We start from the raw sequence: 56,122 nt of genomic DNA, 5'->3' as shown, positions 1-56,122 counted from the left end.
ATCGCGCCTGATCACGCGGGAGGCGGATCGCCTCTCGGTCGAAAGCGGGCCATTGCCAGAAGATCGTTTCGCCAGGCTGGGGAGCGACCCCTGGACGCTGCTGGTGCAGGCCGTCGATCATCATGCGCCGGATGTCGCCGCGCTGATCGATCCGTTCCGTTTCGTGCCCAACTGGCGCATCGATGATGTGATGGTGAGCTACGCCACGGACGGCGGCGGCGTCGGCCCCCATTATGATCAATATGACGTGTTTCTGATCCAGGGCCTCGGCAAGCGGCGCTGGCGGGTCGGCCCGCAATGCCATTCGGCAACGCCCTTGCTGCCGCATGACGACCTGCGCCTGATCGCCGACTTTGAGGCGAGTGAGGAGTGGGTGCTGGAGCCCGGCGATATTCTCTATGTGCCGCCCTGCTACGCGCATGACGGGGTAGCGGTCGGCGACGATTGCATGACCTATTCCGTCGGCTTTCGCGCGCCGTCCCGCGCGGAACTGGTCCAGCATTGGGCGGAGCACCAGGCCGACGGGTTGCTTGACGAGGACCGTTATGCCGACCCTGACCTCACGCCGCAGGACAATCCCGGCGAGATCAGCGGCATCGCCATCGACCGGCTGCACGGACTGGTGATGGAGGCGCTGTCCGACCGCACCGCCTTCGCCCGCTGGTTCGGCGCATTCACCAGCCAGCCCAAATATGCCGATGCCGACTGGCGTCCGGAGGAGCCGGTCGGAAGCGGGCAGGTGCGGGCTTTGCTGGCAGAGGGCGTGCCGCTCAGCCGCAATCCCGCCAGCCGCTTCTCCTTCCTGCGGCAGGAAGATGGCGCTGTCCTGCTGTTCGTGGATGGCCGCTGCTTCGACTGCACGGCCGAGGAGGCAGAGCTGGTGGAGCGGCTGTGCGCGGAAACGGCGCTGGTGGTTGACCCCGAACTCGCGGCATCGGCTCCCGCCGCAACGCTGATCGAGACGCTGGTCGATCAGGGCAGCCTCGCCTTCGAGGATGGGGAGGAGTGACAGCGCGATGACGCTCATCCTGTTCAACAAGCCCTATGGCGTGCTCTGCCAGTTCAGCGATGAGCGCACAGGCCCGCCGCGCCCCACGCTGGCGGCGTATATCGATCGGCCGGACGTCTATCCCGCCGGCCGACTCGATCTGGACAGCGAGGGGCTGCTGCTGCTGACCGACGACGGCCGCTTGCAGGCGCGGATCGCCGACCCGCGCTTCAAGACGCCGAAAACCTATCTGGCGCAGGTCGAGGGCGAGCCCGACGAAGCGGCGCTGAGCGCGCTGCGGCGCGGCGTCACGCTGAAGGACGGACCGACCCTGCCTGCGCAGGCGGAGCGCATCGACGACCCCGCACTCTGGCCCCGCGATCCGCCGGTGCGGTTCCGCAAGAGCGTGCCCGACTGCTGGCTGCGCCTCACCATTCGGGAAGGGCGCAACCGGCAGGTTCGGCGGATGACGGCGGCGGTGGGGCATCCGACGCTGCGGCTCGTCCGCTGGCGGATCGGCGACTGGACGCTCGACGGCATCGAGCCGGGACAGTGGCGGGAAGCGAAGGGCGGCGCCTGACGTTCAGGCGCTCCCCTCGACAATGGCCTTCAGCGCCCGAAGATCGCGGTTGATCCATTTGATGTCGGCGGCGAAGCGCTCGTCATCCATGCCAGGCTGACGAAACAACGTCAGCATCACCTCCGCCCCATCGCCATTCTGCACCACGCGCAGCGGCACATGGACCTCCTCGCCCGAGCCCACATCGACATGATGGTCCATGACGCCGAAGTCGTTATGCGGGGTGAAGCGGATGCGGATGGGTCCTTCGGCGCCGTCCGCCAGCCAGCCTTCGCCGTCAGGCCGCAGATCGGCCTCGGTCAAACCCAACGCCCATCGCGGGAAGAATTCCGGCCGCCAGATCATCTCATAAACCGCCGTCCACTCCCGGTTGATCGTCACGCTATAGGTGCGGGCGGGCAGCATGTTCGGATCTCCGTCTTGTCATGCGCTATCTACTGCCATGCGGGCAGCCGGATGGCGACCCACGAAAGGACATGGCGGGCAAGAAGCCCCTCCCCTTCCCCGCCTTTGCACCCTAACAGGGTCACATGGTCCAAATCCTCATCGATGCTGACGCCTGTCCGGTAAAGGACGAAAGCTACAAGGTCGCCTGGCGATATGACGTACCGGTCATCGTCGTCAGCAACAGCCCCATTCGCGTGCCGGCGCATCCGCTCGTCTCCCGCGTGGTGGTCGATGCCCGGTTCGACGCGGCCGACGACTGGATCGTGGAGCATGTCGAGCCAAAGTCCATCACCGTAACCGCCGACATATTGCTGGCCGACCGCTGCCTCAAGGCCGGGTGCGGGGCGGTGATCGCGCCCACCGGAAAGCCCTTCACCAGCGCGTCGATCGGCAATGCCGTAGCCGTTCGCGCCATCATGGCGGATTTGCGGTCGGGCGCGGTCGGAGACGGGATCGGCGGGCCCGCGCCCTTCGGCAAGGCGGACCGGTCGCGTTTCCTCTCAGTGCTGGACGAGACGGTAGTCAGGCTGCGTCGCTAAGCCACTGATCCCCGGAGCTTGGCCGAATCGCGTCTTTTAGGGCGTTGCATGCGGTGCCAACTGGCGTAGATTCCCTGCCAAGCTGGGTTGGAGAGCGACAATGCCGGAGAGCAGACGAGGCGCCGCGCCCGCCCCTGTGGTAGACGCATTGAGGCAGAGCGAACGGAAATATCTGACGCTCTTCAATGCGATGGATCAGGGCTACCTTCTAGCCGACGTAATCTTTGACGACAATGGCCAGGTCGTGGACATAGCCTTTGTGGAGTCGAATCCGGCCGCGAAGCGAATGCTCGGCGTTGATCCTACGGGGCAGCGCCTGCGGGCGTTTTGCCCCGAAAATAAGGATCATTGGTACGAAGTCTGGGGCCGGGTGGCCGTGAACGGCGAGCCCCAGCGGCAGGAGCGCTTCGCGTCTCTGCAAGGGCGATGGTATGATTTCCTCCTCTTCAAACCAGAACCGAACGATGCCGACAGCCGCCGCGTAGCCGTGCTGTTCCAGGACGTCACCGCGCGCAAGAATGCAGATCACGCGCTGAGGGAAAGTGAAGAACGCCTCGCGCTCGCGGTCGAGATCGCCGAACTGGCGAGTTGGGACTGGAACATGCGGACCGGCCACATCACCTGGAACGACCGGCATTTCCTTCTTCAGGGCTACACGCCCGGAGAGGTCATCCCGAGCTTCGACGCATGGCTTGCCAAGGTTCATCCAGACGACCGTGAGCAGGCGGTCCTGCTGATCGAGCAGGCGCGCGCTCATCGGGGTACCTATGCGCATGAATTCCGGACGCTCCGTGCCGACGGCTCCAACCGCTGGTGCGCGGCGCGCGGGCATTTCTTCTACGACGAGGCCGGCGTCCCCTACCGCATGATCGGCCTGATGGAGGATGTCACCCGTCGCAAGGAGATCGAACTCGGCCTTCGGGAAAGCGAGGAACGACAGCAATATCTGTTGAGGCTGAGCGATGCACTGCGCCCCGTGAGTGAGCCGATCGAGGTTCAACGCATCGCCAGCGCGATCTTGCGAGAGCATCTGGGCGCGGATCGCGTGGCCTATGCCGAGCTTAAGGCGAACGAAGACACATACTGCTTGCTGGCCGAAGACCGGGCGGCGGACCTTTCCTCCTTCGATGGCTTCACTTATGACTGGTCAGCCTTCGATCCGCTGGGCCATGTGCAGGCGAAGCTCGGCCAAAGCGTCAACCGAGCCGACGTGCAGGCGGCGGAAGACCTCACTCCCGAACAGAAGAAGGCCTTCGCGGGGGTAGGCTGTCGAAGCCTGATCAAGGTCCCGATTCGGAAGGACGGGCGTTTGGTCGCGTTCATTACGGTCCACTTCAGGAACCCGCACATATCGACGCCCGCTGACGTCGTCCTGGTGGAGGAATCCGCCGAGCGGACCTGGGCGGCGGTACAGCGGGCCCGCGCCGAAACATCGCTGCGCAGGAGCGAGGAGCTTCTCGACCTCGCCTTCGGCGCGGCGGAAATGGGCGCATGGGAGTATGATCTGCTGGCAAATGTCTGCCGCTTCGACGCGCGTGCGCGAGAGCTTTACAACTTGGCCTCCGACATGGTGGACATTCGCCCCGAAGAGATCGCCAGGGTCGCTCACCCCGACGACTTTAAGGCCATGTTCGCGGCGCTGCGCCATGCGTCGGACATCGAAGGCGACGGCCGCTACGACATCGACTATCGAATCGGCCGGGGCGACGCCTCCTATCGCTGGCTGCGAGCCTGGGGCAAGGCCGAGTTTCAGGGCGAGGGCTCGCATCGCCGAGCGGTCCGCATCGTGGGTGCCAGCCGCGACATCACGCTCGAAGTCGAGGCGCAGGCGGCGCTGCGTGAAAGCGAGGAACGCTTCCAGCAATTCGCCAAAGCCTCTGCCGCGGCGCTATGGATACGCGACGCGGAAACCCGCTCGATGGAATTTGTGAGCCCGGCATCCGCGGAAATCTACGGCGTTGAGACCAGCGCCCTGCTGGGTGACGTGGCCCGTTGGGCATCGATGGTTCTTCCAGAGGATCGGAACGGAGCGCTGCAGCACCTGGCAGAGGCAAGCCGGGGCGAGAGCGTCGTGCATGAATTTCGCATCCAAAGACCGTCGGACCTGGCATTCCGATGGATCAGAAGCACCGCCTTCCCGCTTCGCGACAATGGCGACATCCCACGCATTGGCGGCATTGCCGAAGATGTCACAGACGCTAGGCTGGCTGTCGAACATCAGGCAATTCTGCTCGCGGAGCTTCAGCATCGCGTCCGCAACATATTGGCGATGACCCGGTCAGTCGTCCTTCGCACGGCGCAGGGCGCGGCCGATGTAGAAGACTACAAATCGCTGTTGGAAGGACGGCTGATGGCACTGGCGCGTGTGCAGGTGCTGCTGACGCGGGAGGCCAATGGCGGCGGCGCGCTATGCGATATCATAAAGAGCGAGGTGAGCGCACAGGCGCATCGCTCCGATCAGTTCGAGCTTGTTGGTCCTGACGTCCGCCTCTCCCCTAAAGCGGTGGAGGTGCTGACCCTGGCGTTTCACGAACTCGCGACCAATGCACTCAAATATGGCGCTTTTTCGGCTCCTGAAGGCCGGCTTCGGGTAAATTGGACGCCCTTCCAAAGGGGTGGCCGTCCTTGGCTGGCGCTGGACTGGACCGAAGAAGGCGTCGCCGTTCAAGAGCCTGTCACGCGCCGAGGCTTCGGCAGCGACCTTATCGAAGGCCGCATACCCTATGAACTTCAGGGCACGGGGAGGCTCACCTTCCGCCCGGAAGGCGCCCATTGCCATTTGACGTTTCCGCTGAACGACGGGGAAAGCATCCTTGCAACCGATGCGCCCGCGCCTGTGACGATCTTTGGAGGAGTTCTCGACATGACAGATGCCCCTGACCTGTCCGGCCGCACTGTCCTGGTGGTCGAAGACGACTATTATATCGCCGTCGACACCGCCTCCGCCCTGCGCGGGGCCGGTGCCGACGTGTTGGGTCCCTGTCCAAGCACCGACGCCACACTCGACCTGCTGGATTCGCAGACGCCCACCCATGCGTTGCTGGACCTGAACCTGGGCGGCGGCGGCCCGCAGTTCGAGGTCGCCCGGACGCTGCTGGAACGCGGCATCCCCTTCATCTTCATGACGGGCTACGATCCCGATGCGATCCCGCCAGACATGCACCATGTCACGCGGCTCCAGAAGCCCGTGGCGTTCCGCACGATCGTGGAAGAAATAGGCAAATTATAAGGGCGGGCGCAAAGCGGATGTCATTATCGATCGCCGGCCAAGCGGTCAGGCGACCAGGGAGGTAAGGGACCGTCATAGGGATATCAATCCCTATTAGGAGTGCAATCCATGGCATGCCACCCTGCGCGCCGAAGGAGCCACTATTGAGCGCTAAGCACGCTCTTTCTGAAGAGCGACTTGACGAGCTTATCCTCAAGCAGCCGCCCTGCCACATAGAGGATGGCAAAGAGGGCCGCGAAGACATAGGCAGGCGTGGGCGAAGGCTTCTTGTCCTGCTCTTCAGCTTTCTTCTTGTCCGGCTTCTCTGGGGCCGGAGCGCCCAGGGCCTTGTCGATCGGGTTCTGCGGCAGCAGCGCGGGTTCCTTGTGCGGCTTTTTCTCCACGGCTTCAGTTGACGGCTTTTCAAGCTTGCCGATGGCGACGGTCAATTGCGCGACGGCCAGGAAGAAAAAGGGAGCCAGGAAACAGAATAGCAGCGCCTTGCTGGTCAGATGGTAGCGCAGAATGGACCCGCTCGCACCCTTTTCGACCTGCAGAACACCCCGGTCGAAAATCGACATCTTGTCCTGCGCCGCCGGATCTTTCTTGCTGAAGGTCAGCCGGTCGCCGGTGCGGCTATGGCTGGTGCCGTCCTGCCGGAAAAGGGGATCAAGCCTCCCCAGCACATCATCCGTCGGTTGCTCAGGCGCGATCGCCACGCTGCCCCTGATGTGCCAGATCCAGTCGAATATGCGCGCGTTCACATGACACCCTTTTCTCACAAGCCACTTTTACTCGGCAGGCACGCTCACGGCGTGATCCATCGAACCTCTGCTGAACCTCTCCTTGAGCGTCCGCCATCCCTCGGTGAAGGGAAAGGTCATCTGCTCCCGGATCGACATGCGCCGACCGCCTTCCATGCCCAGCAGTTCCGCCTCCCCGTCCACGCAGGTCCCGAACATCCGGTCGATGAAGATATAGGTGTTGGAATAGTTGCTGCGGCTCGCTTCGAAGTCGCGCGAATGATGCAGGCTGTGATGCTCGGTCGTGTTGAAGAGGAAACGCCACCAGCGCGGCGTGTTGAAGCGGACATTGATATGCTGATAGGTGCCGATCGCAAGTCCGATGGTGCCGGCCAGCAGCGCGGCGCGTGGCAGGAAGTCCAGGAAGCCGCCCACGCCAAGCCCGATCAGGAACAGTTCGACGGGGTTCCCGACCGCGCCCTTGTTGATGTTCAGCTGAGTGATATAGTGGTGGACCGAATGGGTGAGCCATAGCGGATACCAGTTATGCATTCCCCGATGCATCCAATATTGCCCGAAATCGAAGATGAACGAGATCAGAAACGCCTGGACGAGCAGCGGAAGCCCGATGAACCAGTTGAACTTTTCCCAGTCAAAGGAATGTTGCAATGCTTCGATGATGACGTCGCTGCCGATATAGCGCTCGACCATGTTGATCAGCGTGTAACCCAGCGCCACGTAAAAGAGATCGGTGACCAACTCCTTCCAGGTGAGGCGCCAGCTTTCGTATCGGGGGTTCACCCATTCGAGTGCGAGCAGAAGCAGCTTGAACCCGATACCAATGCCGATGGCCGTGGATGCCTTCGCGATCGAGTTGGGTGCATAATACCAAAAGAGGATCAGGGCGAACAACGCCGCGGGCTGAAACCAGGTAAAGATGAATTGCTTGACCGGACCGCCCTCGACCCGGGGAAGGTTTTCCCATCCAATCGTGACAGGCGATTGCGCGCCGATCACTCGTTTTCCTACGCGAATACCATCCATGCGCCTGCTCTCTATTGCTCATCCGGGCCGCTGCTTTTCGTCCGGCACGCTCGCTCGCGTGGGGGATGTCTGCAGCCCGTGAAACCTGATGTTGCGTGCATCGGCAACGTGCACTCATCACGCCAGATGCAAATAGGATATAGAAGTCATAGACAGGAATGATGCCCAAGCTCCGTTGCATGCTGGCCGAAGGAGTCGAGCGGCACTGCGTCAGTGAGGGCCAGCTCGCCGCTCGCAACCTTCCGCTTCAGATAGGTGAAGGTCTGGGCCGTCTGGTTGAACAGATGCTCGCCGCCTTTGATTGGCGCATATCGCGCCGCCCCTCCGCCGATCACCGGTGCCACGACATAATCATAGTCGCAGGCGAAAAAGAGCGGGAAGGAAAAGCGCTGCTGCTCCACCTTCTTCACGCGATGCCGGGTTGCGACATAACGGCCATTGGAAAGCACCTCCATCATGTCGCCGATGTTCATGATCATCATGCCTTCGATCAGTGGCACGTCCACCCACTGGCCCTGCTTGTCCACGATTTGCAGGCCAGGCCCCGTCGCGAACAGCAGAGTGAAGCATTCATAGTCGGTGTGCGCGCCTATTCCCGGACGATCCTCCGCCGCAGCGTCGAAGGGATAATGGATCAGACGCAACTGATTGGGTGGATGGCGCAGGTGTCCGTCGAAATGATCTTCATCCAGTCCAAGCGCCAGGGCGAAAGCGCGGAAGAGTTGGCGGCCGATGCTTACAATATGTGCGTAATAGGCCTGCACATCCTCGCGGAATCCCGGCATGTCGGGCCACAGGTTAGGCCCCAGCAGCGGGCGACGTCCGTCGGCGGCGGCATAGTCGTAATTGACGTCATACGCCTCCTTGAGATCGTTGGAGCCGCCGGCAAATTGCTCTTCCCCTGTCGGAACATAGCCGCTGTGATTTTCGGAACGGCCTATATAGCTGCGCATCTTCGCATCATGGTCGAGCGCGAAATAGGCCTGCGCGCGTTCGACCAGGCGGCGAAACAGCGCCGGGTCGAACTGCGAACCCTTGATGTAGAGAAAGCCGTGCCGGGCGCATGCGTCGTCCAGTTCGCGGGCCAGCGCCCTTCGTTCATCGAGGCTTCCCCCATTCAGGCGCGATATGTCGACGACGGGAAGAGTGGCGGCATCTGTCATGTCCCGCTTGTGGTCATCATCAGGACATAAGGATAGCCGGGATGATTTGATATTCTGCATTGATCTCATCTATGAGGGCCCCGAAGCCGCTCGGAGACATGCATGAGTGACCGCACTCCCCTGATCGACAAGAAATTCGCCAGCCGCGTCGACTGGAACCTGATGCGCACCTTTGTCGACATCGTCCGCGCCGGGGGTATCGGCGCGGCGGCCCGCCAGCTCAATCGACAGCAGCCCAGCATCAGCGCGGCGCTAAAGCGGCTGGAAGATCATGTGGGCGCAACGCTGCTCCACCGCACGGCGACCGGCGTTGAAATGACCGCAGCCGGACGGGCGATGATGACGCTGTGCGAGGATATGCTGGAATCGGCGCGCATGATGCCCCACCAGATAGCCCAGGCGACGAAGCGGGTCGAGGGCATCGTCCGCATCCAGATCGTCTCGGGACTCGTCTCCCCCTTGTTCGATGAGGCAATCGCCAGCTTTCATCGGCGCAATCCCGCCATCCACATGGAAATCCGTGTCTCGCCCTGGCGGCAGGTGTTGGACGCGCTTCAGCAGGGCGAGGTTGAGATCGGCGTTGGCTATGACAGCAGCGTTCGCGGCAGCCTGATGTACGAGCCGCTGCTGGTGGAGCGGCAGCAGCTTTATTGTTCCCGCAGCAGCCCCTATTTCGGGCACCGTGTCAGCCGGCTGGGAGAACTCAAGGATCAGGGGTTCGTCCTGACCGGCGATGACGAGATCGAGCAGATCACGCATCTGCGGCGGCGTTATCGGTTGGGCACGCAAGTGAGCGGGCTGGCCGAAGATATCCATGAAGCGCGACGGCTCATCACCCAGGGTGTCGGGATCGGCTTCCTTCCTGTCCTCGCCGCCGAAAGCGATGTGACTGGCGGAAGGCTGTGGCCCATGCTCCACGCTGATTCTGAGCCAAGCTATGATATTTTTCTGCTCGCCCGGTCGGAGCCTGCCCGGGACACCGCCACCCAGCTTTTCTGGGACGAGGTGTTCCGCAGGATAAGGGCACAACAAAGGGCATAGGCCGTATCTATGTCTTCCATCGCCGATTTCCCCCTCCCTTCATGACGCGCTGCAACGCAACCTGCTCTGCGAAGGGAAGTGCGGGATGCCAGCGAGTCTTAAAGGTCGAATTTTCAACCACATTCCACCCTTGATGATCGCGGTGGTGCTGCTGTTCTGGGCGTTTTGCCCCGCCGCCTTGCTCAACCACCCCTGGACGCTCAGCATCACCTCTCCGCTGATCGTCATCATCGTGCTGCTGCTCGAACGGGTGAATGAGCGGCACCAAGGCTGGCGCATGAACGGCCGCGAGTTCGTCACCGATCTCTATTATTCCGTTCTGAGCGCGACGGTCATCACATGGTGTTCGCAGGCACTCGCCGAAGATCCGCTCAAGGCGGTCAAGTCGTCGCTCGGCATCAAGACGGAATGGGTGACGCATCTGCCATGGCTGGCGCAGGTCGCACTGGCGATCTTCATTCTCGAATTCGGCCAATATTGGATGCACCGGCTGATGCACAACTGGACGCCCTTCTGGCTGACCCACGCACCGCATCACCATCTCACGCAGCTGAATGCCGCGAAAGGCGCGGTGGGCAATCCGATCGAGCTGTTCCTCATCAGCCTGAGCGTCCTTGCCCTGTTCGACTTCCAGCAAACGGCGCTGTTCGCCGCCATCAATGTGATGGGTGTGATCTCCGTCTTCGCCCATGCCAACGTCCGCGCCGATCCGCCGATCTGGTACTCCTTCTTCTTCACGACGATCCGGCACCACAGCCTTCACCACTCGACCGACTATGAGAGCACCCGCTGCAACTATGGCAACTCGCTGATCCTCCTCGACCGCATCTTCGGCACCTATCGCGAGGGCGAAGGCGTGCTGGTCGGCCAGGATGAACGGCGGCGGCTGACGATCCGGGAGCAGACGCTGTTCCCGTTTCAGCCCGCGATCGACCGCTACAAGGCCCGCAAGGCGGCGGCTCGAGCCGGCGGCGAAGCCTCGACCGTTCAGGGCGAGCCGGCGGCCACCGCATGACCGTGATGCGCTCCGCCCGTGTGGAAGCCGCGCGGACCGCTCTTTCCAGCGGCGATCTGGCCGCAGCCCATCGTTTCGCGGCGCGGGTGGTCGAAGAAAATGCTGATGATGCCGAAGGACATTTTCTCCTTGGCATTGCTCAATCGAACGGTGGCGATATTGGTGCGGGGCTTCAGCAGCTGAAGCGGGCGGTGGCGCTGGATCCGCAGGGCGAATATCGTGCGCACCTCGCCAAGCTCTTCACGCTCGTCCGGCAGGATGGCGAAGCAGCGGCGACGCTGCGGGATGCCGAGCAGGCCCCGCCGGCCGATGCACTCAGCCGTGACACGATGGGCTGCGTCTATGCCAGGCTGGGCGATCACGCCCGCGCGCTCGCCCATTTCGCCGAAGCGGTGCGGCTGGAACCGCGCAACACCGCTTACCGCTATAATCTCGCGGTGACCCTCAACTTCCTCGGCCGGGTGGACGAGGCGGAAAGGGCGCTGGAAACACTGATCCTGCAAGCCCCCGGCGACGCGCGGGCGCATCACCTTCTTGCGAGCCTTCGCAAACAATCGCCCGAGCGCAATCATGTCGCGCGGCTGGCAACCGCTCGCGCCGCTGCTGAAGAGCCGCGCGACAGGCTGCTGCTCGGCTATGCGCTGGCGAAGGAGCTGGAAGATGTCGGCGAGCCGCACAAGGCGCTTGAAGCCCTGTGCGAGGCCAATGCCGAACATCGCCGGACGCTGCCCTATCATTTCCAGCGCGATGCCGCACTGTTCGACGCGATCGAGGCGGCGTGGCCGCTTCCTGCAGCGGCGAGTGAAGCGCCGGAGGACGCACCCATCTTCATCGTCGGCATGCCCCGCACGGGCACGACGCTGGTGGACCGCATCCTTTCCTCGCATCCCGATGTTGAGAGCGCGGGCGAATTGCAGGCCATGGCGCTTGCGGTGAAGCGCGCGGCGGCCACGCGCACGCCGACGGTGCTGGATGCCGAGACGGTCCACGCGGCGGCTCGGACCGACATGGCCGAGATCGGGCGCAATTTCCTGCAACGGGCGAGCCATCACCGGCGCGATCCCAGCCTGCGCTTCACCGACAAATTTCCGGGCAATTTCCAGTATCTGGGCTTCATCGCGCGGGCGCTGCCCCATGCCCGCATCGTCTGCCTGCGCCGGCACCCTATGGATACGGTGCTCAGCAATTTCCGCAACCTGTTCGCGGTCAGCTCACGCTATTATGACTATAGCTACGACCTGCTCGACATCGCCGCTTATTATGTCCGCTTCGACCGGATGATGGGCTTGTGGCGCGAGGCGCTGGCCGACCGGTTGATAGAGGTGGATTATGAGCAGCTGGTCGCCGACCAGCCGGGCGAAACCCGCCGCATCCTGACGCATTGCGGGCTGGATTGGGCCGACGAGTGCCTCGCCTTCCACGCCAACCGCGCGCCGGTATCCACCCCCAGCGCGGCGCAGGTGCGCCAGCCCATCTATTCGGACTCCGTCGCCCGCTGGAAGCAGCATGCGGAGGTGCTGGAACCCGTCCGGCGATTTTTCCAATGCGCCGGCATCCCGATCAACTGATGAAAAGGAGCGTTTAGCATCATGCCGATCCGCCTCGACGCAACAAGCCTCCTTTTTTCCCTGGGGGTAATCCTGAGCGCTGCGTTCGCCACCCCCGCAGCGGCCGAGAGCCGGACCCGGCTCGCCGACTGCCAGGCGGGATCATGCCTGGTCGTGACCGGCCGGCGGGCCGACGCGGCATCGGCGGTGCGAATCAACGGCCATGCCGTCGCGGCTCAGGGCAAGCACAAATGGCGCGTCAGCATACCGATCGAAACCCTGCGCCAATGGTCCAGCCCCTATGCGCGCACCATCACGGTCGCGGTCGCCGCGGTGGAGAGCGAAGCCCTCCTACCCATCGGATTGCTCGGCCATAGCGAGGATCTTGCTTACCTCACTGTCCGGGCCAAGTAATAAATGGAGAATAGATCAGTAATAAAATAACGTTTTGCGCTTCAGTATTGAAGTTTTCTACTCCTGGCTCTATATATGCGGCAGCCGTCGTAGAGCGGCGCTTGTTCTGCGCACAGGAGACTATGATGAAGATTGGCTTGGCGGCTCTCGCCACTATTGCTTTTGCGACCTCCACTATTGCCAGCGCCGCCGACAACCCTTTCGTGCGCGACCAGGCCATCCTCGACCTCAAGGGCATTGATCTTGCCACCTCCGGTGGCCAGCAGCGCCTCGCAATCCGCATGGATCAAGCTGCCCGCGCCGTTTGCGGCGATCAGCTTGCCGGCGTTCACCTTGCGGTGGAAGCCAAGGCGCGGGAATGCCGGACGGCCGTGATCGCGGACGTACGCTCGCAGATCGAGGCGCGCACCGCGATGGCTCCAGCCTCTGCCTCGACCCGTCTCGCCTATAATCATTGAACCAGTCGATGTCGCGGCCGGATCCTTCCGGCCGCGCACTGTTTACTTCCCGACGCTCGCCGGGTTGGGCCACCAGGAAAGCGTGTGCACGTCATGCGCCGATGTCCACAGGCCCGCACGCGTGTAGCGCACCGCGCCGCTGCCCACTGCCTTGCCCTTGCGCGCGCTGACGGTCAGCGTCTTGGGGTCGATCACGACGAAGGTCTGATCCTCGGTCGTGCGCAGCCACACCTTGCCGCCGCCGGTATCGATATCTCCCCATTTCAGCGTGTCGGCCACTTTGATGCGCGTCGTGACATCCCCTGTGACAGGATCGATCCGGGCGACCGTGCCGTCGCCCTGTTCCTGAACCCATACCGCCCCTTCACCAGCAGCGAGGAAGCCGGGCTGCTTGCCGAGCGCAGTGCGCTTGACAACGCTGTTGGTTCGCGGATCGATGCGCTGGACGGATTGGCCCTGCGCGCTCACCGCCCATAGCGATCCGTGGCCGAAGGCGAGATACCAGGTGCCGGGATCGACGGGGATGATGGCTATGACCCGATTGGTGGCAGGATCGACGCGCGAAACCTGGCCCGCTTCATTGTCGCTCGCCACCCAGATCGAACCAGCGCCGGCCACCACGTTCAGTTCGCCCTGCTCATTGGCGATGCCGGTGGGGATCGTCGCGATCTTCTTCGCGGTTCGGGTGTCGATCCGAACGAGCGCCTTCTCCTGACAGTCGGCCACCCAAAGCGAGCCGCGCAGGATCGCCATCGCGCCGCAGGGCTTGCTCATGGCGACTTCCGCGAGCTTGCCCTTACGCGACCAGCGTTCGACGCGCCCGGCGTTCGTCGCCCAGACGCTGCTGCCGTCCACGGCCAGGAAGTCGGCGAAGCCCGGCACCTCCATGACCTGTTCCTCCATCGCCTGCGCCGCGAAGGGAAAGAGGGAGGCGATGCCAGCGGCGCAGGCCATGACCAGATTGCGCGTTTTCATGGGTCAGCCCTGCCGCGCGATATAGGCGCGCCATCCGCCGAGGTCTGTAATATCCTCGGCGCCGGTCAGCGCCCGCGGTTCTGCGACGAAGCCCTTGACGCTGCTGCCATCGGACAGCGTCACGGTGCCGATCGCGAGCGGCGCCGGCACCTCGACGACGAAGCTGCCGAACTCCGCCACGCCCAGCTCATAGACTTCGACGGCGATCGGCCCGCCATCACTGCTGTGAACCAGCGCGGGTTTGGGCGGCACGCTGTCCGCCATCGCATAGAGCCGATAGCTAGGAGCTGTCTTAAAGGAGCCGACGAACTTCGCCTCCCGTGATGTCAACTGCCAGTGCAGCGGCATGTCCTTGAGATGGGCGCCGACGACGGCGAGTTTCACGGTCTGCATTTTGCCCTCCAGATCGAGTGGTGGTGGAGAAGGAAGATCGGCGGCGGCGAGATAGGCGTCGGCTGCGTCGAGCAACGCGCGGTCGGTATCGGCCGGGCCGATCAGGGTGATGCCAAAGCCAGTGCCATTGTCCCGTACGCCGGCCGGCACCGCGATGGCGGCCATGTCGAGCAGGTTCACGAAATTGGTGTAGAAGCCGAGCGCGCTGTTGAGCGCGACCGGCGCGACCAACAGTTCGGCCACTCGGTAGGTGGTTCCGGCGGTCGGGAAGGCGAGCATGTCGATCCCCTCCCACAGCAGGTCGGCGTGGCGCTTCAGTTCGGCCAAGCGGTAGATGCCGTTGAACAGCTCCACCGCGCCGATCGCCAGGCCGGGCGCCACCACTTCACGGACGGTCGGATCGATGGCGTCGGGATTGTCGGCCAGCATGCCGGCCATGGCGGCGGCGCGTTCCGCCACCCATGGCCCGCCATAGAGCAGCAGCGCCGCTTCCTGCAGCGGGGCGAGGTCGATTTCCACGATCTCGGCCAGGCGGCCGAGCTTCTCCAACGCGCGAGCGTAGAGGAATTCGGACTCGCCATCCCCGAAAAAGACCCGCTGCGACCGGCGCGGCACCCCGATCCGCTTGCGCGGGAGCGGCCGGTCGGCAAGCCGCTTGGAATAGGGGTCGGCGGCATCGAAGCCCGCGATGACCTCATCCAGCAGCCGGGCATCGGCGGTGTCATCGGTAAAGACCGTGATACAGTCGAGGGTACGGCAGGCGGGCACAAGACCCTTACTGCTCCACCGTCCCTTGCTCGGCTTGAAGCCGATCAGATGCTGGAAGGCGGCAGGCACCCGCCCGGAGCCCGCCGTGTCCGTGCCAAGCGCGAAGGCGACTAGGCCCGCCGCGACGGCTACCGACGAGCCCGAACTCGACCCGCCGCTCACATAGGCGAGATTGTAGGCGTTGCGCGGAGCGCCATAGGGGCTGCGCGTGCCGTTGAGGCCGGTGGCGAACTGGTCGAGATTGGTCTTGCCGACGCAGACCGCACCAGCCGCCAGCAGCTTTTCAACCACCGTCGCGGAATGGCTGGGGCTGTAGGCGAAGGCTGGGCACGCCGCCGTCGTGTCCAATCCGGCAACGTCGATATTATCCTTGACTGCAAAGGGTACGCCGGCGAGCGGCAGCGCCTCCCCGGCAGCGACACGCGCATCGACGGCGCGGGCGGCGGAGCGGATAGCCTCCTCGCTGAAGCGACTGATCCAGACCTGCGGCTGTATTGCATCATAGGCGGCAAGGCGTGCGATCGTCTCCTCCGCCACGGCAAGGGCGCTGGTCCGTCTGGCGTTGACATCGGCGCCGATGATGGCGGCGCTATGGCGGTCGAACCCCATCCCGCTCATGCCTCCGCCCTCAGCGCCAGCATCGGGGCGCCGGGTTGCAGCGACTGGCGTTCCTGCACATAGATCGCAGCGATCGTTCCTGCTCCGGGACTTTGCACGGCGCTCTCCATCTTCATCGCCTCGATGATCGCGATCGTATCGCCCGCCTTCACTTCGTCGCCGATATTGACCAGCATCTTCCACAGGCTGCCGCCAAAGGGCGCTTCGACAACGTCTGCGCCGTCGGGCACTTCGATCGCGCCAGCATTGGGCGGTTCGACGTCGGCGAGGCTAGTGACGCGGTCGAACTCGCCGCTGCGCTGCCATTCGGCGCGTTCCTCGTTGAAGGCGGCCTTGCGGCGGCTCTCGAACTCCGAGATCGACACCGCATTGTCCGCCAGGAAGGCGCGATAGTCAGCGAGCCGGAATTCGGACTCCTCGATGCGTATCGACCGGCGCCCGCTGGGGAAGTCGCGCCGCCATTCGGCCAGGTCATCCGCGCTCACCGGATAGAAGCGGATCTGGTCGAAGAAGCGCAGCAGCCACGGCTTGCCCTCGATAAAGGCGTCGGTCTGCCGGTGCGTGTTCCAGACCTGGATGGTGCGGCCGAACAGCTGATAGCCGCCGGGGCCCTCCATCCCGTAGATGCACATATAAGCGCCGCCGATGCCCACGACATTGGGCGGGGTCCATGTGCGGGCCGGATTATATTTGGTGGTGACCAGCCGATGCCGCGGATCGACCGGGGTTGCGACCGGCGCGCCCAGATAGACATCGCCCAGGCCCATGACGAGATAGGTCGTGTCAAAGATCAGATTCTCGACCGCCGCTGCATCCGGCAGGCCATTGATGCGGCGAATGAAGTCGATATTGTCCGGGCACCAGGGCGCGTCGTCGCGGACCGCACCCATATATTTCTCGATCGTCTCAATCGTCGCAGGGTCCCGCCAGCTTAGGGGCAGATGGACGACGCGTGAGGGGATGGTAAAGTCTGCAAGGTCGCCCAGCCGCTCCTCGGCGTCGATCAGGACAGCCAGCGCGGCGCGCTGATCCAGTATCTGACCATCGAAGTGCAACTGGAGCGAGCGGATGCCAGGCACCACGTCGACGACGCCGGGAAGCGCCATCCGCTCCAACTCGGTCATCAGCGCGTGGACGCGGATGCGAAGCTCTATGTCGAGCACGATCGGGCCATATTCGACCAGGATGTTACGGTCGCCCTGCTGCCGATAGACGGTGCGCGGGCGGCCGCCGCTTTCCTCGATCGTCGCAAGAATGGGCGAAAGCGTGTCGATGGGGCGCGCCGCGTTCGGCACGTGGGGCGTGCCTGCGACGATCAGATCGCGCTGCTGCCTGTCTGCCGCGATGGCGTCCTCGACATGGACCGGCGCGAAGCGGAGCTTGTCGCCGGGCGTGAGCTGACCGATCTTCCACCGATCGGCGGCGATCACCACGAAGGGGCAGACGAACCCGCCCAGCGATGGGCCATCCGGGCCGAGGATGATCGGCATGTCGCCGGTGAAGTCGACCGCGCCGATGGCGTATGGGTTGTCGTGGATATTGGACGGGTGAAGCCCCGCCTCGCCCCCATCCGCACGCGCCCATTTGGGCTTCGGGCCGATCAGGCGGACGCCGGTCCGGTTGCTGTTATAATGCACCTCCCACTCGGCCGCGACGATCGTGGCGATATCCTCGTCCGCGAAGAAATCGGGTGCGCCATGCGGGCCGTAGAGGACGCGCAGGGTCCAGAGTTTCGGCAGGTCGGGCAGAGCGGCTTGCGGCAGGGGAGTGTCGGTCGCTTCGCCAGCCAGATGCAGGGTGTCGCCCGCCAGCAGCCGGCGCGCGGCATGGCCGCCGAACTGGCCGAGTTCGAACGTGCTGCGACTGCCGAGATAGGGCGCGATGTCGAGGCCGCCGGCGAACAGGATATAGCCCCGCATGCCGCCGGATGAGGCGCGGCCGAGCGCCAGCGTCTGCCCTGCCTCAACCTCGATCGCCTTTCCGCGCTGGACCGGGCTACCGTCCAACGTGGCGCCGAAATCCGCGCCCGTCAGGCTGATCCGCGTGGTAGCGGTGAAGCTCAGCGTCGGCCCGCTCACCGTCACCTCCAGACCGGCGGTGCCCTCGGGATTGCCGAGCAGACGGTTGCCAAGGCGGAAGGACTGGTCGTCCATCGGGCCAGACGGGGGCACGCCCACCGCCCAAAGCTTTTGACGGCCGGGCCAATCCTGCACCGTCGTCGCCATGCCGCCGCTGATGACGCGAACGCTGCAGGGATGATAGGCGATATCTTCGAGCACGCGCGTCGAAACTTCGCCGCTGACGAAGGCGTCGCAGCGAACTACCTCCCGCAGCCAGCGCAGGTTGGTTTCGATGCCATCCACCCGGCTGTTGTCGAGCGCTCGTTGCATCGCGGCGATGGCTTCGTCACGGCTTGGCGCGTGGACGATCAGCTTGGCGAGCATCGGATCATACCAAGCCGACACGGTGGAGCCGGCCATGACCCAGGTTTCGACGCGCATGCCCTCGGGAAATTCGACCGCTGTCAGGCTGCCGGATGTCGGGCGATATTCAAGCGCCGGGTCTTCGGCATAGAGGCGGACCTGCACCGAATGGCCCTGCGGCTCCCGCAGTTCGGCGTCCAGGAACGTAAAATCCCCCGCGCCGCCCCGGATCATCCACTCGACCAGATCGATGCCCATCACCTCCTCGGTCACGCCATGCTCGACCTGAAGCCGGGTGTTCATCTCCAGGAAAAAAAATTCTTCCCGTTCGGCGTCATAGAGGAACTCGACCGTCCCGGCCGATCGATAGTTCGCCGCCTCCCCCAGCCTTGTCGCGGCGGCGATCAGATCGGCGCGCACCTTTTGCGGCAGCAGCGGCGCGGGCGCTTCCTCGACAACCTTCTGGTTACGGCGCTGGAGCGAGCAGTCCCGCTCGCCCAAGGCGCGAATGCGGCCCTGCCCGTCGCCGAAGACCTGCACCTCGATATGGCGGGCGCGGCGGATATAGCGTTCCAGGAAAATGCCGGCGTCGCCGAAATTGCTCTGCCCCTGCCGCGCCACGGCGGCGAAGCCGTCGCGCACGGCGGCCTCATCCTCGCAAACGCGCATGCCGATGCCGCCGCCCCCAGCGGTCGCCTTCAGGATCACCGGGAAGCCGATGCGGTGCGCCGCCTCGACCGCCGCTTCCTCATCGGTCAGCAGATCGGTGCCGGGTGCCAACGGCACGTCATGGGCGGCGGCGAGGGCGCGAGCGCTGTGCTTCAGGCCGAAGGTGCGGATATTGTCGGGCGTGGGGCCGATGAACACGATCCCCGCCTGCGCGCAAGCTTCGGCGAACTCCACATTCTCTGCCAGGAAGCCATAACCCGGATGGATCGCGCCCGCGCCGGCTGCGCGCGCCGCATCGAGGATCGCGGCGATATTGAGATAACTGTCGGACGCGCGAGCCGGACCGATGCACATGGCCTCGTCGGCTTCCGATACGTGCAGCGATCCTTCGTCCGCTTCCGAATAGACCGCGACAGAGCGCAGACCCATGCGGCGAAGCGTACGGATGATGCGCGTGGCGATGGCGCCGCGATTGGCGATAAGGACAGTATCGAAGCTCATGCGGCGGCAACGATCATGCGGACGGGCGTGGGATTGAAGCCGTTGCACGGATTGTTGATCTGCGGGCAGTTCGACACGACGACGACCACATCCATCTCGGCGCGCAGATCGACGGTCAGGCCCGGCGCAGATATCCCGTCCACAATGCCGAGCGAACCGTCCGCCTCCACCGGCACGTTCATGAAGAAGTTGATGTTGGACACGATGTCGCGCTTGCCGCGGCCCTCCAGCAGATTGGCTTCCAGGAAATTCTCGACACAGGCATGCTCGGCCTTGGTGTGGTGGCCGTAGCGCAGCGTATTGCTCTCGCAGGAACAGGCGCCGCCAATCGTGTCATGATAATCGACCGAGGTGGCCGCGATGGTCATCATCGGCCGCCCTTCATTGGACCGCAGCACCGTACCCGCCCGCAGGAACAGATTGCCCTGCGCTGACACGGTATCCTGCGCGCTGTAGCGCTCCGCGTCGTCGGCGGCGGCATAGAGCAGGAAATCGACCGCCTGATTGCCCTCCAGATCGACGATGCGGAGCGTCTGGCCGGCGGCAATATGATGCAGCCACGGCGCGCGGGCGGGAACGACCTCGTCATGCACGATGGCGCCGGGCAAGTCGGAAAGATGGGGATCGGGGCTCATTGGCAACCAGTCCTCTGTTAGCGGCGGAAATAATCTTCGACATTTTCGAAGGCGCGGAGGCCCTCGGGCGTGGCGGTGCGGATTGGGTCATCCTGCGGCGTGACAGGTCCGCGCCAGGCGGTCGCGCGCAGCGGGGTTACCGTCCATTGCTTGCGCGGGTCGAGCACATGCGGGCAATTGGCGATCACGACGATCACGTCCATCTCCGCGCGGAGGATGAGGCTGCGGCCGGGCGCGAAGGGGCCGATCTGCGGCGCGATGCCGCCGTCGCCCTCGATCCGCGCGCCCTTGAACAGGTTGACGCAAGGATGAACGTCGCGGCGCTGCAACCCATGCTTGGCCGCGCCCAGCAAGAGGCGGTCGCGCCCGTTGGGATAGGCGCCACTGTTGCGCCCCTCGCCATATCTGGCTTCGTTGGCCGCGGCGTTGGAGGTTCCGCAAAAGGCGTCATGGGTGCCGGCATCGTCGGACAGGAAGCTCATCAGCACCCGCCCCATGTCAGACAGCAGCAGCTTGCCCTGGCCCAGATAGGCGTTCCACTGCACCTTCACCGTGTCGGCGACGTTCAGCCGCTCGCTCGGCATGTCGGCGTTGAAGATCAGGAGCGAAGCGCAGGCGTCGCCCTTCAGGTCGATCAACCGCAGCCGCGCGCCCCGCGCCAGCCTGCGCGTGGCATAGCCCCCGGCGGCGATCGTCTCTTCCCACAGCAGGTCGCCAGCGGGCACGTCGTCGGGCAGGTCATCGGCTGCCGGCGGCAGCACCGGCATCGCCTCGACCCGCGTGCCCGCCATGCGGCGCGCATGGTCACGGGCGGCGAGAGGGTTTGCAAGAAGCTCGGTCATACGGTCTTTTCCGTTTTCTGTTCGTAAAGCGGCGGCAGGAGGGCGGTCGTCGTGACCAGCTGGAGCTGATGCACCCCGCGCACCCGGCGCAGCGCGTCGCACAGCTCCTTCAGCAGCGATGCCGGCCCCTGCACCAGCAGCACCTCCAGCGACTGATCGTCCTCCAGGAAGACATGCTGGGAGGAGATGACTTCCTTGAGATAATGGGCCTGGGTCTGGGCGAGCTGGTGCCGCACCCGACCCCGATCGCCGCGATAGACGATGGTGATCGTGCCGGCGAGCATCTCGTCGGGGCGGGTATAGGCCTCATGCTCCGCGAGCGCGTGGCGGATCAGTTCGGCGATCAACTGCGACCGGGACGGCAGTTCACGCTCCTCCACCATCATGTCGAGCTGCCTGAACAGGTCCTGGGGCAGGCTCATGCTGAGCCTTGCCAAGCTCCCATTTTCACTAGCCATGTCCAACGCTCTCCTTGCTTTCCGGCTGCCCCTGGTCCGCGGCATCGGGCGTCTCTTCAGGCTCCGCCTTGCGCAGCGGCAGGTCATAGACGGCGGTGGCGCCAAAGCGGTGCGGGGCGTGCGGATCGTGTCGGCGCTTGTCGAAGGCGAGCACCCGCGTCCCCAGCGAGAACGCCTCGCGAATATCGTGGGTGACCATGATGATGGTCAGCCCATTGTCGCGCCACAGCCGCCTGATCAGGCCGTGCATGTCGGCGCGTATGCCAGGGTCGAGCGCGCCGAACGGTTCGTCCAGCAGCAGGATGCGCGGGCGCTTGATCAGCGCCTGCGCAATCGCCAGCCGCTGCTGCATGCCGCCCGACATCTGCGCCGGATAGACGTGCATCGCATGGCCGAGGCCGACGGCGTCCAGCATCTCGGCGGCCTCCGCCTCGGCTGCACGACGGGCCTTGCCGAACAGCCGGGCTGACAGCGGTGCCTTCTCGCACTCCAAACCGAAGACCGTATTGCGCAGCGCCGACAAATGGGGGAAGACCGAATAGCGCTGGAACACTACGCCGCGATCCGGGCCGCATTCTGACAGCAGCGGCTCGCCGTCTAGGAAAATCCTCCCCCGCGTCGGCACTTCCTGACCCAGTACCACGCGCAGCAGGCTGCTCTTGCCCGCACCCGATGGGCCGATGATCGACACGAAGGAGCCCGCCTCGATATCGAGGTTCACATTCTCAAGGACGATCTTGTCGCCATATTCGAGCCAGATGTTGCGGAGGCTAAGCAGCGGGCTCAATGGCTGCCTCCCATCGCCCAGGGGTAGAGTTTGCGGCTCGCGACCACCAGCGCCACGTCGGCGACGATGGCGAGCAGGGCGATCCAGGCGACATAGGGGATGATGACGTCCATCGAGAGATAGCGGCGGACGAGGAAGATGCGGTAGCCAAGACCGACGTCGGAAGCGATCGCCTCGGCCGAGATCAGGAACACCCAGGCAGGGCCCAGCGACAGGCGGATAGCGTGCAGCAGGCGCGGCATGGCCTGGGGCAGCGCCACACGGATCATGATCTGCCAGGAACTCGCACCGAGCGTCTGGGCTTTCACGATCTGCTCGCGCGGCAGGGCGGCGACATGCGCGGTGATGTCGCGCACCATGACTGGCGCGATGCCGATGACGATCAGGGCGACCTTGGCCGTCTCGCCCAGACCGAGTGCGATGAAGAGGATCGGCAGCAGCGCGATCGGGGGGATCACGGCGATGCCGGTCACCAGCGGGCCAAGCGTCGCCCTCACTGGCGGCAGCGCCCCAAGGACCAGCCCCACCACCAGCGCGGCGAGCGTCGCGATGCCAAGGCCGATGCCCAGCCGCTGGAGGCTTGCAACCGTATCCGCCCAGAAGATGATCTGCCCGGTCAGCAGGTCGCGCTCGAACAGCAGGCTGGACAGGGCTTCCGCCATGCCGCCGGGCAGCGGCAGGACCTTGTCCATGGGGTTCAGCGCGTGGCGCTGCGCCGCAAGCACGAGGTACAGGAGGACCAGGAGCAGGATCGGCAGCGATCCCAGAAGGAAGCCTTCGCCCCGGCGGACATGTCGGTTCACCCAACGCATACTGTCACACTCATATCTTTTTGAGCCGGACCGAACCGCTCAGAGCTTTCCATCCGCGGCCAGCTTCATGAAGCTGTCGTCGAAGCGCAGCGTCACGCGCTGGGGATCGCCCAACGTCTTGCCGCCCGGAAAGCCCATGCCGACCTCGTCGGCGGAGGCTGCGCCCTTGAACAGACCGTGCGCGAAGCTGAAGTTGCGCACCTGGGTCATGGTAGTAATGAGCGAGGGTGCGTCCGCTGCGGCGACCGCTCCCTTGGGATCGGCATAGAGATGTGTGGTCGCGAGCTGGCTGTCGAAGAGCTCGGGCGTGGTGCCGGCCAGCTTCGCCATCGCGGCGCGCGCCTCCTTGCCCTTGGCGTCCTGCCGATTGAGCAGCGCCATGGTTTCATACCATATGCCGGTCAGCGCCTTGCCGAGGTTGGGATTGGCCTTCAGCGTCGCGGTGTCGACCACCAGCAGGTCCAGAATTTCGCCGGGTATTTGGGCGGAGCTGAACACCTCCCTGACCCCGGCCTCCTTCTTCATGACGGACAGCTGCGGGTTCCAGGCGACTGCTGCCGTGGCGTCTGGGCTGCTGAAGGCCCCCACGATGTCGGCGTCGGACGTGTTCACCGTCCTGACGTCGGTGGGCTTCATTCCCGCCTTCTCCAGTCCACGGGCGAGCAGATAGTGCGACACCGAAAGCTCGACCAGATAAACCTGCCGCCCCTTGATGGCGGCGAACTTGTCGGCACCCTTCAGCAGGATGCCGTCATTCCCGTTCGAATAGTCACCCACGATGATGGCGCTCGTATCCTTGCCACCTGCTGCCGGGATCGTCAGCGCGTCCATGTTGGTGACGGTCACGCCGTCGAATTTGCCGGCCGTATATTGATTAACCGACTCCACATAGTCGTTCACCTGGACGACATTGATCTTGATCCCGTATTTGTCGGCCCATTTCTTCACGATTCCGGCCTGCTGCGCGTAGGGCCAGGGCATCCACCCGGCATAGATCGACCAGCCGATGCTGAATTCGGTGCGAGCCTGGGAACCGGGATTTTGCCCTGGTGAACATGAGGCCAGAAGACATGCCCCAGCCATCAGCGCGATCCTGCTTAACTTGACAAGCGACCCGATCATGACTCGATCCCCTTTCGCAATGCAGCATCGCGAAGCGGCGCACCCTTGTCCACCAAAAAATATTACGGATCGACATTTATGTAATACCCGAAAAAAGATGCGGGCAGCAGTAGCGGATTTTCCACGCCGGTTCGTTCTGCGTGAAGATGGACCGCTTCTCCGCGCGATCTTAGGAAATGAACGCGGGATCTTTCCCCCCCGTCGCTAATGAATGAAAACCGATTCGGCGGGCGTCACAATCATGTTAAGTCAGCGAGATGCTCGGGATCAGGGATGCGCAATGCGGCGGAAAACAGGGAATTTGTGCATCGCACCACGATATACCATTCATACTAAGCAAGTGCAGAATTATTACACTTGACGAGAAACGTAATATCCATAGCGTAAGTGTTGCAATTTGACGAAGCAGCAAGACGGATGGTGGATTGCTGTTTCAACACCGAGTTGATGTGAGGGTTCGTGGATCGTAAATTGACCTGCTCCAATTGCTCAGACGGGACATTCCGTCAGCAGGGCCGATTGGGTGGCGTCACGACCATCATCATCCGCGCCCATGTGCATATTCATCACGGTAAGTCATGATCGGCGCAAAGTCATCGCGCCGCAATGAACTCGCCGTTCCAACCGGCGCAGACAGGGAAGTTCGATCGGCCGGAACCCGGCCAGCAAGACGCCGGCCTAGCCAGAGCGTCAAGAGGAGGGATGTCACTTAAAGGCTCAACCGCAGAGGGGGTCGAAGTGACTATGACATTGTTTCGCAATACGCTGTTGGGCGCGACCTTTCTGATGGGTGTCGGGGCCATCCCGGCCTTTGCCCAGGCACAGGCGCCCGATGCCGAGCAAGGAGACGGCACCGAGATCGTCGTGACAGCCACGCGGCGCGCGACATCGATCCAGGACGTGCCGATCAACATCAGCGCGGTCGGACAGGAACAGATCGCCCGCCAGCGCATCGACGACGTGCGCGACCTCGCCGACTTCACGCCTGGCATGACCATTTCGGACACTGGTCCGGGGTCGACCGGATCGATCGTGCTTCGCGGCCTCAATGCGTCCGATGCTGATGCGACGGGCGCTTCCTATGACGATGCGCTGGGCGTCTATCTCGGCGAAGTGCCGCTCTATTACGACTTCAAGCTGCTCGACATCGCGCGGGTCGAAACGCTGCTGGGGCCGCAGGGCACCCTCTATGGCTTGGGCACGCTTGCAGGAGCCATCCGCAACATCCCCAACCGGCCCGATCTCGACAGCATCGAGGGCGAAGTGCACAGCCGCCTCTATGGCAAGGATCATAGCGGCAAGATCGGCTATCAGCTGGACGGCGTGATCAATATCCCGATCATCCGCGACCATGTCGCATTCCGGACCGCCACCGGCTATTTCTACGATCCCGGCTTCATCGACTATCCGCTGCTGCTTCAGACCCCCGGCGTGTCGCTGCCGCAGCCCAGCGGTCCCGACATCGTGACGCCCGCCGACTATGCCGCGAACCTCACCGGCCGCAAGGACCTCAACTTCGAGAAGACCTTCACCACCCGCAATCAGTTGCTGGTCCAGTTCAGCGAAGACCTGAAGGTCAACTTCACCTATGCCTTCCAGCGGACGAAGACCGACGGCGGCCAGTATAACAGCAACGGCGTTCTCGGCACGGGCCGCTATGAAAGCGCCGGCCGCTATATCGAGGCAGTCAACCGCCGCGCGCATCTCGGCAGCATGGAAATCAACGCCAACCTTGCGGACATTGCCGATCTGGTCGCGACGACGGCCTACACCGACGTCAAGAACCGCAACCAGAGCGACAATACCGACCTGCTGCTCGACCTCGACTATGGCTATGAAAGCTTCCCCGCCTTTTCCAGTTGGAACGAAGCGACCGATCGCCGCAAGCAGTTCAACCAGGAAGTCCGCCTCGTTTCCCGTCACGGCGGCCCGTTCAACTGGGTGCTGGGCGGCTTCTACAACCGGCAGAAGCGGCAGCGCGACTATATCGAACATGTGCCGGGCCACCCTTGGGTCGAGTTCGGAACGCAACCCAATCCCGATGCGGTCGAATATGCGTCTTTCGTGAAGTCGAAGATCACGGAAAAGGCAATCTTCGGCGAAGGCACGTTCCGCGTGACGCCTGAATGGCAAGTTACCGCCGGCGCGCGCTATTTCGGCTACACGTCCGACATCACGGGACTTTCGGTTCTCCCGTTGCTCGGTGAACCGGTCAGCCCCTATGAACTCGACCCGGCAGGCGGCAAGTCGAAGAAGAGCGGATGGGTGTGGAAGCTCAACAGTTCCTACAACTTCACCCCCGACCTCATGCTCTATGCGACCTACAGCAAAGGCTATCGCATCGGCGGCCCCAACACGGTCGCGCCCTGCATCCTGCCGCTTGATCCGACGCAGCAGAATGTGTGCGGCCTGCCGAACGAAATTCAATATGGTCCGGACACTACGAAGAACGCGGAAATCGGCATCCGCACCCAATTTTTCGATCGCAAGCTGACCTTCAATTTCAACGTGTTCCAGATCAAATGGGACGGCATCCAGGTGGATTCCGCGACGCTGAACGGCATCGTCGGTATCACGGTGAATGGCGGCAAGGCCAAGTCGGAGGGCTTTGAAACTTCCTTCCAGGTCAAGCCCGTCACCGGTCTGTCGATCCAGGGCACCTACTCCTACGTCAATGCCAAGCTGACGGAAGACGTGCCTGCGATCATCGCCGTCAACGATCCGCCGGGGACCTATCCCAGTTCCCCCATCCAGCTGGACGCGCTGTCGGGCGACCGGCTGCCGGGGTCGGCGAAGAATAGCGGCAGCCTAGGCGCGACCTATACCATGCCCTTCATGGACGGCGACATCGTCGCCGACTGGACCGCCACCTATCGCGGCAATGTCGTGACGCGGCTTGGCTGGGATCGGGCCTATGGCGACAAGCTGCCGGGCTATGTGCTGCACCGCGCCTCCCTTTCCTATGAGACGAAGCGCTACAGCGTCAGCCTTTTCGCGAACAACATCTTCGACAAATATGCGGTGGTGTCGGTCGCGAACGACCGGTCGCGAGTGGGGCTCAACGACGGGGTGCGGCTGCGCTATTACAAGCAGGCGGTGATCAACCCCCGCACCTTCGGCATCGAGGCGCGGTTCAAATATTGACCCGATCGGGCAAGGGACGCCAGGATAGGGCGTCCCCCTATCAATATGGTACGACCGTCATTCCCGCGGAGGCGGGGATGACGGCCGATGAAGACCGTTTGCCCATAATAGGGGAAGATGGAAGGCGATGATGACGCTCTATAGCGGACGATCAGTCAGGATCATCGATGCCATCCTTTCAACGTTGCTCGTCTGCAGCGCGGCATCGGCGCCCGCTGCCGGTTCCTCCGCCCTGTTCCCCGAACGCTGGATCGACGGCACGCTGCCGCAGGAGCCGGAAGCGCAGGTGCAGCCGCTCGATAGCGACACTTTTGTCATCCGCCAGTCGGTCAAGACCAACTTCGAAGCCCCCTTCCTCTATCTGCTGTTCGGGCGCGAGAAGGCGCTGCTGATCGACACGGGCGCGCAAGGCGGCAACATCAGGCCGGTCGTCGATCGGCTCATCGCCCGATGGCTGGCAGCGCACGGCCGGGCCACGATCCCGCTCATCGTCGCCCACAGCCACAGCCATGGCGATCATGTCGCGGGCGATGCCGCATTTCGCGACCGGCCCGACACGACGCTCGTCGGGCTCACGCCGGAATATGTCGCGCGCTTCTTCGGCATCGGCCACTGGCCGCGCGATCTCGCCCGCTTCGACCTTGGCGGACGGGCGCTCACCATAATTCCGACGCCAGGCCATCAGGCAGCGGCGATCATGGTCTATGACCCGCAGCTGAAAATCCTGCTGTCAGGAGATACGCTCTATCCCGGCCGCCTTTACGTGCCGGTCAACTTCCTGCCGGACAACCGCGCCAGCGTCGATCGGCTGGTGGCCTTCGCGGCGAAGCATCCGATCCGCGCCGTGCTGGGCGCCCATATCGAAATGACGCAGACGCCCGGGCAGGACTATCCGCACGAAGCGAAGACGCATCCGGACGAGCATCTGCTCGAACTGCCGGCGCGGAGCATTGGTGAGTTGCAGACCGGACTGAGAACTGCCTCAGATACTGCCGATCGGCCCCAGGTCCATGACCACTTCGTCATCTACCCCGTCGCGCCACGCGACAACTGAGTGAAGCGCGCGAAGGAAGAGCCTGCCCCGCCTGTCGGCACGCCTCCATGCTCTCGACGGCCAGGGCGATCAGCCGCGGCAGGCTTTCGGCACGCTCGCGCGCATGGGCCAAGGCCGCGGTGCCCCGGATCAACTGCCCCTTGATGGCATGGAAGATCGCCACCCGCCCGAAGAAGTTGAGGGCGATGGAACAGCCATAGTCCGCTTTGGAGATGGGCGGCCGACATGACGCAATAGGCGGCGCGATACTCGTCCTCGCCCGGAATGGCGGAGGTGGCGCTATCTCATCCAACGCTACTAAAAACTCAAGAGTGCTCATAGCACTTTTGAGTACATTGCGGATTCTGAAGTTTCCTGCCAATGCTGTATCTGGAGAAAAGGGAGGAACAATGGACGCTGCTTCACCCTTTCGAACCGCTGCCCAGAAAGAGGCGGAACGCGCCGCAAAGCGCGAGGCGGTGCTGCGCGCCGCCGTGCGGATGTTCAATGATCGCGGGTTTCATGCGACGTCGCTGGACGATGTCGCAGCCACGCTCGGCATATCGAAGCGCACCATCTACCATTATCTCGCGAACAAGGATCAGGTGCTGCTGGAATGCGTGACGATCGGCCTTCAGCAGTTGCTGGAAGCGGCGGAACAGGCGCGCGGGGAGGAAGGCGACGGCCACCATCGCCTGACCCGTTTCCTGCGCCGCTACGCGGAAGTGAATATGGACGATTTCGGCCGCTGCGTGATCCGGACGGGGGAAGAGGCGCTCTCACCCGCCAGCCTGCCACGTTACCGGCAGCTGAAGCGGGAGATCGACAATGCGCTGCGCAGTCTGATCCGGGACGCGATAGCGGATGGTTCCATCGCGCCCGTTGACGTGAAAATGGCAGCATTCGCCCTCGCTGGCGCGCTCAACTGGCCCGGCCGCTGGTATGACCCCGAAGGCCCCCTCTCCGCCGAAGACGTCGCTGCGCAATTGGTCGACATTCTGACGAAGGGCCTCCACCCCCGCGAGTGACGCAATTGAACAGCTTAACGGACGCCCTGAAAAGATGAGTATCTATGCTGACTGAAATCCAGCTCGCCATCCGCGACACGGTCCGCGCCTTCGCTCAGGAGGAGATACGCCCGCATTCCGCCCGTTTCGAGGCGGAGGGCTATCCCCGTTCCCTGTTCGAGCAGATGGCGGGCCTTGGGCTCTGGGGCATGACCGCGCCGGAAGCCTTCGGCGGCGCGGAAGCCGACTCCGTCGCCTACGCGCTGTCCCTGATGGAACTCGCGGCGGCCGATGGCGCGCTCTCCACCATTGTGTCGATCCAGAACTCGATCCTCGTGTCAGGCCTGCTCAAGGATGGCAGCGCCGAGCAGAAGAGCCGCTTCCTGCCTGACCTCATCGGCGGGCGCACCATCGGCGCCTTCGCCCTGACTGAAGCGGACGCCGGGTCCGACGCCTCGGCGATCCGCACGCGCGCGGTGAAGGTCGATGGCGGCTGGCGCATCAACGGCGCCAAGCAGTTCATCACCTCGGGCAAGATAGCCGGGCTGGTCATGATCATCGCCGTGACCGACCCCGCCGCCGGCAAGAAGGGCCTGTCCGCCTTCATCGCGCCGACCGACCGCCCCGGCTATGTCGTTGACAAGGTCGAGCACAAGATGGGGCAGCGCGCGTCCGACACCTGCGCCCTGCGGTTTGACGATATGTTCGTGGAGGATGATTTGCTGATCGGCCAGCCTGGGCAAGGCTATCGCATCGCGCTTGCCAATCTGGAAACGGGTCGGATCGGCATCGCCGCCCAGTGCGTCGGCATGGCGCAGGCGGCGCTGGAGATCGCCATCGGCTATGCCAAGGAGCGCAAGAGCTTCGGCAAGCCGATCATCGAACATCAGGCGGTGGGCTTCCGCCTTGCCGATCTCGCCACCCGGCTGGAGGCTTCGCGGCAGCTGGTGCTGAACGCCGCAAGGGTAAAGGACGCCGGCGCCCCCTGCCTCACCGAAGCTTCGATGGCCAAACTGTTCGCATCCGAAGCGGCGGAGGCGATCGTCTCCGGCGCGATGCAGACGCTCGGCGGCTACGGCTATCTGGAGGAATTCGGCGTCGCCAGAATCTATCGCGACGTACGCGTGTGCCAGATTTACGAGGGCACGTCGGATATACAGCGCATGGTCATCGCCAGGGCGCTCTGAAGGAGAAGATGGATGCAGGACGATCCGATCATCATAGCCGGCTATGCCCGCACTCCGATGGGCGGCTTTCAGGGCGTGCTTTCGCCGCTGAAGGCCACCGACCTCGGCGCTGCCGCGATCAGGGCGGCGGTCGAGCGGGCCGGTGTCGCGGCCGACGCCGTCGATCGCATCTATATGGGCTGCGTGCTGCCCGCCGGGCTGGGGCAGGCGCCCGCGCGGCAGGCGGCGATCGGCGCTGGCTTGGGCCTCAACACCGAAGCGACCACCGTCAACAAGATGTGCGGTTCGGGCATGCAGGCGGCCATCATGGCGCATGAGGCGCTGGCTTCCGGCGCGGTGGACGTGGTGCTCGCGGGCGGCATGGAAAGCATGACCAACGCCCCCTACGCGCTGCCCAAGCACCGCGCCGGCGCCCGGATCGGCCACGACCGGATCATCGACACGATGATGATGGATGGGCTTGAGGACGCCTATGAACCTGGCAAGGCAATGGGCGTCTTCGCCGAGGAAGCGGTGCGCGACTATCAGTTCACGCGGGCGGAGCAGGACGATTATGCGATCCGCTCGCTCGAGCGCGCCAATGCGGCGATCGCGACCGGCGCCTTCGCGCGGGAGATCGCCGCCGTGTCGGTCCCGGGCCGGGGCGGCGAGACGCTGGTCGATACCGACGAGCAACCGGGCAAGGCCAAGCCGGACAAGATCCCCTCGCTCAAGCCCGCCTTCGTCAAAGACGGCACCATCACGGCCGCGAACGCCTCCTCTATCTCCGATGGCGCGGCCGCGCTGGTGATGACCCGCCAAAGCGTCGCCGAGAAGCAAGGGCTGAAAATGGTGGCGAAGGTCGTGGCCTGCGCCGCGCATGCCCACGAGCCGGCCAAGTTCACCACTGCTCCGGTCCCCGCCATCCAGAAGGTGTTGGCAAAGGCCGGTTGGCCGGTCGATGATGTCGATCTTTTCGAGGTCAACGAAGCCTTCGCGGTCGTCGCGATGATCGCGGCGAGGGACCTCGACATCCCGGCCGAAAAGCTGAACGTGAACGGGGGCGCGACAGCGCTCGGCCACCCAATCGGCGCATCGGGCGCGCGCATCCTCGCCACGCTGATCGCAGCCTTGCAGGAGCGCGGCCTCAAGCGCGGAGTCGCCAGCCTCTGCATCGGCGGCGGCGAAGCCACAGCCATGGCGGTGGAGCTGGTCTGAGGGAGCGCCTTCCGGGCATCGTCATCCCGGATTCGACCCGGGACCGCTGCTCTCACGCTTCCGTCGACGACCATAGCGATGGCCGTTCCGGCTGAGCCTGTCGAAAGCCGGCGCACACGCAGTCAACGGTCGAGATCTGTGCCCGGCCCGAAGCGGTGTTCGAGCATATCCGCCCGCTCGTACCCGGCGCGAACGGGCGAAACGCGCTCGCAACAGGCGACCCTCGACGCTGGACTGTTACGGGCGGGCCAGGCTCCTCCGCTTCAGGTGGCCCGGTAAGCCTGCACATCGTCAGGGCCTTACCCGCCGGCGATGACCTCTATATCCAGCGGAACTCCGCCGGCGGCGATTGCGAGCAAGCGGTCGACATTGGGGTGCGCCCCTGGCCGATTGCGCGCATCCGCCACATGCTCGGCGAACACCGCCAGGCCATGTTCGGCCGCCGCCGCGTCCAATCGGCCGAAGACCTGCTTCAGATAGTGGTAGACCGCCAGCGATCCTTGCTTCCCCGGCTGATTTTCGATGCTGGCGACGATGGCTCCCTGCGCATCGAGAAGGTCAATGCGCTGCACGCCATCGATCGACGGGAGCTGCTGCAAATGATCCTTGAACGTCGCGCCTGGTTTGATCGTCGCCAGCATCAGCCAAATTCCTCCATAAATCGCCCGGGCGCCTGTAACGCCTTTTTCGGATGGGCGCCACCGGGCTGATGGAGAGGGACCGCATTGCCGGCGCTACAATCCTTTCAGCGCACGTTTGGCGTCGAACACCGCATCGGCCGCCTGTCCGCTGACTCGATCGACGTCCTTGTCGAACTGCGCCACGATGGCCGGAGCGGTAAGGCCGTCCATCCCCTCCCGCACCAGACGCTGATATTCCTGGCGATCATCCGCCTTGGCGAACATCCGTGCCTGATGTTCCCTGATGGCAGCTTCAAGCTTCAGCCGATCCCTCGCCCCCACATCCCGACGCGCTGCGGCAAGAGTCGTTTCGAACGCCTGCTGGCTGCTCCCGTCGATGACTGTGGGTCCGTCGTCCGTTCCGCAACTCGCCAGCGCCATGGCGGCACTCAAAAGGATCATGAAGCGCATCGGCCTTCTCCCGCGATCTTATCTGCACCAGGCCAGACAAGGCGCAACCGGGCGTCAGGGTTCCGCGCTTCGGCACCATTGAACGCGTCGACAGGGCGGTACATTGCAGCTCGATCGCGCGCGAGGCGCGCCGACCGGTCAGCCTTCCTTCATTTCCACATCGGCAATCTCGTTAGCGGTCACCAATTTTCCGGAGATGCCAAATGGGCAGGATTGGTCTTATGTTCGGTATATTCCTCCTCTCCGCCTGCGGCCGGTCGGACTACGACCCTCGCGGGATGCGGCATGAGGAAACGCTGCTTTCCGTGAGCGCAACGGGTCAGGCAGACGCAAGGCCGGACCAGGCTCAGTTCCAGGCCGGGATCAACAGCTGGAGCAAGGATGCGCCGGGGGCGAGCGCCGCCAATCGGCAGATGATCGCGAAGATCGTCGCTGCCCTGCGCATGACCGGGATTGCGGACAAGGACATTCAGACCCGCTCGTTCAGCGTACAGCGCGTGGATTGGGGCGATCGCAAGGGGCTATATCAAGCCAGCAACATCATCAACGTGACCGTGCGTAACGTCGATCGGGCGGCGGCGGCGGTCGACGCAGTCACGGGCGCAGGCGCCAATATCATGAGCGGCCCCGACTTGCGCCTATCCGACCCTGAAAAGGCGGCGAACTCAGCCTATGCCGCAGCCTATAAGGCGGCGCGGAGCCGAGCGCAGGCCTATGCGGATGCAGCCGGGATGAGCGTCTCCCGCATCATCTCGATCCGGGATGCGGGGGGCACGCAGGGGAACCGCTATCTCCCCGGCGCGGTGCCGGTCGCACCCCCTCCCGTGGTCGAACAAGCGGCGGCGAATGGATCGGCCGCGCGGCTGATGCCGGGAGAGACGACGAGCGCGGTCGCCATCCAGGTCGATTTTGCCCTTGTGCCGAAGGCGAGCAGCTAGGCATGAAAAGGGCCCTTAACGCCCATGCTTTCGCGTAAGTGGAGTCACGCGGGCATGCGCCGACTCCTGCTGGCCTCGTTATGTGGAGTGATGTTGGCGCTCGCCTCTTCCTTATGCGACGGCCAAGCGCAGGCGCTCTACCCGGAAATCATGGGCTGCGAGGATGGTTGCGCCGTCGCCGCCGCAGGATGGCCCCTGCCCTATCTCACAGATTATCCCGGCATCTCCGTGGTGGGGTCAGCCAGCCTTACGGGCGTGCTGACAGGAGAGGATCATTTCCGCCTGTCCTCCTTTCTGGTGACGACGCTATTCTGGACCTTCGCCGCCCTGCTCACCGCGCGAGCAGGACGGGCCGCAGCCAAGTGGCGGTTCAGGGGATGACGGAGACTCGAACCGGTCTTTATCCCTCTCCCCGCTCACAATGAATTTGGAAGAACGATCCTTATGCTCGATGCCGTGGCCGCTCGGCGCTCGGGCTCTCTCGTCAGGCGCTCCTCCGTCCCGCGAACTCGTCTTGGCTAAGCCCGCAAGAGAGCTGCCGGACAAGGTCTTGGCCGAAGGTCCAGTTTTCCATGCCTGCCATCCCGCTTGCCGAGCCGATGCGGCCACCGTCAGTCCATCGGCTGCCCCACCGCTGAGCGAGCGATAGCGCCCCGTCGAAGCTCATTCTGGGATCGTCACGGCTCGCAACGACGATCGATGGAAAGGGAAGCGGTGATTGGCTAACGGATCGGAAACTGGCGAAACCCGGATCCGCCGAGGCGCGATCCAGATCAGGCGGCGCAACCAGTAGCGCGCCCGCGACCTTCTCCACCGACGACCCCGCTTCCGAGGCCAAGTTCGACACGGCATAACAGGCGAGCCCCCGAGCCACGACGATCACGGGCCGTTCGCTCCGGCTGATGGCTTCATGAAGTGCATGCACCCAGCTTTCGAGACGCGGGTGCCGCCAGAAGCCCATGGATACAGAATGGCAATTGGCCAACTCTTCTTCCCATCGTCGAAGCCAATGCTCAGGGCCGGGCTGTTCCCGGCCCGCGAGCGTCAGGACCGTATAGGAAGCGAGGGGATCCATCCTTCTCGTCAGCATTCGACCTCTCTCTACGATTCGCGTCATGCGACAACCTCTACTGAAAAGATAGAGAAAAAGGCAATCCTTTACGCACACCCGTGAAGATTAGGACAGCGTGCGGCCGGTGAGGAGGGTTCAAACGGCAATGGAAGGGATATAACTGCTCTTCGGCGGCGCACCGACTGCGGCCTTACCGCTGCAAACACATCCTTGCTCAGCCGCTCGCCGGCAGAGCGATGCGCATGGAGAGAGGTCCAATGTTCGATGAATGGGAACTGCGTGGCGGCGTCAGCATCCTGATAGATGTCCAACCCTTCACATCCGTCCAGTCGCTTTACTTCCCTCGTCAAGAGGATGAGGGCCGACCGTAGATCATCGCTCTTAGCCTCCTTGGCGACCAGGAGATATTGGCGGCAGATCGACATTTTGGTAGGTCCTTTGGAGGAGCTCCGCTTCTGACAGGAAAGGAAGCCGACGCTCGCCCGCCTGCTTCCGGGAATTCAGCCCGCTTCGGACAGTTCCGCGATCAGCTTCAGCACTTGGCCTGCATGCTCTTTCCTGCAGATCAGCAGGTCGGGGAGATAGACGTTGCTCTGATTGTAGACGAGCGGCGATCCGTCGATGCGCGAGCAGTGTAGGCCGTGGGCGCGCGCGACCGCGGCCGGGGCCATGCTGTCCCATTCATACTGGCCGCCCGAGTGCAGATAGATGTCCGCCTGCCCCAGGATCACCGCCATCGCCTTGGCGCCGGCCGAGCCCATCGGCACCAACTCGGCGCCGAGTTTCTCCGCGACCGCGACCGCTTCCTTCGCGGGCCGGGTGCGCGAGACGACCATGCGCAGCTTCTCGGGGGTTGCCGGGAGCGGGCTTGGCTGGTCGGACCGCAGCACGACCCCGCCGTCCAGCCCCGGCAGCGCGACGGCGCCGACGCTGGGCTGGCCGTCGATGGCGAGGCCGACATGCACGGCCCAGTCGGACCGCTCCTCGCCATATTCGCGCGTGCCGTCGACCGGGTCGACGATCCACACGCGGCTCTTGGCGAGCCGCGCGGGATTGTCCTTCTCCTCCTCGGACAGCAGACCGTCCTCGGGCCGCACCTCGCGCAGGGCGTGGACCAGGAACTGGTTCGCGGTCTGGTCGCCGGCCTTGCCCAGCGCCTTGGCGCTAAACAGGCCGGACGATCGAACCTCGATCAGGATGCGCCCGGCCACCTTGGCCAGATGCGCGGCGAGATCGGCGTCGCTCATGGCCGCCTTGTCGATCTGGCCGCGAGTGTCGGCGGGAGCTCCGCTCATGGGATCAGCCTCGCGACGATGGCGTCGGCCGCCTGCTCGGCGGTCATGCCGGTCGTGTCGATGCGGATCTCCGGGTCCTCCGGCGCTTCATAGGGGCTGTCGATCCCGGTGAAGTTCTTGAGCTCGCCCGAGCGGGCCTTCTTGTAGAGGCCCTTGACGTCGCGCGCCTCGGCTTCGGCCAGTGGGGTGTCGATATGCACCTCGATGAACTCGCCCGGCTGCATCATCTGCCGCACCATGTCGCGTTCCGAACGGAAGGGCGAGATGAAGGCGGTGATGACGATGAGGCCCGCGTCGGTCATCAGCTTGGCCACTTCGCCCACGCGGCGGATATTTTCCACCCGGTCGGCATCGGTGAAGCCCAGATCCTTGTTGAGGCCATGGCGGACATTGTCGCCATCGAGCAGGAAGGTGTGGCGGTTCATCCGCGCCAGCTTCTTTTCGACAAGGTTGGCGATGGTCGACTTGCCCGCGCCCGACAGCCCGGTGAACCACAGCACCGCGGGCTTCTGGTTCTTGAGATTGGCGTGGAACTCGCGAGTGACGTCGGTCGCCTGCCAATGGACATTCTGCGCCCGGCGAAGCGAGAAGTGCAGCATGCCCGCGGCAACGGTCGCATTGCTGATCTTGTCGATCAGGATGAAGCCGCCCAGCGTCCGGTTCGCCTCATAGGGTTCGAACACGATCTGCTTGTCGGTCGACAGGTTGGCGACGCCGATGGCGTTCAAATCCAGCGTCTTCGCCGCCAGATGCTCCATCGTGTTGACGTTCACCTGATATTTGGGATGCTGGACCGTCGCGGTCACGGTCTGCGTGCCGATCTTGAGCCAATAGGGGCGGCCCGGCAGCATTTCCTCGTCGGCCATCCAGACGATGGTCGCCTCGAACTGGTCGGCGGCCTGCGGCGGATTGTCGGCTTGGCCGATGACGTCGCCTCGGCTGCAGTCGATCTCGTCGGCAAAGCAGAGCGTCACCGACTGGCCCGCCACTGCCTGTTCCAGATCGCCGCCCCCACCGGCCCCGCCCGCCGGGCCGGCCTCCGAAGGCATCGTCACGATGCGGGTGATGCTACTGGTCTTGCCCGACGGCAGTACGCGGATCGCATCGCCGGGACGAACCGTGCCGGTCGCAATCTGGCCGGAAAAGCCGCGAAAGTCGAGATTGGGGCGGTTGACCCACTGCACCGCCATGCGGAACGGCTTGTCGGCGTCGGTGGCGCTGTTCACCTCCACCGTTTCCAGATGCTCCATCAGCGTCGGGCCGCGATACCAGGGCGTGTTCTCCGACAAACCGGTGATATTGTCGCCCTTGAAGCCCGAGATCGGGATCGGGGTGAAGGCCTTGATGCCGATCGAGTGCGCGAACTCGGTATAGTCCTTCAATATGCCGTCGAACACCGCCTGGTCATAATCGACCAGGTCCATCTTGTTGATGGCAAGGACGATATTCTTGATGCCGATGAGGTGCGCGAGATAGGAGTGACGCCGCGTCTGGGTCAGCACGCCCTTGCGCGCGTCGATCAGGATGACGGCGAGGTCGGCGGTCGACGCGCCCGTCACCATGTTGCGGGTATATTGTTCGTGGCCGGGCGTGTCGGCGACGATGAACTTGCGCTTTTCGGTCGCGAAGAAGCGATAGGCGACGTCGATGGTGATGCCCTGCTCGCGCTCGGCGGCGAGGCCGTCGACCAGCAGCGCGAAGTCGATCTCCTGCCCCTGCGTGCCGACCTTCCTGCTGTCGGCGGCCAGCGCTTCCAGCTGATCCTCGAAGATCATCTTGCTGTCGTAGAGCAGGCGGCCGATCAGGGTCGACTTGCCGTCGTCCACGCTGCCGCAGGTGATGAAGCGCAGCATCGTCTTGTGCTGGTGCACTTCCAGATACTGGTCGATATCCTCCGCGATCAGCGCGTCGGTCTTGTAGATGACATCTGCGTCCGACATCAGAAATACCCCTCCTGCTTCTTCTTTTCCATGCCCGCGCCGCCGGCATCCTTGTCGATCGCGCGGCCCTGCCGTTCGGACGTGGTGGTGAGCAGCGTCTCCTGGATCACTTCGGGCAGCGTCTTCGCCTCGCTCTCCACAGCGCCGGTCAGCGGGTAGCAGCCCAGCGTGCGGAAGCGGATCGAGCGTTCGACCGGCACTTCGCCGTCCTTGAGCGGGAAGCGTTCGTCATCGACCATCAGCAGCATGCCGTCGCGCTCGACCGTCGGGCGCTTCGCCGCGAAATAGAGCGGGACGATCGGCACGTCGTTCAAGTGAATATATTGCCAGATGTCGAGCTCGGTCCAGTTGCTGATCGGGAAGACGCGGATGCTCTCGCCCTTGTTCTTGCGGGCGTTGTAGAGGTTCCACAGTTCGGGCCGCTGGTTCTTGGGATCCCAGCCGTGGCTTGCGGTGCGGAAGGAGAAGATGCGCTCCTTTGCCCGGCTCTTCTCCTCGTCGCGCCGCGCGCCGCCGAACGCCGCGTCGAAGCCGTAGAGGTCGAGCGCCTGCTTGAGCCCTTCGGTCTTCCACATATCAGTGTGCAGCGGGCCGTGGTCGAACGGGTTGATGCCCCGCTCCTTGGCTTCGGGGTTCTGGTAGACGAGCAGCTCCATGCCGCTCTCCCGCGCCATGCGGTCGCGCAGATCGTACATCGCCTTGAACTTCCAGGTCGTGTCGACATGCAGCAGCGGAAAGGGCGGCGGCGAGGGATAGAAGGCCTTGCGCGCCAGGTGCAGCATCACCGCCGAATCCTTCCCCACGCTGTAGAGCATCACCGGCTTCTCAGCCTCGGCAACAACCTCCCGCAGAATGTGAATCGCCTCCGATTCCAAACGCTCAAGATGCGTGAGATTTTTTGTAGCCGAAGCCATCGGCGAATCCTCCCTGACCATGTGTATCGGTAAAGCCGGTCTAATGGGAGTGACAGAGACTGTGACCCCCCATATGGGGGTAATATGAATTTGACCAGCACCGACGAGTCGGAATTGCTGCTGCCCCTTTATGCCGGGGTGCACGATCAGCCGGAGTGGGCCAACTTTCTGCTGCGCGTCCGGCGGCGCACGGGCGCGGATTACGCCTCATTGATATTCGCTCAAGGCGACACGCCCATCCACCTCTCCAAGGAGGTATTTTCAGGCCGGAACATTCGTGAGGAGGCGCTCCAGCTTGGACTGGAATTCCTCTACGAAAAGGATCGCGTCCCCTATGATCGGCTACGTGCCGGGCGCGTCTATTATATGGAAGAGTTTGCGTCGCTGGACCCGGATTTCCACGAATTTCAGGAGAAGTTCAATGACAAGCTGGGCCTGAAAGACGGCCGGGTCATCCGTATCAAGGAACAGGAAGGCACCAGCGCCTGGCTGATGCTGGCCAGCAGCATGGAAAGCTTCTCCGCTTCGACCGGTGCTTTGCTTACGGCACTTGCACCACATGTCACGGTTGCCCTGCGCAGCTTCGTCTTGATGGAGCGGCACCGCATCAGGGCTGCGGCGAGCAGCGAAGGGCTCGACCGGGCAGATGTCGGATGGATCGCGCTCGGGCGCGACGCCCGCATCATCGATATCGATCCCAAACTCGGGCCGCTTCTGAAAGAGGTGAACGGATCGAGCCGACTGCTCGGCGAGCGATTGCCCGTTGCCAGCCCGGTACGCGAAACATTGCTGCAAACGGCTGCGGCCTTCGCAGCAGATGCCAACGGCCTCCCGCGCGCGCTGCGCTTGCTGGAAGACCCTCTGCTCGACGCCCTGCTCGTCCCCATCGCCGCGCGCGCCGACGCCGCACTGGCGGTTCCCGTCATGCTGATATTCTGCCGAATTCGCCGGACCTCCGATCCGGCCAGCAAGATAGTGGTCGCGGACATTTTCGGGCTGTCGTTACGAGAAGCCGAGCTCGCGCTGGCGATGAGCAGCGGGCTGTCGCTGGCGGAAGCGGCAGCATCGATGGGCGTGAATATCGAGACGGCCCGCGGCTATTCCAAGCGCATCTACGCGAAAATGGCCGTTCGAGGGCAGGCCGAGATGGTCCGCAAGATTTTCATGAGCAGCGCCAGCCTCGCCTGAACAGGGCTTCCGTCTGGGCTTTCGAGAGATGAAGGCGTCGAGGGGCGCCAATTTGCCGCCAACATGGCGCTGTCAAATCTCGGTCGAAAGCAGACTGGCGGCATGGCGTGCCGCGCCTTAAAGGACCTCTGACGGACGATCGCTTGGGAAGGGGCAGCCGATTTGAACATGCAGTTGCGTGCCTACGCCATGCTCGGCGTCACGATGCTCTTCTGGGCAGGCAATGCGATCGTCGGGCGTGCGGTCAGAGGGGAAATCCCGCCGCTCACTCTGGCTTTTACCCGCTGGATGCTGGCGCTGTTGATCCTGGCGCCCTTCGCGCTTTCCCATCTCATCGCCCAGCGCGCGCTCATCCGCCGCCATTGGCGTGCCACCCTCTTCCTTGGAGTGACGGGAGTCGCCGCATTCAACGGCTTTCTTTACTCCGGGCTGCGCACCACGACCGCATCGAACAGCTTATTGTTGCAGGGCTTGATCCCGACATTCGTGGTCATCATCAACCGCATCTGTTTCGGCGAGCGCGCGCCGCTCTGGCAGGTGGCGGGGATCGCCTTGGCCACGCTCGGCGTCACGTTCATAGTCTTCAAGGGCGACTTTTCCGCGGCTCTGCTGCTGAAGCTCGGCATGGGCGACCTTCTGATATTGTGCGGCTGCTGTGCCTGGGCGATCTACACGGCCAGTCTGCGACTGCGCCCGCCGATCGAGCCGCTCGCCTTCCTCTTCGTCACCTTCGCGATCGGTGCGCTGGTCATGGGATTGGGCGCCATCAGCGAGGGGGATGCGATCAGCCACATCCACTGGACCGCGGGCGTCGCGGCCGCGATCGCCTATGTCGCGATCTTCCCGTCGATCCTCGCCTATATGTTGTTCAACGGAGCGGTAGCTCGCGTAGGCGCCGCCACGGCCGGTCAGACCATCAGCCTGATGCCCCTGTTCGGAGCGGTGCTTGCGGCATTGATCCTGGGCGAGCCGCTCCTGAGCTATCATCTGGCCGGCATGGCGATGATATCGGGCGGGGTGCTGCTGAGTTGGCGCGCGGCCGTCGCCCCGCGCAGCTTCGGTCATGCCAGCTCCTGACCGCTTTTGCACGCGCCAGGGGACACAGGTCAGGCAAAGGCCGGCCGCATGGAGAAACGAACGCGTTCAACCTCATGGGGCGCTTGGGACGCCGGCTGGTAAATCGACAAGCCCGGACGGCCCGTCTCGATCTCGCCTCTGCCAAGAGAGGCCAGCATGTTTGCCATGGCTTCGTGGCCCGCCCGCCAACGCGCCTCGGCGGATCGGCGGGAGAAGTCGAAGGCCTTGCCCACGACCTCCTTCGCCTGATCGACATAGGCGAGGCGCAGCACCGTCACCGAGCGTACGGGGTCGCCTTCAGCATCGAACAGCGCCTGCCACGCGGCCAGCGCGCGGCGGCTTTGCGTAGCGAACATCAGGTCCTGGCTCCGGTTCGCCGTGTCGCTGAGCGTGCGCGGCGGGCCGGACGAAAGCGGAAGCAGGTCGACAGCGATGCACAGGAGCGGACGTTCGGAGCGCTCGGACAGGATGATGTCGAGCGGCAGGTTGACCGAAATGCCGGCGTCGCCAAGCAGCCGGCCGCCGACGGTAACGGGCGGAAACATGGGAAGAAGCGCGGCGCTGGCGCGAATATGATCGGCTCCGATCGGATGGCTGCGGGTGTCGAAGGCGACATCCTCCCCGCTCTGGAGGTCCACGGCCGCGACCGACAGGCGCGGCGCCTCCTTGTTCAGCCTCTCAAAATCCACCAGCCGCTGCAATGTCGTCTCCAACGGCCGCAGATCATAGAGGCTCGCAGGCTCGTCATTGCCCAGCGGGTTCCACCACGGTCCAAAAATGTGGCGGGGCACGAACAGACCGGGACGTCCTCCGACCAGCGTCGATAAGGTGGCCCATGTACGCCGCATCGTGTCGATGGCTTCGGGCAGGTCCTGGGCCTCAGCTCCGCCTTGGCACTGCCACAGCTCGCGCAGGCGGCCAATCCGCTCGGCAGGAGGGTTGCCGCAGATCACCGCCGCGTTCACCGCGCCCGCGGACGCGCCGGCAATCCACGCCGGTTCCATGCCGTGGTCCTGCAGCGCCTCGAAGGCGCCAGCCTGGTAAACGCCCAGCGCATTGCCGCCGCTCAACACCAGGGCGAGGTCAAAGGGCCGACTAGTCACCACTAGCGCCCGCAGTCAGGCGCGATGCAAGGCTGGGATCGCGCCCGCCCTGACTTGAGGCGCCTTGTCTCCGGTCCGGCGTTGCATCGCCTCAAGCTCCTTCTCATCGTGCGAGCAGAAGATGGTCACTTGGCCGGCTGCGTCACGCTTCAACTCGCGCAGGCGCTGCTGATTGGCGAAACGCAGGTCCCGATCGACTTCCATCAGATTCTGGTAGAAGCGCAGGCCGGGCGTGCAGCGCCGCCGGTCATCGTCCAATTCTCTGCGGTAGAAATAGGCATCGCCCGCATTCAGCACCCAGCCTTCGTCCGACTGGATGGCAATGCCGGCATGCCCCCATGTGTGGCCCGGCAGCGGCACCATCAGGATTTCCGGCGGCAAGCCGTCCAGCTGGCGGACGCGATCCAGCCCGAACCAGCGCTCACCGCTGCCGGCATAGGTTCGCCAATCCCGCACCTGGTCCCACTGCGCGGGCCGGTACCGCCGCCGCGCGATGAAGCCTTGCCGCTTGCGTTCGGCAGCGGTGCGTTCGGCCTCCATCACATGGACACGGGCGTCGGGAAAATCCTCGATCCCGCCGGCATGATCGAAGTCCAAATGCGTCAGCACGATATGACGCACGTCTGAAGGGGAATAGCCCATCGCCTTGATCTGGTGCAGCGCCGTCTCCTCCGCCCGAAAGCGAATGTTGAGCAGCGCATGGAAAAAACGGCTGAGGCGCGGGTGCGGATGGCGTACATCCTCGCTGCCATAGCCGGTGTCGATCAGCACCAGGCCCTCATTCGTCTCCACCAACTGGGCTGCACAGGGGATCAGGCCGAACAGGCTTTTGCTGAAACCATCGAACAGCGGCCCGCCGAGCGGGCAATCCGTCCCGCATTTCAGATAATGAACACGCATTATAGGCCCGCGCCATGCGGCTTTTCGCCGCCTTCCGCCGTCAGCGCGGAAGGGTAGACGAAGACGATCGACGCGCCCGCCAGGATGACAAGCATGAGCACCAGCGCAACGCTGCCGCTGATCCGCCCGCGATGCCTTGCAAAGATCACCAGGCCGATCAGGGCGGCGGCCACAAGAACGATGATGGCGGTCAATCCCACCCATGACATAGGCGTCTCTCCGCTGTTGAACGCAAGGCGCAGTTGCCGGATCAACCGAGGCCCACGCACCGCCGTTCCGCTGAAAGCCCCGTTCATCTAACTCAGGTAAGCGGCACAGCCGGATCATGCCGCGTCCCATCCTGCAAACGGATGCTTGGCGGCCACCCGCGAGCAGGCGTAATGTGGGCCGATGGTCGACCGATCCGCACCCCCTGTCGTGATCGCCGGAGGCGGCCCTGCCGGAATGATGGCGGGACTGTTGTTCGCGCGTGCAGGCGTGCAAACCCTCGTGCTGGAAAAGCATGCGGACTTTCTGCGCGACTTCCGCGGCGACACCGTGCACCCATCGACGCTCGAACTCTTCGATGAGCTCGGCCTTCTGACGGCGCTGCTCGCCCGGGAGCATGACAAGGTGTCGGCGGTCGGCGCCGTGATTGGGGGCCGCGAATATCGGATCGCCGATTTCACCCGCCTTCCCGGCCCGGCTCCCTTTATCGCCATGATGCCGCAATGGCATTTTCTCGACTTTGTGGCCGACACCGCACAGCGGCTCCCCGCCTTCACCCTGCGGATGGAGGCCGAGGTGGTGAGCCTGATCGAAGGACCCAGACGCATCGAAGGCGTGCGGCTCGCCAATGGCGAAGCGCTGGAGGCAAGGCTGGTCATCGCCGCCGACGGTCGCAGCTCCCACCTGCGCGAGGCAGCCGGGTTGCCGCTGCAGAAGCTGGGGGCGCCGATCGACGTGCTCTGGTTCCGCGTGCCCAAGGCGCGCACGCCGGACAATCGGACTCAGGGCTATATCGACCGGGGGGAGATGATCGTCACCATCGATCGGGGCGATTATTTCCAGTGCGCGCGCGTGATCGAGAAGGGCGCGGCAGACAGGATTCGGGCTGCGGGCATCAAGCGTTTCCGGGCCGATGTGACAATAAGCGCGCCGCCGCTCTCAGCACATGTCGGGGCTATCGCCGGTTGGGACGATGTCAAGCTGCTCACGGTCGAACTCGATCGGCTGACCCGCTGGCACCGGCCCGGCCTGCTGGCGATCGGCGATGCCGCGCACGCCATGTCGCCGGTCGGCGGAGTAGGCATTAACCTCGCCATCCAGGATGCCGTCGCCGCGGCGAATATTCTTGCGGCCGCGCTAGCGGCCGGGGTGGATCCCGATCCGCTGCTCCACAAGCTGCGCGCGCGGCGGATGCTCGCCGTCCGAACGATCCAGGCCGTGCAGCGCGCCATCCACAGGAATGTCATCGGCGCCGCGATGCGCAACCAAGCGCCGCGCGCGCCTGCCCTCGTCCGCCTTTTTCAGGCCATGCCTGCCTTGCAAGCCCTTCCGGCTCGCCTTCTGGGCCTCGGCATCCGGCGGGAGCATATCCGCTCGCCGGACGCGTCGATGACAGATTAGGTGAACGCCAGCGCTCAGACACTCGGCTGCGCGTTTCCGTCGCCAGCCGTCATCAGCCGAATCTCGTACAGCACGGCATCGTCTTTGACTGCCGTCACGACCACGTTCGCGGCAGCGCCGCCCTGCGGCACCAGAAAGTCGATCGCGGCGAAATTGCCGTCGCCCAGATCGACCGGCCGGCCGTTGGCGAGCGGCTTCCCATCGACGCTGATCGCAAGGGGGCGACGCACCGCATCGGCCGCCACCAGCACGCGAAGCACGGCAGGGCCAGCCCGCCGCGCCAGCGTCAGTTGCATGCTGTCCCCCGGCTTCAATCGCCGCGCAGAGCGGCCGCTCCAGTTGACCACCTCGCTGCGGGCGGAGGCGAAGCCGTGGTCCCGCTCGGGCTGCATCTCACCCAGATAGACGATGTCGACCGTCCGACGGGCAAGTTCGCGCGCCGCCGCTTGCGCGGCGACAAAGCCCGCCTTCGCCCCGCTCCATCGTGCCGAGGTGAAGGTCGGGAAATAGACGGCCACGCGCCGGTCATATTCCGCATAGAAGGGTCGCAGGGTCAGCGCATTGCCCAGCGCATCGACGGCCTCGTAGGCCGCCTTCCCCGCCATGGGGGTAAGCGCGCCCGACGCGGTGCCATCCACCACCAGCGCCGGCGGGACGCCGTCATAGGGCACGTCGGCGGCGCCAAGGTCCGCCGCCAGCACCAGCGGGCCGTGGAGGAAGGCCACGACCGAAGGATCGTCAGGCATCGTCTCCGCCGCCAGCGCCATGGGCATGTCGATCGCCAGCACATCGCCGGCCCGCCAACGGCGCTCCACCACCGCATAGCCGTCCCGCAGCAGCGGGGCCGCCTCCGCGCCGTTGACCGTCAGCTTCAGCCCCTTCGTCCAGCGCGGAACGCGGATAGCGATCGCCTGCGCCATGCGCGGTGCACGCCCGATAGTGAGCGTCGCCCTCCCCTCGATCGGCATCGCGCCGTCCATGGTGACGCGCAGCCCGCGCTCCGGCCAGTCGAGTTCGCAGGGGATGAACAGGTTAACGTAAATCGTGCTCGGGTCGCTCCACCAGATCGAATCTGCATGTTTCGCATGGCTTTCGATGCCCGATCCCACGCAGCACCAGAAACTGTCCTCGGCACTGGAAAAGACCCGCCGCGCCCCCGCCGCCAGCGGCGTGAAATAGACGAAGCGGCCGGTGTCAGGCCGCTGGTGCGCCATGATATGATTGAGTTGCACCCGCTCATAATAGTCGAACCAGCTGGCATGGGGCTGCCAGCTGTAAAGATGGCGCGTCAGCTTCATCATATTATAACTGTTGCATGCCTCACATGTCGCTTCGGTCAGCCGCTTGGAAAGTTGGTCCGGCTCACCGAAATGCTCGCGCTCGCTGTTGCCGCCGATGACATAGCTGTGATGCCGCGTCACCCGCTCGTGGAAGAAGCGCGCAGCGGCGGCATGGTCCGCCTTGCCTGTCACCTCATACAGGCGCGCAAGGCCGATCACCTTGGGAATCTGGGTGTTGGCGTGCAGCCCCGCGAGCCTGTCCTGGCGCGCCGCCAGTGGGTCGAGCACCGCCCGGTGGCGGATCTTCTCCGCCAGGCGGAGCCAGCGCGCATTCCCGGTCAGCGCATAGGTGTCGGCATAGCTTTCGTTGAGCCCACCATGTTCGGCATGGAGCACGCGCTGCATCTGCTCTTCGCTCAGCGGCTCCAGCACATCGGCCAGATAGCCAGCGAGCCCCAGCAGGATCGGCATGGCGCGCGGATTGCGGGCCAGCAAATGCGCGTCGATAAGCCCCGCATGAACCTTGTGCCACGTATAGAGCGGCACCCAGCCGCCGTTGAGATCGAACCCGCCGGTGCGGATCTCGCCGCGGCGAATTTCCTCGAAGACGATCTTGCCGTCGACCGTCCTGCCATCCCGCTCGACCGTCGTGCCGCCGCAATAGCCATCGCCATGCGCCGACTGGATGCGGGCCATCTCAGCCAGCGCGAGGTCCAGCCGCGCCGCAAGCTCGGGATCATCGCCGCCGGCAAGGCTGAGCGAGCAGGCCGACAGCCAGTGCCCCAGGCTGTGGCCCGCTATGCCCATTGCCTCCCAGCCGCCATAGGTCGGCTTGGGCGCAGGGAGCCCCGCGGAAACATAGAAATTATGCAGCAGCCGCTGGGGATCGAGGTCCAGCAGATAGCGGCGGTTGGCCTGGAAGGCGTCGGCGAAGATGGAAGGCCGCAATCTTATGAAGCGCGCAGGAACCGGCTCGACGCGCCGCCTTCCGGCGGCCGCGGCCATGGCGATATCCCCGAACCCCAATGCGGCCGCGCTGGCTCCACACAGAAGAGATCGTCTCGTGATGCGCATCGCCAGTGGTCTTCCTCGCCACCGGCATCAGGAAACAGCCGGCTATTTGTCAGACATAATAGCGCCATCCCGATCCCGTCAACCCGTTCCGCGGCGCGCCACGCCGTCTCGCGCCGGCATGGCTCTGGATCAAATTCGATCCGCCAGATCGCCACTTGCCCGCCATTCTCCGAGCAGCCTGCCGAAGACGTAAAATCCGCCACCGTAGCCTTCGCCGATCGCAGCGCGAATTCCGCCCACGGGCGGCCGATACATCCCGGCAGCAAATGGAAAGGCGCGGCCGGGGCCTGTTCTCCCGACCGCGCCTTTCAAACCGAAGCGTCTGTCTCAGCCCAGCTGCTTTTCCAGTTCACCCAGCACGCGATAGCAGTCGAATACCTTTGCCACGCTGCTGTTGGGGTCGCGGCCTTCGCGGATAGCGGAGATGAATTCGCGATCCTGCAGCTCGATGCCGTTCATCGACACGGCGACCTGGCTCACGTCGATCGGCTCTTCCTTCCCGTTCACCAGATCGTCGTAACGCGCGATATAGGTCGCGCTGTCGCCGATATAGCGGAAGAAGGTGCCGAGCGGCCCGTCATTGTTGAAGGAGAGCGACAGGGTGCAGATCGCGCCGGTCTCGCTCTTCAGCTGGATCGACATGTCCATCGCGATGCCGAGTTCGGGATGGATCGGCCCCTGCATCGCGTGAGCGTCCACGATCTTGCCGGCCTGATAGGCGAACAGATCCACCGTGTGCGCGGCGTGGTGCCACAGCAGATGGTCGGTCCAGCTGCGCGGCTCGCCCTTGGCATTGATATTCTTGCGACGGAAGAAATAGGTCTGCACGTCCATTTGCTGGACGTTGAACTCGCCCGCCTTGATACGGTTGTGGACGAACTGGTGGCTCGGGTTGAAGCGGCGGGTGTGTCCGACCATGCAGGTGAGGCCCGTCTCCTTCTGCTTCGCCAGCACCGCCTGCGCGTCGGGCCAGCTGTCCGACAGGGGAATTTCCACCTCGACATGCTTGCCCGCGTCCATGCAGGCGATGGCTTGGCGCGCGTGCATCTGGGTCGGGGTGCAGAGGATCACCGCGTCCACATCATCCCGGGCCAGCGTCTCGTTAAGGTGGGTCGTGACATGGCCGATGCCATATTTCTCCGCGACCTTCTTCGTCGGCTCCAGTTCGCGGCCGATGATGGAGGTGACGGTCACGCCGTCGATATTCTTGAGGCCATCAAGATGCTTTTCACCAAAGGCGCCGGCACCGGCCAGGGCAATACGCATATTCTATCTCCATAATCAGTCCTCCTCCCGCCAGCGGGAGGGGAGAAATTCAAGTGGTCGGCTCCAGCACCAAATGTCCCACCGCCGTGTTGCTCGCCGGCACATGATAATGGCGATGCAGCGCCTTCACCTTGCGCCCGAGCGCCCCGCGCATGATCAGCCACATCACCATCTCGATCCCTTCGGAGCCGGTTTCGCGCAGATATTCGATGTGCGGGATGGCCCGGAGCGCCTGTCCGTCGCCCTCGCTCATGAGGTCGAGGAAGCGATTGTCCCACTTGGCGTTAATCAGACCCGCGCGCGGCCCCTGAAGCTGGTGGCTCATGCCCCCCGTGCCCCAGATCTGGACATTGAGATCCTCGCCATAGCTTTCCACCGCCCGCGCAATCGCTTCGCCCAGCATCCAGCAGCGATTGCCGGACGGCGGCGGATAGGTGACCACGTTGACGGCTAGCGGAACGACCTTGACCGGCCACGCACCGGGCTGGCCGAACATCAGGCTCAGCGGCACGGTCAGGCCGTGGTCGACATCCATCTCGTTGATGATGGTCATGTCGAATTCGTCGAGGATCAGGCTCTGCGCGATGTGCCAGGCGAGGTCCGGCTCACCGATAACATCGGGCACCGGACGCGGCCCCCACCCCTCGTCGGCCGGCTTGTAGCGTTCGCCGCAGCCGATCGCGAAGGTCGGGATGATCTTCATGTCGAAGGCGGACGCATGGTCGTTATAGACCAGGATCACGACGTCGGGCATTTCCTGCGCAATCCACTGGCGCGACCAGTCATAGCCCGCGAACAGGGGCTGCCAATAAGGCTCGGCGGTCTTGCCCAGGTCCATCGCCGCGCCGATCGCGGGGACATGGCTGGTGGCGACCCCGGCGGTAATGCGGGCCATCAGCGTTTCTCCTTGATCGACCGCACGCCTTCGGGCGAGCGGCCGCCGGCGATCATCATCGCCTGATAATCTTCCGTGCTCATGCCCGTCATCGTGCCGACCGCCTGAAGGAAGCTGAGGCCATCGGTCGAAAAGACCTTGGCGAGGAAATAGATATTGCCGCCCAGATCGAGGCAGCGATTATAGTCGCGGTCGAGGATCGCCTGTTTCTGATCCTCGCTCATCGGCCATTCGTCGATATAGGCGCGTTCGCCCGCTTTCCACCGCTCGCGATTTTCAGCCTTCATCAGGCTCATCGCGAATTGGTTCATCCAATATCCCTGCCGCGCGCGCTTGGCGGTGTAGACGCGGGTGCCAGGAATATCGTCGAACTGGCTCAGATATTCGTGAATGTCGTTGCTCATTGCATTCTCTTTATCAGTATCCATCCCCCGGCCCTTCCTTCCATTCAGGACCGGGGGACGAATTCCTCTTCTCAAAGGCCGCGCGCCTTCAGCTTGGCGTCGAGACGGGGGAACACCCGCCGCGCATTGCCTTCGAAGATCGCATGCCGTTCCGCGTCGCTGATTTCCAGCGCATCGACATAGCGCTTGGTGTCGTCGAAATAATGGCCCGTGGTGGGATCGATGCCGCGCACCGCGCCGACCATTTCCGATCCGAACAGGATATTCTTGTTATCGATCACGTCCGCCAGAAGATCGACACCCGGCTGATGATAAACGCAGGTGTCGAAGAAGATGTTGTTCATCAGATGCGTATCGAGGCTCGGCTTCTTCAGCATGTCGGCAAGCCCGCGATACCGCCCCCAATGATAGGGCACCGCGCCCCCGCCATGCGGGATGATGAACTTGAGCGTCGGGAAGTCGGCGAACAGGTCGCCCTCCAGCAACTGCATGAAGGCGATGGTATCGGCGGCGATATAATAGCCGCCGGTCGCGTGCATCGCCGGGTTGCAGCTGCCCGACACGTGGATCATCGCCGGGACGTCCAGCTCGACCATCTTCTCGTAGAAGGGGTACCAGTAGCGGTCGGTCAGCGGCGGGTGCTTGAAATGGCCGCCACCCGGATCGGGATTGAGGTTGCAGCCGATGAAGCCCATGTCCACGCACCGCTCCAGCTCGGCGATGCTGTTCGCCATGTCGGCTTGGGGCGACTGGGGCAGCATGCAGACGCCCACGAACGTCTCGGGATAGAGGCCGACGACCCGTGCGATCAGGTCGTTACAGCGCGTCGCCCATTCCTTCGCGACATCGGCATCGCCGACATGCGGCGCCATCGCCGACGCACGGGGGCTAAAGATGGTGAGGTCCGCGCCCCTCTCCTTGATCAGGCGCAGTTGGTTGGACTCGATCGTATCGCGGATCTCATCGTCGGAAATGTCGGGATAGGGCGGCGGGGTGGCGCCGGCCTTGAACGCCGCCTTCTGCTCCTCACGCCATGCGTCATGCCCCTTGGGGAGCACCGTATAATGGCCGTGGCAGTCGATAATCAGGCTCATGCGTTCGCTACTCCAACTGTCCTCGCCTAACCGCTCACCGCGCTCCTGCGACAGCAGGAGTCCAGATGGCCCGGCGCAATCTCGCCCTGGTCTCCTGCCTTCGCAGGAGCGCAACAAAAGTTATCTCGCGGTCGAGTTGACCGCCGCAATCTTCCCGTCCAACCCCGTCGGCACCACCGTCACCCCCAACTCACCCATCGCCCGCTGCCGCTCCACCGTGCCGCGCGTCATTGCCGCGCCCGTGCCCAGTCCTTCGAGCGTCTTCACCACCTCTTCCATCTCGGCCGCGCGGCGCAGGCCGTGCACCAGCATTCGATCGAGATTATAGTCGGCCCGCGCTGCCCAATCCTGCGCCTTCTCGCTCGCATCGAGCGAAGTCAGCACCTCTTCGCGCACCCCAGCGGCTTCGGCAGCGAGAACGCATTCGGCGGTTAGCGCCTCCAATCCCTTGACCATGACCGACCGGATCATCTTGACCGATGAGGCGCGGCCGACCGCACTGCCCACCACCCGCGTCTTGACGAAGCCCAGCGCTGCCAGCCGGGCCGCTGCTTCGTCGGCAGCGCCGCCGCTCAGCAGCAGCGGCACCGACAGCCGCGCCGGATTGACCGGCGCCATCACCGCGACGTCCACATAATGGCCGCCCGCCGCTTCGATCAACTCCGCCGCCGCCTGCTTCGTCTGCGGCGCGACGCTGTTCATGTCGCAATAGATCGCGCCGGCCGGCACATGCTCTGCCGCGACCTCCGCTACTGCCAGTGCCTGGTCGGCAGTGACCAGCGACAATATCAGGTTCACGCCCGACAGCGCGTCGTCCAGGAAACGCGCGCCCAGCACATGCGCGGCCTTGTAGGCGGCGAGCATCGCGTCGCGCTCCGGGCCATTGCCGGTCTTACGATCGAACACATGGGCGCGCTCGCCCCATTCCCCCGCCAGCGCAAAGGTGGAACCCGCTTCACCAAAACCGATCAGACCGACTTCCTGCTCCATGGCTGAGAGGGATGCCGCATCGCGCCTCTTGCAGCCAATCGAATCCTCGGCCTTCCTATAAGAATTTACGAAGTCAAATGTTCTGCCTCTTCCGTCACTGCATCCATGAAGCGCTGTTGCAGCCGGGTCGGTCGCCAGTCGGCGCGGGTGGTAACGCCGATGGTACGACTGACCGCCCCGGGAGCCTCGCCGATCTGGATCACCAATCCGGCCTGAAGTTCCAGCGCGAGTTGATCGGATGAGAGCAGGGTCAGATAATCGCCGCCCAGCAGCAGTTCACGGATCGTCATGACCGACCCGCACTCGATCGGCACGGCGGGCAGTGCGCCGCCCAGCGCCTCGAACATGCGCCGCCACAACTGGCGCAACGGCGCGCCCTCCGGCGGCAGTATCCAGGGATAGAGGCGCAGCGCGTCGGCGCCCCAACCCTTCGCCAGCGGATGGCCGGCACGCGCCATGATGAGCGGCCTATCCTCGAACAGGGGGGTCTGGATCAGGTCCGCGCCAATCGATGCATCGCGAAGCGCCCCGATCATCAGATCGACCTCGCCATCGCGCAACGGCCCGACCAGCTCGGCATGCGACCCTTCATGTACGCTGATATCGACCTGCGGGAAATCGGCGCGAAAGGCAATGATCGCGCGGGGCAGCAGCCGCGCTCGCGATAAGGGCATGGCGCCCACAACGATCCGTCCGCTCTCCTGCCCCTTAAGGTCGGCAAGTTCCTCCAGCCCCGACCGCAGCTCCGCCAAAGCCAGCCGCAACCTCCGCGCCAGCAGCACGCCCTGCCGGGTCAGCGCCAGCCCCCTGCCCCGCCGATCGACCAGCCGATATCGCATGGCGATCGCCAGATCACCCACCGCCCGGTGCAGGGATGGCTCGGTCAAACCGACTTCCACCGCAGCCGAAGCATAGCTGCCCGCCCGCGCCACCGCGACAAAGGCCCGTATCTGGGCTGCCGTCACCCGGCTGCTGCCGATCAGCCGCAGCGCTTCCCCCACGCGGGGCGCGAACCGCAAAGCCGCTTCCGTAGGAGCCATTCCGCCGGGCTGCCGGTCGAACAATGCCAGCCCCAGCTGCGCCTCCAGCTTGGCGATACCCTGTGTGACGGCGGGCTGGGTCAGGTTGACGGCGCGGGCGGCCAAGCTGACGCTGCCCTGCGCCATGACAACGGTCATCGCGGCGAGGTGGCGGATATTGAATTGTTCAGGCTCCATTATCCGGAATTAGCAAAAATTTATGGCCTGCGCATCATTCGGATTTGAGCGGCGAGCGGCCTTTCTTCATGCCTGCACACCTAGATTTCCAGCAGGAGAGAGGTCATGTCCGGCGTCGTAGTCCAGAATATCGAACGGGCGGAGCTGTCCGTCGTTGATGGTTTGGCCAAGGCGGGCGTCGCCACCGTCCATGAAGCGCAGGGCCGCACCGGCCTCCTCGCCCCCTATATGCGCCCGATCTACAGCGGCGCGCGCATCGCCGGCAGCGCCGTCACCATCTCCGCCGCCCCCGGCGACAATTGGATGGTCCATGTGGCGATCGAGCAGTTGAAGGAAGGCGACGTCCTGCTCCTTGCGCCCACCAGTCCCTGCACCGACGGCTATTTCGGCGACCTGCTCGCCACCTCGGCCCAGGCGCGCGGCTGTCGCGGCCTCATCATCGATGCCGGCGTGCGCGACGTGCGCGACCTCAAGCAAATGAACTTCCCCGTCTGGTCGAAGGCGGTGCATGCGCAGGGCACGGTCAAGAACACGCTGGGATCGGTCAACATCCCGGTGGTCTGCGCCAATGCACTCGTGAACCCCGGCGACGTGGTGATCGCCGACGATGACGGCGTGTGTATCGTGCCACGCGCGTGCGCCGCCACCGTGCTCGAGAAGGCGCAAGCCCGCGAAGCCGCCGAAGAGGCAAAGCGCATCCGCCTCGCTGCCGGCGAACTCGGCCTCGACATCTATAATATGCGTCCGCGCCTTGAGGAAATGGGGCTGAAATATGTGTGAGGCCGGTTCCTCCCCTCCTCCGTTCACCCTGAGCCTGTCGAACGGAGATCAGTCATGATCACTCAGTCCCCCGTCATGTGGATGCGCGGCGGCACGTCGAAGGGCGGCTATTTCCTCGCCGATGATCTGCCCGCCGATACCGCTGCGCGCGACGCTTTCCTGCTACGCGTGATGGGTTCGCCGGATCCGCGCCAGATCGATGGCATGGGCGGCGCCGACCCGCTCACCAGCAAAGTCGCGGTCGTCCGCAAGTCCGAGCGAGAAGGCGTAGACGTCGATTATCTCTTCCTCCAGGTCTTCGTCGATCAGGCGATCGTCAGCGACGCACAGAATTGCGGCAATATCCTCGCCGGCATCGGTCCCTTCGCGATCGAGCGCGGCCTTGTGGCGGCGCAGCCGGGCGAAACCCGCGTCGCCATCTACATGGAAAATACCGGGCAGATCGCCATCGCCACGGTGCAGACGCCCGAAGGCGAGGTCCGCTATGAAGGCGACGCGAAGATCGACGGCGTGCCTGGATCGGCCGCGCCGGTCCCGCTGGAGTTCCGCGACACGGCCGGCTCCTCCTGCGGCGCGCTTTTTCCTACCGGCAATCCCTTTGATGAGGTGAATGGCGTGCGCGTCACGCTGATCGACAATGGCATGCCCTGCGTTGTCATGAAGGCGCAGGATGTCGGCATCACCGGCTATGAGGACCGGGAGACGCTGGACAATGACGCCGCGCTGAAGGCTCGTATCGAGGCGATCCGCCTTGCCGTCGGCGAACGGATGAACCTGGGCGACGTCAAGGCGAAGTCCGTGCCCAAGATGATGCTGGTCGCCCCGCCCCGCAACGGCGGCGCGGTCACGGTGCGCAGCTTCATTCCTCACCGCGCCCATGCCTCCATCGGCGTTCTCGGGGCCGTCAGTGTCGCGACCGCCTGCCTGATCGATGGCTCCCCGGCCGCCGAGGTCGCGTCGATCCCGCCCGGCAATCGCAAGACACTGTCGGTCGAGCATCCCACCGGCGAAACCACCTGCGTCATGGAACTGGACCAGGGCGGCAACGTCACCAGCGCGGCCATGCTGCGCACGGCGCGCAAGTTGATGGACGGGATCGTCTTCGCGTAACCCACCTCATCGCGGGGGCTGAGCCTGTCGAAGCCCTCACCTCTCTTCTACGGGAGCCTGACAGAATGACCCGGATCACCAGCTGGCACGCCAACCCCTCCGTCCCCCGCTTCACCCCGCCTCCCGGCGCGGTTGACGCACATTGCCACGTCTTTGGGCCGATGGCGGAATTTCCCTTCAGCCCGAAGGCGAAATATCTGCCGGAAGATGCCGGGCCGGACATGCTCTTCGCCCTGCGCGACCGGCTCGGCTTTTCCCGCAACGTCATCGTCCAGGCGAGCTGCCACGGCACCGACAATGCCGCGACGCTGAACGGCATCGCCCGGTCAAACGGCAAGGCGAGGGGCGTGGCGGTGGTCGATCCGGCTATCAGTGATGCGGAACTGGAGGCGCTGCACGCGGGCGGCATTCGCGGGGTCCGCTTCAATTTCCTTAAACGGCTGGTCGATCACGCCCCCAAGGACAAGTTCCTGGAAGTCGCGCGGCGCATCCAGCCGCTCGGCTGGCATGTCGTCGTCTATTTCGAAGCGGACATATTGGGGGAGATGCGCCCCTTCCTCGACGCGATCCCCACGCTTGTCGTCATCGACCATATGGGGCGGCCGGACGTCAGTCAGGGGCCGGATGGCACGGATATGCGGGCCTTCCGCTCACTGCTCGCCAGCCGAGACGACATCTGGACGAAGGTTACCTGCCCCGACCGCCTCGACCCGCAAGGGCCGCCCTGGGATGACTTTGCCGAGACCGTCGCCCCACTGGTGGAGGATTATCCCGATCGCGTCCTCTGGGGCACCGATTGGCCCCACCCCAATATGGAAAAGGCCATTCCCGACGACGGCGCGCTGGTCGACATGATCCCCCGCATCGCGCGGACGGCCGAGCTTCAGCGCAAACTGCTGGTCGATAATCCGATGCGGCTCTACTGGACACCCTGATTTACCGGGTTTCGGCTTGGCGATGGGTCTGAAGCGTGAGCGAGGTTGAGGCTGCGCGGGATTTCAGCGCTTTTCCCTTCCGCCGGAAGGGCGTTGTGCAGGTATCAGCGCGTTGCCCACATGCATCATGCCGTGCTCGCTCGGGTTTCCCAGTAGAGGAAACGAAGTTGAACGCGATATTGGCGAGGCCGAT

53 protein-coding genes (1 of these 53 cut by a window edge) are annotated in these 56,122 nt (G+C 64.2%); 22 read left to right on the top strand and 31 right to left on the bottom strand.

What is annotated here, in order from left to right; translation table 11 throughout:
• On the top strand, positions 1-1,009 hold the 3' portion of the coding sequence (locus tag L858_RS0114450) for a cupin domain-containing protein (RefSeq protein WP_022683869.1). Its footprint begins 146 nt before the window's first position; the window shows 1,009 of its 1,155 coding nt (coding positions 147-1,155); its start codon lies off the left edge, out of view; it ends in the stop codon at positions 1,007-1,009.
• Between the two features lie 7 nt (positions 1,010-1,016).
• Positions 1,017-1,568 carry a pseudouridine synthase gene (locus L858_RS0114445; protein ID WP_022683868.1) on the top strand — a complete coding sequence of 184 codons (552 nt, stop codon included), beginning with the start codon at positions 1,017-1,019 and terminating at the stop codon, positions 1,566-1,568.
• A 3-nt stretch (positions 1,569-1,571) separates the two neighbouring features.
• On the opposite strand, the gene L858_RS0114440 is transcribed toward L858_RS0114445, so the two are convergent.
• Positions 1,572-1,973: a hypothetical protein gene (locus L858_RS0114440; RefSeq protein WP_022683867.1), complete on the bottom strand. Its 402-nt coding sequence runs from the start codon at positions 1,971-1,973 to the stop codon at positions 1,572-1,574.
• A gap of 125 nt (positions 1,974-2,098) precedes the next feature.
• Between L858_RS0114440 and L858_RS0114435 the strand changes: the two genes are divergently transcribed.
• Both L858_RS0114435 and L858_RS21330 read left to right on the top strand, forming a co-directional pair.
• Positions 2,099-2,554 carry a YaiI/YqxD family protein gene (locus L858_RS0114435; RefSeq protein WP_022683866.1) on the top strand — a complete coding sequence of 152 codons (456 nt, stop codon included), beginning with the start codon at positions 2,099-2,101 and terminating at the stop codon, positions 2,552-2,554.
• Positions 2,555-2,654: 100 nt separating this feature from the next.
• On the top strand, positions 2,655-5,783 hold the full coding sequence (locus tag L858_RS21330; RefSeq protein ID WP_081643365.1) for a PAS domain-containing protein: 3,129 nt from the start codon (positions 2,655-2,657) through the stop codon (positions 5,781-5,783).
• A gap of 140 nt (positions 5,784-5,923) precedes the next feature.
• Here the strand turns inward: L858_RS21330 and L858_RS0114425 are convergent, their stop codons facing one another.
• From L858_RS0114425 to L858_RS0114415, 3 genes are all read right to left on the bottom strand, one after another.
• Positions 5,924-6,526 carry a hypothetical protein gene (locus L858_RS0114425; RefSeq protein ID WP_022683864.1) on the bottom strand — a complete coding sequence of 201 codons (603 nt, stop codon included), beginning with the start codon at positions 6,524-6,526 and terminating at the stop codon, positions 5,924-5,926.
• Positions 6,527-6,553: 27 nt separating this feature from the next.
• Positions 6,554-7,549, bottom strand: coding sequence for a sterol desaturase family protein (locus L858_RS0114420; protein WP_028056153.1), 996 nt, complete (start codon positions 7,547-7,549; stop codon positions 6,554-6,556).
• 146 nt (positions 7,550-7,695) lie between these two features.
• The gene (locus L858_RS0114415; RefSeq protein ID WP_022683862.1) at positions 7,696-8,712 is read right to left on the bottom strand and encodes an isopenicillin N synthase family dioxygenase; all 1,017 of its coding nucleotides are present in this window, start codon (positions 8,710-8,712) and stop codon (positions 7,696-7,698) included.
• Between the two features lie 102 nt (positions 8,713-8,814).
• Between L858_RS0114415 and L858_RS0114410 the strand changes: the two genes are divergently transcribed.
• The 5 genes from L858_RS0114410 (at position 8,815) to L858_RS0114390 (ending at position 13,187) form a co-directional block, all read left to right on the top strand.
• Positions 8,815-9,753, top strand: coding sequence for a LysR family transcriptional regulator (locus L858_RS0114410; RefSeq protein WP_022683861.1), 939 nt, complete (start codon positions 8,815-8,817; stop codon positions 9,751-9,753).
• A gap of 85 nt (positions 9,754-9,838) precedes the next feature.
• Positions 9,839-10,768, top strand: coding sequence for a sterol desaturase family protein (locus tag L858_RS20205; RefSeq protein WP_022683860.1), 930 nt, complete (start codon positions 9,839-9,841; stop codon positions 10,766-10,768).
• Positions 10,765-12,336, top strand: a complete 1,572-nt coding sequence (locus L858_RS0114400; protein WP_022683859.1) for a tetratricopeptide repeat-containing sulfotransferase family protein — start codon at positions 10,765-10,767, stop codon at positions 12,334-12,336. The genes L858_RS20205 and L858_RS0114400 overlap by 4 nt, the downstream gene beginning before the upstream one ends.
• Positions 12,337-12,357: 21 nt before the next feature.
• Entirely contained in the window at positions 12,358-12,729 is a 372-nt protein-coding gene (locus L858_RS0114395; protein ID WP_022683858.1) for a hypothetical protein, read from the top strand.
• A 125-nt stretch (positions 12,730-12,854) separates the two neighbouring features.
• Positions 12,855-13,187, top strand: coding sequence for a UrcA family protein (locus tag L858_RS0114390; RefSeq protein WP_028056151.1), 333 nt, complete (start codon positions 12,855-12,857; stop codon positions 13,185-13,187).
• A gap of 42 nt (positions 13,188-13,229) precedes the next feature.
• Here L858_RS0114390 and L858_RS0114385 read toward each other — a convergent pair whose 3' ends face one another.
• From L858_RS0114385 to L858_RS0114345, 9 genes are read right to left on the bottom strand one after another with little or no spacing between them, the layout of a single operon-like run.
• On the bottom strand, positions 13,230-14,162 hold the full coding sequence (locus L858_RS0114385; RefSeq protein ID WP_022683856.1) for a Vgb family protein: 933 nt from the start codon (positions 14,160-14,162) through the stop codon (positions 13,230-13,232).
• Positions 14,163-14,165: 3 nt separating this feature from the next.
• Positions 14,166-15,941, bottom strand: coding sequence for an allophanate hydrolase (gene atzF, locus L858_RS0114380; RefSeq protein ID WP_028056150.1), 1,776 nt, complete (start codon positions 15,939-15,941; stop codon positions 14,166-14,168).
• The gene (uca, locus tag L858_RS0114375) at positions 15,938-19,534 is read right to left on the bottom strand and encodes an urea carboxylase (RefSeq protein WP_022683854.1); all 3,597 of its coding nucleotides are present in this window, start codon (positions 19,532-19,534) and stop codon (positions 15,938-15,940) included. Before uca ends, atzF begins: the two co-directional genes overlap by 4 nt.
• Positions 19,531-20,169 carry an urea amidolyase associated protein UAAP2 gene (locus tag L858_RS0114370; protein WP_022683853.1) on the bottom strand — a complete coding sequence of 213 codons (639 nt, stop codon included), beginning with the start codon at positions 20,167-20,169 and terminating at the stop codon, positions 19,531-19,533. The genes uca and L858_RS0114370 overlap by 4 nt, the downstream gene beginning before the upstream one ends.
• A gap of 17 nt (positions 20,170-20,186) precedes the next feature.
• Complete coding sequence (locus L858_RS0114365) at positions 20,187-21,011, bottom strand: urea amidolyase associated protein UAAP1 (RefSeq protein ID WP_022683852.1); 825 nt, start codon at positions 21,009-21,011, stop codon at positions 20,187-20,189.
• A complete protein-coding gene (locus tag L858_RS0114360) occupies positions 21,008-21,469 on the bottom strand; it encodes a CopG family ribbon-helix-helix protein (protein WP_022683851.1) in 462 nt (153 codons plus the stop codon). The genes L858_RS0114365 and L858_RS0114360 overlap by 4 nt, the downstream gene beginning before the upstream one ends.
• Positions 21,462-22,256 (bottom strand): ABC transporter ATP-binding protein, encoded by a 795-nt coding sequence (locus L858_RS0114355; protein WP_022683850.1) that lies wholly within the window; start codon positions 22,254-22,256, stop codon positions 21,462-21,464. The genes L858_RS0114360 and L858_RS0114355 overlap by 8 nt, the downstream gene beginning before the upstream one ends.
• Complete coding sequence (locus L858_RS0114350; protein WP_022683849.1) at positions 22,253-23,068, bottom strand: ABC transporter permease; 816 nt, start codon at positions 23,066-23,068, stop codon at positions 22,253-22,255. The genes L858_RS0114355 and L858_RS0114350 overlap by 4 nt, the downstream gene beginning before the upstream one ends.
• Before the next feature lie 39 nt (positions 23,069-23,107).
• Entirely contained in the window at positions 23,108-24,190 is a 1,083-nt protein-coding gene (locus L858_RS0114345; RefSeq protein ID WP_022683848.1) for a putative urea ABC transporter substrate-binding protein, read from the bottom strand.
• 744 nt (positions 24,191-24,934) lie between these two features.
• On the opposite strand from L858_RS0114345, the gene L858_RS0114340 reads away from it, so the two are divergent.
• The 5 genes from L858_RS0114340 (at position 24,935) to L858_RS0114315 (ending at position 31,758) form a co-directional block, all read left to right on the top strand.
• Entirely contained in the window at positions 24,935-27,334 is a 2,400-nt protein-coding gene (locus L858_RS0114340; RefSeq protein WP_022683847.1) for a TonB-dependent receptor, read from the top strand.
• A gap of 127 nt (positions 27,335-27,461) precedes the next feature.
• Positions 27,462-28,388: an MBL fold metallo-hydrolase gene (locus L858_RS0114335; protein WP_022683846.1), complete on the top strand. Its 927-nt coding sequence runs from the start codon at positions 27,462-27,464 to the stop codon at positions 28,386-28,388.
• A 389-nt stretch (positions 28,389-28,777) separates the two neighbouring features.
• The gene (locus L858_RS0114325; protein ID WP_022683844.1) at positions 28,778-29,395 is read left to right on the top strand and encodes a TetR/AcrR family transcriptional regulator; all 618 of its coding nucleotides are present in this window, start codon (positions 28,778-28,780) and stop codon (positions 29,393-29,395) included.
• A gap of 44 nt (positions 29,396-29,439) precedes the next feature.
• Complete coding sequence (locus L858_RS0114320; RefSeq protein WP_022683843.1) at positions 29,440-30,561, top strand: acyl-CoA dehydrogenase family protein; 1,122 nt, start codon at positions 29,440-29,442, stop codon at positions 30,559-30,561.
• Between the two features lie 12 nt (positions 30,562-30,573).
• Complete coding sequence (locus tag L858_RS0114315; RefSeq protein WP_022683842.1) at positions 30,574-31,758, top strand: acetyl-CoA C-acyltransferase; 1,185 nt, start codon at positions 30,574-30,576, stop codon at positions 31,756-31,758.
• Between the two features lie 299 nt (positions 31,759-32,057).
• On the opposite strand, the gene L858_RS0114310 is transcribed toward L858_RS0114315, so the two are convergent.
• Positions 32,058-32,399: a DUF2322 family protein gene (locus L858_RS0114310; protein WP_022683841.1), complete on the bottom strand. Its 342-nt coding sequence runs from the start codon at positions 32,397-32,399 to the stop codon at positions 32,058-32,060.
• A 93-nt stretch (positions 32,400-32,492) separates the two neighbouring features.
• Positions 32,493-32,840 (bottom strand): hypothetical protein, encoded by a 348-nt coding sequence (locus L858_RS0114305; protein WP_152639836.1) that lies wholly within the window; start codon positions 32,838-32,840, stop codon positions 32,493-32,495.
• A 230-nt stretch (positions 32,841-33,070) separates the two neighbouring features.
• On the opposite strand from L858_RS0114305, the gene L858_RS0114300 reads away from it, so the two are divergent.
• Positions 33,071-33,787, top strand: coding sequence for an SIMPL domain-containing protein (locus L858_RS0114300; protein WP_022683839.1), 717 nt, complete (start codon positions 33,071-33,073; stop codon positions 33,785-33,787).
• 54 nt (positions 33,788-33,841) lie between these two features.
• Positions 33,842-34,168: a hypothetical protein gene (locus L858_RS0114295; protein ID WP_152639835.1), complete on the top strand. Its 327-nt coding sequence runs from the start codon at positions 33,842-33,844 to the stop codon at positions 34,166-34,168.
• Between the two features lie 103 nt (positions 34,169-34,271).
• Here L858_RS0114295 and L858_RS20200 read toward each other — a convergent pair whose 3' ends face one another.
• The 5 genes from L858_RS20200 to cysD form a co-directional block, all read right to left on the bottom strand.
• Positions 34,272-34,862 carry an RBBP9/YdeN family alpha/beta hydrolase gene (locus L858_RS20200; protein WP_022683837.1) on the bottom strand — a complete coding sequence of 197 codons (591 nt, stop codon included), beginning with the start codon at positions 34,860-34,862 and terminating at the stop codon, positions 34,272-34,274.
• Positions 34,863-34,945: 83 nt separating this feature from the next.
• Entirely contained in the window at positions 34,946-35,284 is a 339-nt protein-coding gene (locus L858_RS22550; protein WP_051132650.1) for a putative quinol monooxygenase, read from the bottom strand.
• A 75-nt stretch (positions 35,285-35,359) separates the two neighbouring features.
• On the bottom strand, positions 35,360-36,106 hold the full coding sequence (locus tag L858_RS0114280; RefSeq protein ID WP_028056148.1) for a 3'(2'),5'-bisphosphate nucleotidase CysQ: 747 nt from the start codon (positions 36,104-36,106) through the stop codon (positions 35,360-35,362).
• A 44-nt stretch (positions 36,107-36,150) separates the two neighbouring features.
• Positions 36,151-38,094 carry a sulfate adenylyltransferase subunit CysN gene (gene cysN / locus L858_RS0114270; RefSeq protein ID WP_022683834.1) on the bottom strand — a complete coding sequence of 648 codons (1,944 nt, stop codon included), beginning with the start codon at positions 38,092-38,094 and terminating at the stop codon, positions 36,151-36,153.
• On the bottom strand, positions 38,094-39,008 hold the full coding sequence (cysD, locus tag L858_RS0114265) for a sulfate adenylyltransferase subunit CysD (protein WP_022683833.1): 915 nt from the start codon (positions 39,006-39,008) through the stop codon (positions 38,094-38,096). The genes cysN and cysD overlap by 1 nt, the downstream gene beginning before the upstream one ends.
• Before the next feature lie 84 nt (positions 39,009-39,092).
• Between cysD and L858_RS0114260 the strand changes: the two genes are divergently transcribed.
• Together L858_RS0114260 and L858_RS0114255 are read left to right on the top strand one after the other, a co-directional pair.
• Entirely contained in the window at positions 39,093-40,196 is a 1,104-nt protein-coding gene (locus tag L858_RS0114260; protein WP_022683832.1) for a helix-turn-helix transcriptional regulator, read from the top strand.
• Positions 40,197-40,364: 168 nt separating this feature from the next.
• Complete coding sequence (locus L858_RS0114255; RefSeq protein ID WP_022683831.1) at positions 40,365-41,273, top strand: EamA family transporter; 909 nt, start codon at positions 40,365-40,367, stop codon at positions 41,271-41,273.
• A 29-nt stretch (positions 41,274-41,302) separates the two neighbouring features.
• On the opposite strand, the gene L858_RS20190 is transcribed toward L858_RS0114255, so the two are convergent.
• The 3 genes from L858_RS20190 to L858_RS0114240 are packed head-to-tail and all read right to left on the bottom strand — an operon-like array spanning position 41,303 to position 43,572.
• A complete protein-coding gene (locus tag L858_RS20190; RefSeq protein WP_238564976.1) occupies positions 41,303-42,376 on the bottom strand; it encodes a patatin-like phospholipase family protein in 1,074 nt (357 codons plus the stop codon).
• 15 nt (positions 42,377-42,391) lie between these two features.
• The gene (locus L858_RS0114245) at positions 42,392-43,276 is read right to left on the bottom strand and encodes an MBL fold metallo-hydrolase (protein ID WP_022683829.1); all 885 of its coding nucleotides are present in this window, start codon (positions 43,274-43,276) and stop codon (positions 42,392-42,394) included.
• On the bottom strand, positions 43,276-43,572 hold the full coding sequence (locus L858_RS0114240) for a hypothetical protein (protein WP_022683828.1): 297 nt from the start codon (positions 43,570-43,572) through the stop codon (positions 43,276-43,278). Before L858_RS0114240 ends, L858_RS0114245 begins: the two co-directional genes overlap by 1 nt.
• A 94-nt stretch (positions 43,573-43,666) precedes the next feature.
• Between L858_RS0114240 and L858_RS0114235 the strand changes: the two genes are divergently transcribed.
• Complete coding sequence (locus tag L858_RS0114235; RefSeq protein ID WP_022683827.1) at positions 43,667-44,884, top strand: FAD-dependent oxidoreductase; 1,218 nt, start codon at positions 43,667-43,669, stop codon at positions 44,882-44,884.
• Between the two features lie 14 nt (positions 44,885-44,898).
• Here L858_RS0114235 and L858_RS20185 read toward each other — a convergent pair whose 3' ends face one another.
• The 7 genes from L858_RS20185 to L858_RS0114200 form a co-directional block, all read right to left on the bottom strand.
• The gene (locus tag L858_RS20185; RefSeq protein ID WP_193742874.1) at positions 44,899-47,169 is read right to left on the bottom strand and encodes a glycoside hydrolase family 127 protein; all 2,271 of its coding nucleotides are present in this window, start codon (positions 47,167-47,169) and stop codon (positions 44,899-44,901) included.
• Between the two features lie 396 nt (positions 47,170-47,565).
• Positions 47,566-48,504 carry a Gfo/Idh/MocA family oxidoreductase gene (locus L858_RS0114225; RefSeq protein ID WP_022683824.1) on the bottom strand — a complete coding sequence of 313 codons (939 nt, stop codon included), beginning with the start codon at positions 48,502-48,504 and terminating at the stop codon, positions 47,566-47,568.
• Positions 48,505-48,553: 49 nt separating this feature from the next.
• Complete coding sequence (locus L858_RS0114220) at positions 48,554-49,399, bottom strand: class III extradiol dioxygenase subunit beta (RefSeq protein WP_022683823.1); 846 nt, start codon at positions 49,397-49,399, stop codon at positions 48,554-48,556.
• Positions 49,399-49,803, bottom strand: coding sequence for a protocatechuate 4,5-dioxygenase subunit alpha (gene ligA, locus L858_RS0114215; protein WP_022683822.1), 405 nt, complete (start codon positions 49,801-49,803; stop codon positions 49,399-49,401). The genes L858_RS0114220 and ligA overlap by 1 nt, the downstream gene beginning before the upstream one ends.
• 71 nt (positions 49,804-49,874) lie before the next feature.
• Positions 49,875-50,897 (bottom strand): amidohydrolase family protein, encoded by a 1,023-nt coding sequence (locus tag L858_RS0114210; protein WP_022683821.1) that lies wholly within the window; start codon positions 50,895-50,897, stop codon positions 49,875-49,877.
• 120 nt (positions 50,898-51,017) lie between these two features.
• Positions 51,018-51,887, bottom strand: a complete 870-nt coding sequence (locus L858_RS0114205) for an NAD(P)-dependent oxidoreductase (RefSeq protein WP_022683820.1) — start codon at positions 51,885-51,887, stop codon at positions 51,018-51,020.
• A 65-nt stretch (positions 51,888-51,952) separates the two neighbouring features.
• The gene (locus L858_RS0114200; protein ID WP_022683819.1) at positions 51,953-53,104 is read right to left on the bottom strand and encodes a LysR substrate-binding domain-containing protein; all 1,152 of its coding nucleotides are present in this window, start codon (positions 53,102-53,104) and stop codon (positions 51,953-51,955) included.
• A gap of 105 nt (positions 53,105-53,209) precedes the next feature.
• On the opposite strand from L858_RS0114200, the gene ligK reads away from it, so the two are divergent.
• The 3 genes from ligK to L858_RS0114185 all read left to right on the top strand — a co-directional run bounded on the left by ligK (position 53,210) and on the right by L858_RS0114185 (position 55,929).
• Complete coding sequence (gene ligK / locus L858_RS0114195; RefSeq protein ID WP_022683818.1) at positions 53,210-53,884, top strand: 4-carboxy-4-hydroxy-2-oxoadipate aldolase/oxaloacetate decarboxylase; 675 nt, start codon at positions 53,210-53,212, stop codon at positions 53,882-53,884.
• 54 nt (positions 53,885-53,938) lie between these two features.
• A complete protein-coding gene (locus tag L858_RS0114190) occupies positions 53,939-54,994 on the top strand; it encodes a 4-oxalomesaconate tautomerase (protein WP_028056145.1) in 1,056 nt (351 codons plus the stop codon).
• A 65-nt stretch (positions 54,995-55,059) separates the two neighbouring features.
• Positions 55,060-55,929, top strand: coding sequence for an amidohydrolase family protein (locus L858_RS0114185; RefSeq protein WP_022683816.1), 870 nt, complete (start codon positions 55,060-55,062; stop codon positions 55,927-55,929).
• A gap of 1 nt (position 55,930) precedes the next feature.
• Here L858_RS0114185 and L858_RS22300 read toward each other — a convergent pair.
• Positions 55,931-56,122: hypothetical protein (locus L858_RS22300; RefSeq protein WP_238564975.1), on the bottom strand; the 192-nt coding region annotated here is incomplete at its 5' end.

This window comes from Sphingobium bisphenolivorans, assembly GCF_000412635.1.
In the GTDB taxonomy this organism is placed as follows: domain Bacteria; phylum Pseudomonadota; class Alphaproteobacteria; order Sphingomonadales; family Sphingomonadaceae; genus Sphingobium; species Sphingobium bisphenolivorans.
The sequence above is the reverse complement of the archived record's forward strand: the minus strand, read 5'-3'. Positions and strand labels throughout refer to the sequence as shown.

Excerpts from the sequence above, each read along its gene's own strand:
- L858_RS0114445 (WP_022683868.1), top strand. The coding sequence starts at position 1,017 with ATGACGCTCATCCTGTTCAACAAGCCCTATGGCGTGCTCTGCCAGTTC.
- L858_RS0114440 (WP_022683867.1), bottom strand. The coding sequence starts at position 1,973 with ATGCTGCCCGCCCGCACCTATAGCGTGACGATCAACCGGGAGTGGACG.
- L858_RS0114435 (WP_022683866.1), top strand. The coding sequence starts at position 2,099 with ATGGTCCAAATCCTCATCGATGCTGACGCCTGTCCGGTAAAGGACGAA.
- L858_RS21330 (WP_081643365.1), top strand. The coding sequence starts at position 2,655 with ATGCCGGAGAGCAGACGAGGCGCCGCGCCCGCCCCTGTGGTAGACGCA.
- L858_RS0114420 (WP_028056153.1), bottom strand. The coding sequence starts at position 7,549 with ATGGATGGTATTCGCGTAGGAAAACGAGTGATCGGCGCGCAATCGCCT.
- L858_RS0114415 (WP_022683862.1), bottom strand. The coding sequence starts at position 8,712 with ATGACAGATGCCGCCACTCTTCCCGTCGTCGACATATCGCGCCTGAAT.
- L858_RS0114410 (WP_022683861.1), top strand. The coding sequence starts at position 8,815 with ATGAGTGACCGCACTCCCCTGATCGACAAGAAATTCGCCAGCCGCGTC.
- L858_RS20205 (WP_022683860.1), top strand. The coding sequence starts at position 9,839 with ATGCCAGCGAGTCTTAAAGGTCGAATTTTCAACCACATTCCACCCTTG.
- L858_RS0114400 (WP_022683859.1), top strand. The coding sequence starts at position 10,765 with ATGACCGTGATGCGCTCCGCCCGTGTGGAAGCCGCGCGGACCGCTCTT.
- L858_RS0114395 (WP_022683858.1), top strand. The coding sequence starts at position 12,358 with ATGCCGATCCGCCTCGACGCAACAAGCCTCCTTTTTTCCCTGGGGGTA.
- L858_RS0114390 (WP_028056151.1), top strand. The coding sequence starts at position 12,855 with ATGAAGATTGGCTTGGCGGCTCTCGCCACTATTGCTTTTGCGACCTCC.
- L858_RS0114385 (WP_022683856.1), bottom strand. The coding sequence starts at position 14,162 with ATGAAAACGCGCAATCTGGTCATGGCCTGCGCCGCTGGCATCGCCTCC.
- atzF (WP_028056150.1), bottom strand. The coding sequence starts at position 15,941 with ATGAGCGGGATGGGGTTCGACCGCCATAGCGCCGCCATCATCGGCGCC.
- uca (WP_022683854.1), bottom strand. The coding sequence starts at position 19,534 with ATGAGCTTCGATACTGTCCTTATCGCCAATCGCGGCGCCATCGCCACG.
- L858_RS0114370 (WP_022683853.1), bottom strand. The coding sequence starts at position 20,169 with ATGAGCCCCGATCCCCATCTTTCCGACTTGCCCGGCGCCATCGTGCAT.
- L858_RS0114365 (WP_022683852.1), bottom strand. The coding sequence starts at position 21,011 with ATGACCGAGCTTCTTGCAAACCCTCTCGCCGCCCGTGACCATGCGCGC.
- L858_RS0114360 (WP_022683851.1), bottom strand. The coding sequence starts at position 21,469 with ATGGCTAGTGAAAATGGGAGCTTGGCAAGGCTCAGCATGAGCCTGCCC.
- L858_RS0114350 (WP_022683849.1), bottom strand. The coding sequence starts at position 23,068 with ATGCGTTGGGTGAACCGACATGTCCGCCGGGGCGAAGGCTTCCTTCTG.
- L858_RS0114345 (WP_022683848.1), bottom strand. The coding sequence starts at position 24,190 with ATGATCGGGTCGCTTGTCAAGTTAAGCAGGATCGCGCTGATGGCTGGG.
- L858_RS0114340 (WP_022683847.1), top strand. The coding sequence starts at position 24,935 with ATGACATTGTTTCGCAATACGCTGTTGGGCGCGACCTTTCTGATGGGT.
- L858_RS0114335 (WP_022683846.1), top strand. The coding sequence starts at position 27,462 with ATGATGACGCTCTATAGCGGACGATCAGTCAGGATCATCGATGCCATC.
- L858_RS0114325 (WP_022683844.1), top strand. The coding sequence starts at position 28,778 with ATGGACGCTGCTTCACCCTTTCGAACCGCTGCCCAGAAAGAGGCGGAA.
- L858_RS0114320 (WP_022683843.1), top strand. The coding sequence starts at position 29,440 with ATGCTGACTGAAATCCAGCTCGCCATCCGCGACACGGTCCGCGCCTTC.
- L858_RS0114315 (WP_022683842.1), top strand. The coding sequence starts at position 30,574 with ATGCAGGACGATCCGATCATCATAGCCGGCTATGCCCGCACTCCGATG.
- L858_RS0114310 (WP_022683841.1), bottom strand. The coding sequence starts at position 32,399 with ATGCTGGCGACGATCAAACCAGGCGCGACGTTCAAGGATCATTTGCAG.
- L858_RS0114305 (WP_152639836.1), bottom strand. The coding sequence starts at position 32,840 with ATGATCCTTTTGAGTGCCGCCATGGCGCTGGCGAGTTGCGGAACGGAC.
- L858_RS0114300 (WP_022683839.1), top strand. The coding sequence starts at position 33,071 with ATGTTCGGTATATTCCTCCTCTCCGCCTGCGGCCGGTCGGACTACGAC.
- L858_RS0114295 (WP_152639835.1), top strand. The coding sequence starts at position 33,842 with ATGCGCCGACTCCTGCTGGCCTCGTTATGTGGAGTGATGTTGGCGCTC.
- L858_RS20200 (WP_022683837.1), bottom strand. The coding sequence starts at position 34,862 with ATGGATCCCCTCGCTTCCTATACGGTCCTGACGCTCGCGGGCCGGGAA.
- L858_RS22550 (WP_051132650.1), bottom strand. The coding sequence starts at position 35,284 with ATGTCGATCTGCCGCCAATATCTCCTGGTCGCCAAGGAGGCTAAGAGC.
- L858_RS0114280 (WP_028056148.1), bottom strand. The coding sequence starts at position 36,106 with ATGAGCGACGCCGATCTCGCCGCGCATCTGGCCAAGGTGGCCGGGCGC.
- cysN (WP_022683834.1), bottom strand. The coding sequence starts at position 38,094 with ATGTCGGACGCAGATGTCATCTACAAGACCGACGCGCTGATCGCGGAG.
- cysD (WP_022683833.1), bottom strand. The coding sequence starts at position 39,008 with ATGGCTTCGGCTACAAAAAATCTCACGCATCTTGAGCGTTTGGAATCG.
- L858_RS0114260 (WP_022683832.1), top strand. The coding sequence starts at position 39,093 with ATGAATTTGACCAGCACCGACGAGTCGGAATTGCTGCTGCCCCTTTAT.
- L858_RS0114255 (WP_022683831.1), top strand. The coding sequence starts at position 40,365 with ATGCAGTTGCGTGCCTACGCCATGCTCGGCGTCACGATGCTCTTCTGG.
- L858_RS0114245 (WP_022683829.1), bottom strand. The coding sequence starts at position 43,276 with ATGCGTGTTCATTATCTGAAATGCGGGACGGATTGCCCGCTCGGCGGG.
- L858_RS0114240 (WP_022683828.1), bottom strand. The coding sequence starts at position 43,572 with ATGAACGGGGCTTTCAGCGGAACGGCGGTGCGTGGGCCTCGGTTGATC.
- L858_RS0114235 (WP_022683827.1), top strand. The coding sequence starts at position 43,667 with ATGGTCGACCGATCCGCACCCCCTGTCGTGATCGCCGGAGGCGGCCCT.
- L858_RS20185 (WP_193742874.1), bottom strand. The coding sequence starts at position 47,169 with ATGGCCGCGGCCGCCGGAAGGCGGCGCGTCGAGCCGGTTCCTGCGCGC.
- L858_RS0114225 (WP_022683824.1), bottom strand. The coding sequence starts at position 48,504 with ATGCGTATTGCCCTGGCCGGTGCCGGCGCCTTTGGTGAAAAGCATCTT.
- L858_RS0114220 (WP_022683823.1), bottom strand. The coding sequence starts at position 49,399 with ATGGCCCGCATTACCGCCGGGGTCGCCACCAGCCATGTCCCCGCGATC.
- ligA (WP_022683822.1), bottom strand. The coding sequence starts at position 49,803 with ATGAGCAACGACATTCACGAATATCTGAGCCAGTTCGACGATATTCCT.
- L858_RS0114210 (WP_022683821.1), bottom strand. The coding sequence starts at position 50,897 with ATGAGCCTGATTATCGACTGCCACGGCCATTATACGGTGCTCCCCAAG.
- L858_RS0114205 (WP_022683820.1), bottom strand. The coding sequence starts at position 51,887 with ATGGAGCAGGAAGTCGGTCTGATCGGTTTTGGTGAAGCGGGTTCCACC.
- L858_RS0114200 (WP_022683819.1), bottom strand. The coding sequence starts at position 53,104 with ATGGAGCCTGAACAATTCAATATCCGCCACCTCGCCGCGATGACCGTT.
- ligK (WP_022683818.1), top strand. The coding sequence starts at position 53,210 with ATGTCCGGCGTCGTAGTCCAGAATATCGAACGGGCGGAGCTGTCCGTC.
- L858_RS0114190 (WP_028056145.1), top strand. The coding sequence starts at position 53,939 with ATGATCACTCAGTCCCCCGTCATGTGGATGCGCGGCGGCACGTCGAAG.
- L858_RS0114185 (WP_022683816.1), top strand. The coding sequence starts at position 55,060 with ATGACCCGGATCACCAGCTGGCACGCCAACCCCTCCGTCCCCCGCTTC.